Origin of the sequence: Gynuella sp., from assembly GCF_050297175.1 — a bacterium.
GTDB lineage: Bacteria > Pseudomonadota > Gammaproteobacteria > Pseudomonadales > Natronospirillaceae > Gynuella.
The window spans coordinates 1-57,671 of the sequence record NZ_JBNKSF010000057.1 but is presented as its reverse complement, the minus strand read 5'-3'; the positions used below and the strand labels follow the sequence as shown (position 1 = coordinate 57,671).

Below are 57,671 nucleotides of genomic sequence, written 5' to 3'. Positions count from 1 at the left end.
TCGGCCTGGGCGCTTTGGGTGCCGCAATTGGTATGGGTGTTTTAGGTGGCAAGTTACTTGAAGGTGTTGCTCGCCAACCGGAACTAGGTCCTATGCTGCAAGGTCGTTTCTTCCTGGCTGTTGGTCTGGTTGACGCGATTCCTATGATCGGTGTTGGTATTGCCATGTACCTGATTTTCGCCGTTGCTCCGGGTATGGCTGGCTAATCTCCATTCGGAGCAAGACATTATTTTGTTTAACCGAATCCGTGAGGTATAGCCGTGAACATTAATCTGACACTGATTGGTCAGCTCCTGTCGTTTGCGGTATTTGTCTGGTTTTGTGCCAAGTTTGTATGGCCTCCGCTTGTGAAGGCCATGGACGCACGCCAGGCGAAGATTGCCGAAGGTCTGAATGCTGCAGATCGTGCAGCAAAAGATCTTGAGCTGGCTCAAGAAAGAGCTGCCCAGCAACTACGTGAAGCCAAAGAACAGGCCGCCACTATTGTTGATCAGGCGAATAAACGTTCAGCACAGATTGTTGCTGAGGCTCAAAAAGAGGCTCAGCAGGAAGCAGAGCGTATTCGCAAATCTGCCGAAGCCGAAATTGAGCAGGAAGCCATCCGGGCACGTGAAGAACTACGCCAACGGGTCTCCGAACTTGCTTTGTCTGGCGCACAGAAGATTTTGCAATCCTCTGTTGATGCCAAGAAACATAGCGAACTGCTTGAAAAATTAGCAGCGGAACTCTAAGGGGAGGTGCCATGGCTGAAGTAAATACACTGGCTCGTCCCTATGCCAAAGCGGCATTTGAGGCGGCTCAAGCGGCCAAAACACTTGAACAATGGTCTGAATCGCTGGCAATACTCAGTGCAGTTACTCAGCAGGAAAAAGTCCTTGAACTGATCTCCAATCCATCCCTGACTGCCAGTCAGAAAGCACAGGTGATACAGGATGTTTGCGGAGAAGAAGCGAAGGTCATCTCAACACTGATTACAGCTCTGGCTGAAAACAGACGCTTGGAATTGTGTCCTGAAATAGCGGCACTGTTCGAGGAGCTTAAAGCCGAACTGGAAAAAAGTGTTGAAGTACAGGTGGCTAGCGCGTTTGAGTTGACCGCAGATCAGGAAAAATCTCTGACTGAGAAACTGACAACTAAATTGGGTCGTGACGTGAAGTTAGTCACTTCAGTGGATAACTCGATTATCGGTGGTGTCATTATTCGAACCAACGATATGGTTATCGACGGCTCTGTGACTGGCAAGCTCGCGAAGCTGGCCGAAGCAATGTATTCCTAAGAGGAAGCAGGCATGCAGCAACTGAATCCTTCAGAAATTAGCGAAATTATCAGAAAGCGCATCGAAGGCGTTGATGTCGCATCTGAAGCAAAAAATGAAGGTACTATCGTTTCCGTGACTGATGGTATCGTACGTATTCATGGTCTTGCCGACGTTATGTATGGTGAGATGATTGAATTTGAAGGGGGCCTTTATGGTATGGCCCTTAACCTTGAGCGTGACTCTGTTGGTGCCGTAGTCCTTGGTGACTATCTGGGAATCCAAGAGGGCCAGAAAGCCAAATGTACTGGTCGGATCCTGGAAGTGCCGATTGGAACAGAAATGCTTGGCCGGGTTGTGGACGCTCTGGGTAATCCGATTGATGGTAAGGGTGACATCAATGCCTCAATGACAGATGCCATTGAGAAAGTTGCCCCTGGTGTTATTGCCCGCCAATCCGTCGACCAACCTGTGCAAACTGGTTATAAGGCCGTGGACGCTATGGTTCCGATTGGCCGTGGTCAACGTGAGTTGATTATTGGTGACCGTCAGACTGGTAAAACCGCTCTGGCAGTGGATGCTATTATCAACCAGAAAGGCAAAGGTATTAAGTGTATCTACGTTGCAATTGGTCAGAAACAATCGACGATTGCCAACGTGGTGCGCAAACTGGAAGAGCATGATGCCATGGCCCACACAGTGGTGGTTGCAGCATCAGCTTCTGAACCTGCTTCAATGCAGTTTCTGGCGCCTTATTCTGGCTGCACCATGGGAGAATACTTCCGTGATCGCGGTGAAGATGCCCTGATTATCTATGATGACCTGTCTAAACAGGCTGTGGCATATCGTCAGATCTCCCTGCTGCTCCGTCGTCCACCAGGTCGTGAAGCGTATCCGGGTGATGTGTTCTATTTGCACTCTCGTTTGCTGGAACGTGCTGCAAGGGTTAATGCAGATTACGTTGAAGCTTTCACGAATGGTGAAGTGAAAGGTAAAACCGGTTCTCTGACCGCATTGCCGATCATTGAAACCCAGGCAGGTGACGTATCCGCATTCGTACCAACCAACGTAATTTCAATTACCGATGGTCAGATCTTCCTTGAAACCAACTTGTTCAACTCGGGTATTCGCCCGGCAATGAACGCAGGTATTTCGGTTTCCCGGGTTGGTGGTGCCGCTCAAACCAAGCTGATGTCCAAGCTGTCTGGTGGTATTCGTACTGCGCTTGCACAGTATCGTGAACTGGCTGCGTTTGCTCAGTTTGCTTCAGACCTGGATGAGGCCACCAAAGCTCAGCTTAACCACGGTATCCGTGTCACCGAATTGATGAAGCAACGGCAATATGCACCTATGTCTATTGCTGAAATGGCGACATCTATTTTCGCGGCTAACAATGGTTACCTGAAAGATGTTGAGCCCCATAAAGTGGGCGACTTTGAAAGTGCCCTTCATTCATATCTGCATGCTGAGCATGGGGATTTCATGAAGGAAATGGTTGAGACAGGAGCTTTCAATGACGATGTCGTTGCCAAGCTGAAAGCCGCACTGGATAAGTTTGTAGAAACTCAATCCTGGTAATCTGAAGGTGCTGTGCCTGGCACAGCATGATCCAAGCTGAGGAATAGATATGGCAGCCGGAAAAGAGATTCGCTCTCAGATCGGAAGCATTAAAAATACGCAGAAAATTACCAACGCCATGGAAATGGTGGCGACCAGTAAAATGCGTAAAGCTCAGGATCGGATGAAAGCCAGTAAACCTTACTCTGACAAAATCAGAAATGTAATTGGTCACCTGGCAAACGCAAACCCTGAATATCACCCATTGTATATGCAGGAGCGGGAAATCAAGAAAGTGGGATACATCATCGTATCCACTGATAGAGGACTCTGTGGAGGCCTCAATATCAACGCTTTCAAGAAAGTGGTTCTCGACATGCAGGCATGGGCGCATAAATCCATTGGTGTGGAAGTATGTGCTGTGGGTGCCAAGGGTGCAGGTTACTTCAGCGGTATAGGTACTTCAGTGGTTGCTAATATAGGCCACTTGGGGGATCAGCCCGAAGTTGGAGACCTGATCGGAGGTGTCAAGATCATGTTGGACAAATATGCCAAAGGCGAAATTGACCGCTTGATTCTGGTGTACAACGAGTTTGTGAACACCATGACTCAGACTCCGGTGTTGCGTCAGCTACTGCCACTTGAAGCAGAAGATGATGACAACATGCGTAAACACATCTGGGACTATATGTATGAGCCCGATGCGCGGGAATTACTGGATGGTTTGATAGCCCGTTACCTTGAGTCTCAGGTTTATCAGGCAGTTATCGAGAATGCCGCCTGTGAACAGGCAGCGCGAATGATGGCGATGAAAGCCGCCACCGATAACGCTGGTGACCTGATCAAACAGTTGCAGCTGGTTTACAACAAAGCCAGGCAAGCCGCGATTACTCAGGAAATTTCCGAGATCGTTGGCGGTGCTGCAGCTGTATAGGGTTATTAACTGATTTTTAAGCTTATTTTTGCGGATTTTTAGAGGACACAAATCATGAGTAGCGGAAAGATCGTACAGATCATTGGCGCCGTGATTGACGTGGAATTCCCGCGTGATTCGGTACCAAAAGTATACGATGCGCTGACTGTTGAAGGTTATGAACTCACTCTTGAGGTTCAACAGCAGCTGGGTGATGGTGTGGTTCGTACCATTGCCATGGGTGCATCCGATGGCGTAAAACGTGGTGTTGCAGTCAGCAATACCGGTAAAGCGATCGCAGTGCCTGTTGGAAAAGAAACCCTGGGACGTATTATGGATGTTCTGGGTAATCCTATTGACGAGCGTGGTCCGATTGGTGAAACAGAACGTTCTGTTATTCATCGCAAGGCACCGAGCTATGCGGAACAGGCACATAACACTGAAATCCTGGAAACCGGTATTAAGGTGATTGACCTTATTTGCCCGTTTGCCAAGGGTGGTAAAGTGGGTCTGTTCGGTGGAGCGGGTGTTGGTAAAACCGTTAACATGCTCGAACTGATCAATAACATTGCGACAGAACACAGTGGTTTGTCCGTATTCGCCGGTGTGGGTGAGCGGACTCGTGAAGGTAACGACTTCTATCACGAAATGTCTGAAGCCAAAGTTATTCGTCTGGATAATCTGGCAGAATCCAAAGTGGCCATGGTATATGGTCAGATGAACGAACCACCTGGAAACAGACTTCGAGTGGCTCTGACAGGTTTGACCATGGCGGAGAAATTCCGTGATGAAGGCCGTGATGTTCTGTTCTTCGTGGACAATATCTATCGTTATACGCTGGCAGGAACAGAAGTATCAGCCCTGTTGGGTCGTATGCCTTCTGCGGTAGGTTATCAGCCAACTCTGGCAGAAGAGATGGGAGTACTGCAGGAACGTATTACGTCTACCAAAGTGGGTTCCATTACATCTGTGCAGGCCGTATATGTACCTGCGGATGACTTGACTGACCCATCCCCAGCCACCACATTTGCACACTTGGATGCGACAGTGGTACTGGATCGTAATATTGCTGCATTGGGTATTTATCCTGCGGTTAACCCGCTGGACTCCACTTCCCGTCAGTTGGATCCTCTGGTTATTGGTCAGGAGCACTATGATATAGCTCGTGAAGTTCAGGCGACCCTACAGCGTTATAACGAACTGAAAGATATTATTGCGATTCTGGGTATGGACGAATTGTCAGAAGATGACAAGTTGTTGGTTGCCCGTGCACGTAAGATACAGCGCTTCCTGTCCCAGCCTTTCCATGTGGCAGAGGTATTTACAGGATCACCAGGTCGTTATGTTTCACTGAAAGACACCATTGCCGGCTTCTCAGGTATTCTGAAAGGGGAATATGATCATATTCCTGAGCAGGATTTCTATATGAAAGGTGGCATTGAAGAAGTTCTGGAAGCTTACGCCAAACGTAGCAAAGCTTAAGCGGAGGTAAATCATGGCTATCACTGTCCACTGTGACATCGTGAGTGCTCACGACCAGATCTTTTCTGGTCTCGTATCATCTCTGCAAGCCAGAGGGGTTATGGGTGAGCTGGGTATTATGCCCGGTCATGCTCCCTTGCTGACTTCACTGGTTCCTGGTCCTGTTCGTATTACCAAACAAAACGGAGAGGTGGAAGTTGTCTACGTCTCTGGTGGGTACCTGGAAGTACAACCTAATATTGTTACGGTTCTGGCGGATACCGCTTTACGGGCCAGCGATATTGATGAAGCACAGGCTTTGGAAGCAAAACAAGCTGCCGAGAAAGAACTGGCTCAACATCAGGCGGATGAGCAATTTGCCCAAATTGCCATCAAGCTTGCCAAAGCTGTTGGTCAGATCAAGGTATTGGAAGAAATGCGAGCCAAGCATAAATAACCAGTTTATGGTCATAAAAAAGCAGCGAAATATCGCTGCTTTTTTTATGCCTGAAAAAATATCTGTGTGGCAGGCTAGAGCGAGTGAAGTCTGTGGCGGTAAAGAATCCGGTTCAATAGATGAAAGTCTTAGAAGACTTTATACAAAGTTATCCAAGCATTAAACAACCGAAGTTTCTCTGCGTCGGTGATGCGAGCTATACCTGTAAGGTCTTATCATGATCACCGGAATATCGGCTAGCGACATATTTCCCTTGTGAGCCTACAGAGGCTTTGTTTAAATAAAGATAACTATAATATTCTTCCTAAATTCATAATTGCCAAGGATGACCTATGCAGGCCAACTCTATTTCAGTTGTCGCTTATGGTTTTGCTGATGGTTTAGCAGTGTTCCTGTTGTGCATCTTTTTAGTGTATTCGTTCAAAGACAGGATATACCTATATCTAGCCATGGCCTGTGCTATGACAGCTGTCTGGCTGTTTGGAATTGTGCAGATCTACAGTCTTAATATCTGGGATACACAAGTCAGGCTTTCTCTGGAGCTGGCGAGAAATCTGGTATGGACCTTTGTAATTCTGCGATTGTTGAGCCCCAGTCTGGGCAGCTTGTTGGTTCATAAAATTTATCTGCCCATACTATTGTTATCCACTCTTGCATGGGTATTGATCACGTTTGCCCGTACTTGGTTTCCAAACTATGGCAACATAGTGACAGCATTGTTGCTCATTTTTTCTAACATTATTGCGGTTCTGGGTGCAGAACAGCTATATAAAGCGTCCAGAAAGAGTCGGCTGAATAAAATTTTGGCCATGATTCTCGCGGTAATGTTTTCGTTCGACATATATATGTTTACGCACTCCGCACTGGTCGGACACATTAGTGTGGTAAATCTTCAGGCCAGAGGTGCAATTGCTGTCGTCATGCTAACCCTGATTGCCAGTGCTGTAGCATTATTTCGGGGCAGTGCGGGTGAGAGTTCAAAGATTTCCTTTTCGAATGAATCGATTTTCTACTCTTCGTCTCTGGCGTTAATTGGCTTCCTGATCCTGATCCTGATCCTTGCTGGATATTACATCGAGCTGACCAATACATCTTGGGGACTGGTTTTCTATTCACTGGGATGTTCAGGTTCCTTAATTATTATTTTATCGCTATATCTTTCCGGTACAGTCAGATCACGTTTTTATGAATCGATAAACCGTCACTTGTTTGGTCATAAATATGACTATCGTAAGGAATGGATCAAAGTTATTGATCGACTCTCCAGTTCGGAATCCGGGAAGGGATCATATGAAAAAGTTTCGTTTGAGCTGTTGTCTTCAGTGTTTCGGTCGCCGGCTGGAGTGATCTGGGTGCTTAATAATAATCGCTTTGAACCGGCTTATACCAATATTGGAACTTCGCTGAAAGACTTGCCCAGGTTTACCAAGGATGAAAAATTCCTGCAGACCATGTATGAAAAAGACTGGGTTTTTACGCTATCGGGGAAAGTGAATAATCGTCAGGATCTATTATTACATCAGATCCCCAAAAGTATTTTTCAAATTCGTGAAGCCTGGATCATTGTCCCATATCTGTCGTCCAATGAGCTGGTAGGTTTTTGTCTGCTCACTCAACCGGCATTTATTACCAATGTCACCTGGGAAGATCTGGATCTGCTAAAAACAATAGGTCGTCAGGTAGCAAACTATATCAAGCTCTATCAGCAGGATGTGGTGCTCAAGGAAAACTCCCAACTTACAGCGTTTACCCGCTTCACGGCTTTCATTGTGCATGACTTGAACAATGTGATTGCACAGCAGGCGTTGTTATTGAAAAACGCCGAAAAACACAAATCCAATCCAGCGTTTATCGACGATATGATCATGACTGTGGAAAACTCGGTCCAGAGGATGACCAATCTGCTTGATAAACTACAGCATGAGGAAAATGAGTCCAGCCTGGAAATATCCCTGATACAGGTATTGCTGACTGCTGTTGAGCGTAATTTGAAGTATTTGCCGGAACCTGCGCTAAAGGTTGATGGTGATGATCTGAAGATTGTCGCAGATAAAGAAAAATTGACCATGGCACTGTCGCACTTGATTAAAAACGCACAGGATTCGACTGACGATAATGGATTTGTGAATGTCACCATGAACGTTGATAATGAATTGGAGTGGGCCACAATATTGATTGAGGATAATGGTAAAGGAATGACTCAGGAGTTTATCGATAACAAACTGTTCCGCCCATTTGAAACGACCAAGATCGGCCAAGGGATGGGGCTGGGAGCCTATCTGACAAAGCAGTATGTCAACCAGCTGGATGGTCACCTGGATGTCGAGAGTACTCCCGGCAAAGGCACCACCTTCACAATCCGCTTGAAAGGCAAAGTAACCACAACCGAATGAGTCAACTATGAGCGAAGCCAGATATCTGTTAATTGTAGAAGATGATGCCGGATTACAAAGCCAGTTTAAATGGAGCTTTGAAGATTATTCTGTGTTGATTGCAGCCAATCGAACAGATGCGGTGAATATGGTTCGCCAATATGAACCTAAAGTGGTCTTGCAGGACCTGGGGCTACCTCCAGATGAAGATGGTGTATCTGAGGGAATGCTATGTATTGCTGATATCTTATCAATCTACCCGGAAACTAAAATCATTGTACTGACAGGTAAAAACCAGCACGAAAATGCTATCCGGGCGATTGGTAATGGTGCTTATGATTTCTACAACAAGCCGATCAATATCGACACTCTCAATTTTGTCGTCGATCGTGCCTATAAAATATATGGTTTGGAGCAGAAGAACCGCAGCCTGCTTAATGACATGTCCTATGGAATGGATGGCGTTATTACCAGTGATCCGGAAATGCTACGTGTTTGCCGTATGGCAGAGCGTATAGCACCATCGGATGTCACCTGCACTATTTTGGGTGAAAGTGGTACAGGTAAAGAAGTAATGGCTCGTGCGATCCATAGTAAAAGTGATCGGGCCGATAAACGCTTCGTAGCGATTAATTGTGCAGCTGTGCCTGAAAACCTGATGGAAAGTGAGCTGTTTGGTTATGAAAAAGGAGCGTTCACGGGAGCCGTGAAACAAACTGAGGGCAAGTTTGAGTCTGCCAATAAAGGGACGCTGTTTTTGGATGAGATTGGTGATATGCCTCTCTCTTTGCAGGCGAAACTACTGCGATTTCTACAGGAACGAGTGATTGAACGAGTCGGTGGACGGCGAGAAATACCTATTAATGTCAGAGTTATCTGTGCAACCAATAAGAATCTGGATGAGATGGTAAAAGAAGGTACTTTTCGGGAAGATCTCTTTTATCGTATTACTGAAATGGTGTTGCATTTGCCCAGATTGAGTGAGCGTGACGCTGATAAAGCATTGTTGGCGCGCTACTTCCTGAATCGTTATGTGACTGCCAATAACCTGAATGTGAATGGTTTTACCGAAGATGCCATCCATGCGATTAATAACTACGATTGGCCAGGTAATATTCGTGAGCTGGAAAATAAGATAAAGCGTGCAGTCATTATGGCAGAAGGGAAGCAAGTGACCGCTGATGATCTTGGTTTGAGAATAAATGGAACCAAAAGTCTGATTCTGAAAGACGTACGCATGCGTGCTGAGCGCAGCGCTATTCTTGAAGCTCTCAGCCTGACTAATGGTAATGTCAGCTCGGCTGCTAAGTTGTTGGGAGTGACCCGTCCGACCCTCTATGATCTCAGCAAGAAATATGAGATCAGTTTTTAACAAATGATGGCCGTTCTCTAAACACGAGTATCCCGTGTATATCGACCCGGCGATGTTCTATGCCGGGTTGAACAAAAAAGTGTCTTGGCGCTGATTACGTTATTTAGTAGGCCCGGTCATTAAACAGCGTAAACACCGTTTTCACCAAGATGTAGATGTCCATAGCAACTGACCAGTTGTTGATATACTCCAGATCATGCTCTACACGCTTGCGCATCAGCTCCAGATCCTCTGTCTCGCCGCGGAAGCCCCGAACCTGGGCGAGTCCGGTAATACCCGGTTTAATCCGATGACGACTTAGATAAGACGTGATCATGGCAGAGTATTCCTGATTATGCTGCACCGCATGTGGCCGTGGTCCTACCATGGACATTGAGCCAAACAGCACGTTGAAAATCTGAGGCAGTTCGTCAATACTGGTTCTGCGTATGAACTTTCCTACCTTGGTAACTCTAGGGTCGTCTTTGGTTGCCTGCCTGACTTGACCTGGATCCGGTTGGTTCACATACATGCTTCTAAACTTCCAGATCATAAACTCTTTGCCATCCCAACCTGTACGACTTTGTTTAAAGATGATTGGTCCGGGAGAATTGATCTTTACGGCGATTGCAGTGCCGATAAGAATCGGGGCGGCGAGAATAATAGCGACCACTGCAAGGATCTTGTCTTCTATCTCCTTCATCAAGTAGTGCGTTCCCAGTAGCGGGGTCTCAGACAGAGTCAAAATTGGAATGCCAGCGAATTCTTTGACGCTGTGATTAATCAGCTGTAGTGCAAAAATATTGGGCGCCCAATGTATATCGACGTTGAGGTCCAGCAGCTTGAAATACACATCCTTAATCATTGGAGATGATTCCAGTGACACAGCAAAATACACACTTCGTATATCGTTCTGTCTTACAATCTGCTCGATATCTTCCAACTTGCCGATAACTTTCTTTTGCTCGTCTTCAGAGAGATTATCGCCTGGTTCCGCTGGAGTGGAGATCAAACCGACGACTCTCTCTGGAATCCAGGGGTTTTGGTTGATGCGCTCATGAACATAAAAAGCAAGTTGTCCCGTCCCTACAACGATACTTTTTGCTGTAGAGGCCTTACGAGTTCGCACATGAAACGCTCTGAACCCCAAATGAGCAATGACTTGACCAATGAAACCGTAAAAAAACAACTGAAAAATGATTACCTGAGAATATGCGTGGGAGATCTGAATCTGATTTTGCAGCAGATAAATAATGCTGAGCAGAACCATAAACGTCAGCCCCCAGGATTTTGCCAGAGACAACACCTTTCCCGATGCACTGGAGTGCCGTCGGTATACACCGAGCAAATCATAGAAGAAGGCCATTGTGATCAGTAGAGTCAGGCCAAACAGCAAATCAACGCTGGTGAAGTATCCCCGGTTTGTCACTGCAATCAGATATAGCAGGACCACAATAATCAATCCATCTATCAGGGATTGAAACATTGTTGATAATGAGTTTCGTCTCTGTAGCAGTCGAGTTTTTCTTGAATGAACCAAAGCTCGTTTCCTAGTAAAATAGTCTTAGCTTAAATACAGCAAAATCCCTACTGTAGCTGTGAACATGCTGCCTGCGATAAAAATAAAAACGATTACCACCGACTACAAATATAAAAAATACTCCACCTCAAATGCGGTTTGGGCCCAATGTTTAGAAACCCGTATTATAGAGTATGGCAATTACATTAGCTCAGATGAGTAATGACTTCTGATATTTGGCGTAGAAATGAACACCGTAACATGCCCAGCAGTTTTGGTTGTTGGTCTACGCCATTTGTGTGCAAAATTATACAACTGAAGATCTAAATAGTGTTTGCACGTTTATCACAAAAATAAAGCTTCCATCGCTTCTTCTTTTCTGACGATAAGGTCAAATATTACAAGACAAATATTCGCCTTTGAGTATGGTGCCCCGAAACATAAGACTGACTAATTTGTACTAAATGCTCTCATTTTTAATGCCGGTTTATCAAATTAATGAAAAATCGAAGGTTTCATTATTACTGAGACGGAGTATCTATAATTTCCCTTTTCAGTGTTAATGCCGGGCTTCTTAATTATATCGTTTTGAACGTACTATAATTGTCTTCAAGCTGGTTCAAGGTTTCCGCCAAATTGAATTCTATACATTCGATGAACCATGTAACCAACGGAACAGAAAAATAAAATGATAACAATCGGTAGTGCTCCTGGAATACCTATAGAGATCAATAGATTCTTTATTGGCATGACCAACTCATGAGCAATAAAAATTGGAAAAGCCAACCCTCCAACAGCTACCAGGATTTTGATCAGAATATCAAACCAACCTTGAGTGTGAAGGCTGGTTGCATATCGGTATACGCCGGTAATGGCAAGAATGGACACGCCTAAATAAAACGGCCAAGTCCATAAAAACATCCCTTTAGGCCAGATAAACCAAAGTGAAAGCTGGTTTAACTCGTAAGATAGAATAATGGACCATAGCGCCAATAGTACTCCGGATATGCCAAACAGCTTTAAGCTACCTTTCTGTATAATAGTTTCTCTAATCCAGTTCCCAGCAGCAGCGCCAAGCATGACCCCGGTAGACATCTCAAAGTAGTTATACTTGGCAGTTAACAACAATACGAAAGGTTGAATCAAAGGATTGGAGGATGGAGCGATGTTTTGTGCATCTATCAACAAGTGAATGGAGTAAAAGAGTGTGGCAGCAGCCAGGCATGAAAGACCAAAATTTTGTTGTCGGGTTAGTGCCTTTAACCACAAGGGGATACTTAATACCGCAAAAAAATAGTAGGTCAGCACGCTCCAAAAGGCATTAGATATAAACATACCATTTACGTCCAATCCATTTGCGAGACCTGCAGCAATATTTAGGAGCGCGTAAATAGCAATCCCTCCACCTAATAATAAAGCATTTCGTAGCGCAACAGAGGTTACGGAATGCGGATTTTTTTGATAGCGGGGTAAAAAGAAAAAGCCAATTCCGGCTCCAAAGACAATCGCGAAACCTGGAGTCCCCGAGCTATAGAGAGGGGCAAGATATTTATTAATATGACTAAATATATTTGGTAAGCGCTCGATAACACCTGGCATCCAATGAGCTGAAATATTTAGCAGCACAAGTAGCCCACGAACCATGTTGAGTGCCCGGCTACCTGCAGCCAAAGGAATCTTGCGAGACGGGGTATTTGTGCTTTGAAGCGTATCGTCTTTTTTCAGACCACTATTATTCAGTCCCTCTGAGATCTGAGCAATTGTTAAGCCTTCAAAAATTTTCCGGCAAATATCTTTGGGAATACCGGCTTTTTCCATTCTCATAGTCACGGTAATCGCTGATAGAGAGTCACCGCCAAGATCAAAGAAGCTGTCATTAACGCTGATCGGACTGATTTTTAGAACATTTTCCCAGATGCTGATCAATTTGTTGGCGAGGGAGTCTTCGGGATTGCTATCTGTTTTGTGAAAGCTGGAATCCTTGGATTCCAAGGCTTGATATTGCTCTGCTAGTTTTTTACGTTGTATCTTTCCGGTATCAGTAAACGGAAAGGATTCGCAAGACATAATTTTTAGTGATTTTCCTGCATTAAAGCCATGTTTCAACATGACTTCTATGGCTATGGTTTTTAGTTGGTCTGCATTTATATCAGACAAATATGAAACAAGAGGTTGTTCTCCCCTTAACGGGTCAGGAATTTTACTGATCGCAATACCCTGACGAATCTTCAGACCAGCAAGAATACCTTGCTCCAATACTTCGGGAGATAATTTCACTCCACCGCAATTGATAAGGTCATCTGCTCTTCCTTCATAATAAATATAGCCACCATCGACATGTCCTTTATCGCTGGTGGTAAACCAGCCATGTTCGTCTACCAGTGATTGTTCCTGTGCATTCATGATTTGCCCAGTTGCCAAATGGGGGCCACGAATTCGGATTTGTCCATTGTCGTTGATAGATATTTCTACGCCATCGTAAACTTTTCCGACAGATTCTAACTCAGCGCCTGCTGTTTCATGTATTTTCAGAAAGCTGCTGCGTGAGGCTTCTGTCAGACCGTAGTGTTGTACTATCTTGGCCTCAGGGAAAAGTAATTTAAGCTGCTCTTTTTCGGAGCGACTCATATACTGGCTACCTATTTCTATCCAGCGGACCTTTTTGCCAACACCATGAAACAACTCTCTGGACTGAAGTAACACTCGCCACAAGGTAGGTACTGCGGAAATGGCATTGATCTCATCCCGTTGAAGCATTTCTGCAATTTCAGATGGGTTAAAGCCATTAGGAGGAATATAGAATTTGCCGCCGGCCTGGCTGACAACACGACAGCGACCAAAGCCAAAGGAATAGTTAACCGGAACACCAATATACTCCCTGATGGTGCTGTCTATTTCCATGATGGAGCACAGACGCTGGGTGGTGTTTGCCAGGGCACCATAAGATAGCATGATAGCCTTAGGCTTTCCTTCTGTTCCGGACGTAAATAATACCTGTGCGATATCCTGTGGTTGCCCATGAGTATCCGGATATTCCAGATCATTGACCCAACCAGTGTCGTCTTCGGGTACCAGGATCTCTGAAATTCCTAACATTTCACAGCGCTCGCTGTCGCTTTCACTCCGTAAATTTACGACCACGGTACCTTGAGAAAACGCGTCAAAAACACTTTTTACATAGCTGACTGAGCTTTTCGCAACAATTCCCAGTATTTGTCGATCAGCATTGAAATTCATATGGAGTCCTTTGTTACAAGTGAAGCATCATGTTGGGCGCTTGAATTTTGACCTGGAACAGGATGACACTATTTGATTCCTGACGCATTGGCGATCCAATGTTAAATAAACTGCGTTGCCAAGTACAATCATAAAGCGTGTTGTACCATAAAAGCCAATTGACTGAATTGGAACTCATTATCAAGTAATCAGACAAAGTAGTTAGCTGTAATGTCATTTTTAATTTTAACTGTAAAAAAGTCTGACACTTTTACATCAGAATTTTGCTAACTTGGTATCACTATTCACAGTCAGTCGTATTACTGTCAGTCAATTCTTGTAAGTTAAATATGTTTTGCTTAATCTTGTTTATTTCTCACGAATAAGGAAGGGCCTCTGAACTATGAGACCGGTATGGATTCTGCTTTGTAAAATACACCCAAACCACCTGTTTAGTACTTTTAGTCATCATATAAACAGTTTGTCAAAATGATCGTTTTAGCGATTGTTATCGTGAACTACAAAACACCGGCAATGGTCATCGATTGTCTAAAAAGCTGTATGCCTGAATTGGCCGATATCGACAGCAAGGTTATTGTTGTGGACAACTGTTCGAACGATGGTTCTTGCGAGGAAATTGGCAGATGGATCGAAGATCAGCATTTGCATGCTCAGATTGAGGTCATTCCCTCAACGGAGAATGGTGGCTTTTCTGCAGGTAACAATCTTGGCATTAAGGCGGTTAAGGCAAAGTATTATCTCCTGCTTAATAGTGACACCCTGGTGCGGAAAAACGCTTTTAAGGCCTTGCTGTCAGCAGCCAAACAAGACCCTCATGCAGGTTTGATCAGTCCCCGGCTTGAATGGCCAGATGCCTCTCCCCAGGAAAGTTGCTTTCGCTTTCACTCTCCAGTCAGTGAGCTTATTAATGCTGCCCGTACAGGTATTGTCAGTCACTTGCTGAAAAATTTCGTTGTTGCTCATAAGGTTAGGGCAGAACAGGCTCATTATCATTGGACCAGCTTTGCATGTGTCATGATTAAAGCCGAAGTCTTTGAAAATATTGGACTGATGGATGAAGGCTACTTCATGTATTTTGAGGATTCAGAATTTTGTTATCGGGCTGCGATGTCCGGCTGGAAAGTACTGAATGTACCAGATGCTCATGTGGTTCATTTGCGTGGTGGCAGTTCTCCTGTTAAGTCTCAAGCTCATAAGAGAAAACGCCTGCCGCGCTATTTTTATGAGTCCAGAACACGGTTTTTCTACCAGCTGTATGGCAGGAGCGGGTTGTTAGCCGCCAACATATTATGGATATTGGGTACTTTGATTTCCCAGTCTCGTAGACTCATCATGCCCCATAAGCCAAGGGACGTCATTGAAAAACAGTGGCGAGATATCTGGGTTAATTTTACTAACCCCCTCAGATCTTATGTTCATCCGGACGACTATGACAAAACCTGACTTTATCTTAATTGGGGCAATGAAAAGCGCCACCAGTACACTGCATGCACAATTGGCTCAACAGCCGGGCATTTTTATGTCTACCCCCAAAGAGCCCAATTATTTCAGCGATGACGAGCAGTATGCCCGTGGAGAAGAGTGGTATGACAGTCTGTTTGAAGGGGCTGAAGCCTCTGATCTGTGTGGTGAGTCCAGTACCCACTATACCAAACTACCGGATCATCCTCTGACTATAGAGAGAATGAAAAAGCGTCTGGCTTCCCCCAAGCTGATTTATGTTATGCGCCACCCGATTGATCGGCTGATTTCACACTACATTCATCAATGGTCACAGCGAGTAATCAGTTGTGATATTAACAAAGCCATCGATCAATACTATGAGTTGATAGCTTACAGTTGTTATGCAAAGCAGCTGCAGCCTTACATAGAGGCATATGGGAAGGAAAATATTCTGGTTACATTCACCGAGGCTATCAGGGCTAATCCTCAATCTGAGCTGGAGAGGGTTGCTGAATTCATTGGCTATTTGAAACCAGTGGCCTGGCATGACACGCTGCCATCACAAAATGTATCGCAGCAAAGGATACGGCCGTTTCCAGGATACGGCCTACTGGTTGAGTCCAGAATGATGGCATTTTTGCGCCAGAAGCTTGTTCCTCAGAGTCTGCGGGATCGTATTAAAGGTAGCCTGACCATGCGTGAACGTCCGGTGATTGATGCCGTTCATCAACAGAAGTTGATAGAAGCATTTGATCAGGATCTGCAAATTTTGGGCAGCTGGTTTGGCAGACAAATCTCCTGTGACAACTTTAAGCAGGTTGCTATAGCTGAACCGCTGATATTTGTCCCATCGTAACATGCTTGGAATGACGCAATAATGACTGCTACTGATACCCGACAAACCGATGACATCAAGGTAGCCGGGCTTATGGGCCAGACCTGTGGGGCTGTTGTCATTGGGCGTAATGAAGGTGACCGTCTTAGGCAATGTTTGAATAGTCTGTTGGGACAAGTGAAGGTTGTTGTCTATGTGGATTCCGGGTCAACAGACAGCAGTGTTGTGATGGCTGAAGGTCTTGGAGTCTCTGTCGTTAGCCTGGATATGAGCGTTCCGTTTACCGCTGCCCGTGCCCGTAATGCGGGAGCCTTAAAGCTATTGCAGGTGCAGTCCGATCTACGTTTTATTCAGTTTGTCGATGGTGACTGCGAGTTACAATCTGACTGGGTAGAGCTGGCGGCTAACTTTTTGGCTGAGCATTCTGACTACGCTGTTGTTTGTGGCCGTCGTCGGGAGCGTTATCCACAACAGAGTGTCTATAACCTGTTGTGCGATGTGGAGTGGGATACTCCAATTGGTGATGCGAAGGCCTGTGGTGGCGATGCGCTGATCAGGGTGAGCGCTTATCAGATGGTCAATGGCTATCGGGACGACCTAATTGCCGGCGAAGAGCCGGAAATGTGTCTGAGAATGCGGGAGAAAGGCTGGAAAATCAGTCGGATTGACGCAGAAATGACCCTTCATGATGCAGCTATGACCCGATTTGAACAATGGTGGAAAAGAGCTCAGCGAGCTGGTTATGCTTATGCTGAGGGGTTTTCCATACATGGCCGGAAAGCCGAAAAATACCGGCAGAGCGAGATCCGCAGTATTGTTGTCTGGGCAATGGTGTTGCCGTTGATGATTCTGTTGCTGACGATTATGTCTCCTTGGATGCTGGTGCTGTTTTTGCTATATCCCTTTCAGATAATACGTTTGAGCGTGCGTTATCGTTCGAAAATGACAAACCTGAAACAGGCCTTTTGGTATGCCGTGTCCAATGTGGTCGGAAAATTTCCGCAACTAACAGGCATCTGGCGTTATGTGCTCAACCGGATTAAGGGACGTCGCGGTACTTTAATTGAATACAAATAATTGAATGGATTAAAACATGTCGTATTTACTGGTTTCCCCCTGCAGAAATGAAGCAGATTACATGCGCATGACTTTGGACAGTGTTGTTGCACAGACGGTCCAGCCAGATCTATGGGTCATTGTTGATGATGGATCTACCGATGAAACTCCCGTTATTTTGCAGCAATATGCTGACAAACACTCTTTCATCAAAGTTATCACTCGCCATGACCGTGGTCATAGAAGTGTGGGGCCTGGTGTCATTGAGGCGTTTTATCATGGTTACGATCAGATTGATGTCAGCCAGTTTGACTATGTATGTAAGTTCGATCTGGATCTGGATCTGCCGCCGCGTTATTTCGAAATTTTGATTGAACGTATGAAGGCCAATCCTCGTATTGGTACCTGCAGTGGCAAAGCATACTTTCGTGACCAGAAAACCGGAGAGCTTGTGAGCGAAAAGTGCGGTGATGAAATGTCAGTTGGTATGACTAAATTCTATCGTCGCAGTTGTTTTGAAGAAATTGGTGGGTTCGTCAGGCAGGTAATGTGGGATGGTATCGATTGTCACAAGTGCCGGCAGTTAGGTTGGATCGCTGTCAGCTGGGATGATTCTGATCTTCGGTTTATACATCTGCGGCCTATGGGGTCAAGTCAAAAAGGCATCTTTACCGGTCGGATGCGCCATGGTTTTGGCCAATATTTCATGGGTACCGGTCTGATGTATATGACGGCATCGTCTGTTTTTAGGGTTTTTCACCCACCTTATCTGATTGGTGGTTTGGCAATGTGGTGGGGATACGTGAAGAGCATGCTTCAGAATCAACCCCGGTTTGCAGACAAAGAGCTGGTGCAGTTTATTCGCGAGTATCAAACTCAGTGCCTGTTTAAAGGTAAGGCTGCTGCCACCGAGGCGTTGAATCGTCAGCAGGAAGCCGTATGGAATGCCACACACTCGTGATCCGGAGCTATCAGTGAAGATTGCATATTTGGCGCCAGAAATTCCCGCGCTGTCCGCAACATTTGTCTATAACGAAATTCTTTGCCTGCAACATCTTGGGACGGAGGTTGTACCGTTTTCCATACACCGCCCTAAAGCAGAGGCTAGTGAGTCAGCAGTACAAGATCTGAAGTCAGTCACGCGTTACCTGTATGAACGGACTAAAACCAAGGTTGCCATAGCGCATTTGCGTCTATTGCTGACTTATCCCGGTGCCTATATCAAGGGTTTTGGCACGCTTATCAAAGATATGATCAGCTTGAGGCTGTTGACCCGGGGGGCACTGGGCCTGGCTTATCGGTTTTTTTTTGCTGCTGCTCTCGCAGATGAATTAAGAAGGGTTCGGGCTCAGCACCTGCACGTCCACTTTGCACATGTTCCCACGGATGTGGCCATGTATGCTGCAGTATTGGCCGGAATCAGCTTCAGTGTCACAGCACATGCGAACGATCTGTTTGAACGTGGTTGGTTGTTAAAGGAAAAGGTTCGACGTTCTGCATTTTTTGCGACTATTTCAGAATTTAATGTCCGCTTTCTCAAGGATAAGGGAGCTGATATGAGCCGTGTGACGGTGGTTCGTTGTGGTGTCGATGACGAACAGTTTCTCGCCCCCGCCAGAGCTGAATCGTTGCATGCCACTCCTGTCATTGGAGTGATTGGTCGTCTGGTTGAAAAGAAAGGGATTGATACGTTGATCGAGGCGATTAGTTTGTTAAAGCAACGAGGCCATATTGTTGAGCTTCAAATAGCAGGATCCGGTCCGCTGGAAGCCTTCTTCAGACAACGTGTTGATCAATTAGGTATTGCGGATAATGTGACGTTCTTGGGGGCGATTGCTCATGATCAGGTTGCAGACTTTTTGCGCAGTCTGGATCTGTTTGTCTTGCCATGTAAACAGGATAGTAATGGTGATATGGACGGCATTCCGGTGGTCCTGATGGAAGCGATGCTCTCCGGAGTTCCGGTTATATCAACCAAAATATCAGGAATTCCGGAGCTGGTTATTCATAATGAAACGGGTCTATTGGCAGAGCCTGATGATGCTGAGTCATTGGCTGGGGCTGTTGAAAAATTTTTACAGCAGCCGGCTTTGGGCCAGCAATTGTCATCACAGGCTGTTCATATTGTGCAGAATGAGTTTTCGTTGTCTGCTAATGCCAGGAAGCTAAATCATCTTTTTCATCAGGTCGTCGTTAGAAGGTAAGTATGGAAGTAAGGTCGGATCACCCACTACTGACTCGCAATGTTTGGTGTGTCTTTGGACTGCCTTTTGATGCAGTCTCACTAGAAGAGGCGAGTGACCATATTTATTCTGCTGTTCAGTCCGGCAAAAAATGCTTTTTTTCCACGCCGAACTTAAATTTTGCAGTCACTGCTCAGAGCGACGAAACATTCTTTGAATCTGTTATTGATAGTGACCTCAGTCTTGCAGACGGCATGCCTATTATCTGGCTGGCCAGAATCCTGAATATTCCATTGATAGAACGTGTTGCGGGTTCAAATGTTTTTTCCAGATTGTCAGAAAGAGCCGGACATAAAAAAGTTAAGGTGTTCTTCTTCGGTGGAATGAGTGGCATTGCCAAAACAGCCCATGAAAAGCTCAATGACAGCAGTCAGGGTATGGAGAGTTGTGGTTACTTAGACCCTGGCTTTGTTCCTGTCGAGGATATGAGCCGCCCCGAGATCATTGAAACAATCAACAATGCTGAAGCAGATTTCATCGTTGTTGCGTTAGGTGCAAAAAAGGGCCAGCAATGGATTCAGGAAAACAGAGAAAAGCTTCAGGCGCCAGTGATCAGTCATTTAGGAGCTGTGATAAATTTTGTTGCAGGGCATATACAGAGAGCGCCTCTTTTCTTTCAAAAAACCGGCTTGGAATGGCTTTGGCGGATTCTGCAGGAGCCGACACTTTGGAAACGCTACTGGACTGATGGCAGTCGTTTTCTCACATACATTACTACCCGAGCTATACCGCTGGCTTTGCTGGATCGCCGGTTAAGGAGAAAAGATGCCCTTGGGAAATCAGGTTCTGTTTCTGTGGAGGGTTTGGAAAAGCTAATCATTCTGCTTAAGGGGGATATTCGTAGCCCTGATTTAAGTGAGATTAGGAAAGCGTTTGTATCTTGTTTGAACAGGGAAGGAGATGTTTGTGTTGATTTTAAGGAATGTACTTATATTGATAGTGCTTTCATAGCACTTTTGCTGTTGTTTCAAAGCTTTCTTAAGCAAGAAAATAGAGTTTTAGAACTTTGTAATTTACCGTCTGATATCCATAAGTTGATAAGACTTTCGGGAGTTTCTGAAAGGTTTGATATTGTATAATTTTGTTAACTAGTTATCTTTCTTTCCTGCACTTTAAAAGGCTTTAACGCCTATCATTCTCTAAGAATCACGGCTGCGACCAATTATTGTCTGGTTTAGGATGAATTTTTAGACACTGATATTTTTTTCAATTCCTAAACTACTGCTAAACTGATTTCGAATGGTGCTCGTAATCAACAAGCTAAAAGTTGAGAAACTGTTCACCATTTCAGTAAATTGTATGCATGTCGGTGAGGTGTTGCATGAAATCTCAACTGTGCAAAACTCTGATTCATACAATAGCGATTAATGTGCTAACTTTATGGCTTTGTGAGTGCGTCTGAAGTTGGTGCTTATTCAAATATTTTGAATGGAATATATGGGGTGTAGCTGTGACTTCTGTTATCTGCAGTATTTTTGTTTGTTCAATTGCTTTCACTGTATGAGTTGTCTGTAAAAGTAATTGTGTATGTATGATTTTGTTAACAGATTAATACGTCAGCTAACTTTTTGTCGCTTTATACGGCCCTTGTTAGGAGGCGTTAAATGAAAATTGATTTTCAGATATTAAAGGTTTTTCGTACCAGTATTAAAATATTGTTGGTTGGTTTTTTTCTTTATGGCCATGCTGAAGCAGTGGAAATGAATGTGTCATGGGAAAGTCAGTTTAACCTACCTCCTCAGGATGAAGCCGGTTGGTCTATACTGAAACCTTCTACAGATTCCAGGCTTATTTATGTATCTATAGTCAATGGCAACGACTTAGATGCGAAGGTATATTCCAAAGCGGATCCTGAAATAGGAGAGGATTATCAAAACCCCAAAGGACCAATAAAACCTTTCGGTTCTCTTTCGGCAGCGATGGCGCAATTACGTGATGGTTTCCCGGATTATTTGCTATTCAATAGAGGCGAAACATTTGTCAAACCGGAAGGTTTTCCGCTGGATATCAAGGCCGGGCGTTCGGTTAGTGAGCGTCAAGTGGTTACTTCTTATGGTCCTGTTGAAAAAGACAGACCGGAAATAGATACCGGTATCGGCTGGGGTTTTAACTTCAACAGAGCACCCTATTCTGCGCTGGTCGGAATAAGAGTTGTGGCAAGTAAGCGTAATCCTGATAAAGATGGGAATGGCGTTGTAGATCCTGATTTTGACTGGGACACTATAAATCAGGCTCTGGGATTTCGCGGTTTGGATGTCGTTGGTCATATATTAATAGAAGATTGCTGGTTTGACTGGTATTCAAGTAATTACTTTCAATCCACGGATGACTCTAAAGAAGTCATCGACATAGTTATTCGGCGTAATCTTATTACCAATAATTATTCCACAGGAGGGCAGCACCCCCAGGGAATATATTCAGATAATGTGTCATCGCTTATCGAAGAAAATGTATTTGACCACAATGGCTGGTATCAGCAGGGCACGGGTAGCAATGATGAAGAAGGCAGGGCTACATATTTTAATCACAATATGTATTTTGTAGAGCCCAGAAATACAATTATCCGAAACAACTTCTTTTTAAGATCCTCAAGTATTGGAAGTAAATTTACATCGAACACAACCTCTGGAGTCAACCAGGTTAAATCCTGGAATTTACTTGTTGATAATAACTTATATCTGGAAGGGGAAGTTGGTATTGGTCTGAGTGGGAATAAAGATCAGAACAATGGCCCACGTTTTAGAGAGATATACGTAACCAACAACGTGATTCTAAGTATGGGTACTACACAGCCAACTGGCCGTGATCTGGGATGGGGGCTTGATATTGCAGACTGGGAAAGTGGCTTGGTCGAAAACAATATTTTCGCACATTGGGGTAAATATGATAGTCAAAATAACAACAACTATGCCATTGATGTCGTTGGCCATGTGACTGATACAGTGATTCGTAACAATATTATTTATGATATCTATAGTAATCAGGTTTTAGTGAGGTTTACAGATTATGAAGATATTACATCATTTACTTTTGAAGGTAATGAAATACAAGGGAAAAATGCCGACACGCAACGACCTGGGCGTATGTTGCAGTACTCTGTTTCTCCCGGTGTTGGTTTGTTAAAAGATAACTACTATTACTCTGAAATGCCTCAGGATAGTTGGTTTTCCGGACAGGGAGAAGCGACTTTGAGTCTTGATGCTTATAGAACTTATACTAAAGACAGTACTTCAAAAGCAGTCCTAAGGCAGTACTATAGTCCAGAAAGGACCGTTAAAACCTATTTGAGCGATGTGATGCAGAGTAGTAATACCAGCACAGAATATCTTGTTTCTTTGCTAAAAAAACAGTCAAAAAGATCTTGGAATAAGTTTCTGACGACAGATTATATCAATACATATATTAGAGGTGGTTTCTGTACTGATGGTGCTGTTCTGTGTGATGATTCAAATGTGTTTAACCTCTCCAAGCCAGTGCCTCCAGCCGGGCTTAAAGTGATAAAATAATTTTATTCAGGAAAGCACGAGCTGCTTTCCTGATTTTTCAGCTTAGACTAAATAATGCTTTTATGTTCTCCAGCGCAGGTGCATTGGTGACTTCCCAGATGGCAATCACCAGGATGACCGTACATGTTATCAAAAGAGCATCTTTTAGAGGTTGAGCATAATGATGCTTACTCATTCTGAAATTTAAGTTAATGTAATGAATAAATGGAGAGAGGGAGTTGGCTAGTACAACGCCGGGAAAGCCACCCAACCAACCACCAAATACCATAAAAGATATTGTAATGAATGCTGAAATGCCCTGATTGAACATCAGGCTCTTCGAATCTCCAATACTGGTAATAAGCGCTCTGCCACTTGTGCTGAAGATATTGCCTATTCTTCCTATTACTAATATTTGTAGTACCCATCCAGCATCCCTGTATTCATCGCTATACAGTATCTTGGTAATAAAGTCCCCAGTAGCGGCCAGAAATACAACTCCTGGCAGAAATAACAAGACGAAAGTCGTTCGCAGCTTTTGAATGCCTGCGCGATTTCCATCCATCAGAAGTTGCCTGTAGCGTGGCTGTAAAATTTTAGCTGATAAGCTGTTGGCGATTAGCTCGGGGGCTGTCGCCAAAACACCTGCAATGGTATATATGCCCAACTCTCTCATGGAGAGCCATAGACCCATTACAACAGGGCTGCCGCGAGTTACGAAGAAACCAAAGATAGATGCCAGCAATATCCACTTTCCGAAATGAATAATTTCTTTTGTCACATCACTGTCCAGGTTGAACCATGAGTGATGAGGAGAAAAAAACCGGTAGCTGATATAAATAGTTAATAGAGTGCTTATTATGTTGCCGGCTACCAATGAGTAAATAGAACCGGTCATATAAGCGACAATCAACATGGTCAGCGTTGAAATTATTTGGGTGGAAATATCCATGATGACCAGTTTTTTTTGCCGCAAATATTTCTGTTCCAAAATAACAGCAGTGGATTTAAAACCGCTCGCAATTACAGTAAAGGAGATAATAATCAGAAGGGGAAACAGATCTGGTTGTTTATACGCAAGAGATACTGGATAGGCAACGATGAGAACTAACACTCCAAGGATAACCTGTCGTATCAGTTGTATGGTCCAGGCTGTGGACATGTAGTTATCATCTTTGTCCCGGGTGGTGTTGACGATGCTCGGTATCAGACCAATATCCGAGACCATGTTAAAAAAACCGGTAACAGCATATACCAAAGCCATGATGCCGAAGTATTCAGGTATCAGTAGCCTTGTGAGTAATAAGTTGCTGAGCAGTCGTATGACTTGTGATCCTAAGACTCCGAATGCAACCCAGAGGCTACTCTTAATAACTGTAGAGCCTTTTAGTTTTGCAACGGAAGATGATAGAAATTTCAATTCTGGCTTCCTGATATAAAACAAACAAATATAGTAATTTAAAGTTTGTGCGGTTTGTTAGCTTAAAATCGGTGTGGCAGGTCATTACCCGTAGGATGCTCTGAGGCGGTGATATGTTCTGCTCACCAATTATACTGTCACATTTCTCTTAAAGAATACCGAAAACGAATCAAGTGTCAGAAAGTACAGTGGCTTTAATGCCAAGCAACTTCACGACCCTGATGACAGTATCCATTATGAGGTTTGTGTGAGATCTCTGATTCGTCAGATATTGGTTGAAACAATACTGTCCAGTTTACGTCTCGATGATCTGGGAACGACAGAATCTGCACTTTCATAGCCAATAGCCAAAAATGTTAGGATTTTCTCACTAGGGGCTATTTTTGTCAGTTTTCTAACTTCGCTATCATGCCATGGGGTGGTACACCAGTTCAAACAGCAACTGGACAGTCCCAGGCTTTGAAGTCCAAGAAGAAAGAAACCTAAAAATAATCCACCATCCAAGTAAGGTTCATTTCTTTCTGTGAAGTCAAAAAAGGTAGAGCTCTCACTAGTAATAATGGCCAGCAACGGGATCTTGTGACCAAAACCTCTGTTACCGTTTTGCAGTTTTAAAAGCTCCTGCATAAGAGGACTTTGTTCATACAAATGAACTCGAGTGGCTTGACGATTACAAGCGCTGGGAGCTTGTTGGGCGATCAGTAGTGCCTCGCGAACTATTGCGATATCCACTTTTTTATCTTTGAAATTACGAACGCTACGCCGTTGTTTTGCTAAAGCACTTAAAACAATATCCGGCTTTTCCATTTCATTGGTGGAAGGTTGATAAGGTGTTGAAAGTTCATGACAGGGTAAATGATTCTCAGTTAACTCACTGATGCTCGCAAAGAGTGCGGACTGTTCTTCTGTGGTATTTTCTGGAAATCGTTCCAGATATTTTCGCAGTGATTCTATGGCACCCAAAAATATTGGGTCATCCTGAGATAAGCCGGATATTTTCCACTCATTTATCAGTGAGACCACTTTAACGGCGGCTGGGGAGCCAAAAAAACGCTTTTCGCCGGGTAAAGACAGGCCCTTTTCTATTTTATGATAGTAAAATATCAGCTCAGAGGACAATCGCCAGTAGTCTACTCCGGTTCGTTTCCAGCTATTCATAAAACGGTAATTTTGTCTGGTGTCCAACAAAATGCATTTAAGCGATAGTTTTAATTTCTGTAGATGTGTTCGTATTTGATTAAGCATTTTTCGAATCTACTGCTGGTTATATGTTGGTCACAATTAAGCTTCACCGATATGGTGCGCAAAATTCTGACTTGACAGGTTTTCCAGTTTTTCCCGGCTCACTAAAATTTTCTGCTGTAGATCTTTTGCATTGGTTGCCAGGTTTAGGAGCATGTTGTGAAAATCGTTCGGGCTGGTTTGTCTTACAGACGCCAATAGTGTCATATCCAGATCAACCAGTTTAAATAAACCTTCAAACTTATTTTGATAAGTAAAACATGCAACTGGAGTGCCCATGCTTATGCTGGCAATAGCCAGATGCATGCGACCGGTGAATACTATGTCCATTTCTGCGGCAAAAGCCTTTATCTCGTCTGCATTGACCCATTCATCCACGACCTGAACTCTGTCTTTGCCAAACTGGCGTTGTAAGCGATTTGCCAAAATAAGGGACAGATTTAGATCGCTCAACATCCCTCTATAATCATGAGGAATTAACAGTATGTCGTATTGGCTCTGGCTTGCCAGAAAAGTGGCGGCACCTTGTTCGTAGAGTTCTACTAGATTGGCTAAGCTTTGTGGGTCTTGTTTGCTGTAGTTATCATCTGCAATGTGTGGACAAAGATTAAGCCCGAGAAGCTTTCTACTTTGTTCATGCTTTCTGGTTGCCAGCCATTTATATGTATTACTTGCCTGGATTTTTTCTGTTGCTGGTTTCATGTGAAAGGCCAGATCTGCAACTTGAGTAGTCTGGCGTTTAACGAGGTTTTCAAAGCGTTTCTTTGATTCCGGGTCCCTTAAGCAGATAGCGGTATCATCGGGAAGTTTTTTGAACAGATCGATTAAAATTTTTGGGCAGCGATTATTAAAACTAAAGCCAGTAATTGTGGCTCCAATGCCCAGCGCCTTCGTCGCTGCTACCAGTTTAAGACGGTTAGCTGTGTTTGCAATACCGTAACCACCATCCATAACGTCTGCGCCAATAACATACAGCCATTCAACAGACGTCAATAAATCAGACAGATTTTCCCATTCTGATATGTTTTGGGGCAGTACTCCTAATGATTTGGGTAGATAATCCCAGTGATCATTATTGGAGAAGGCTATAGGAACAACTTTATAACCGAGAGGTTCATAGTATGAAATCAACCCCTTGACCAGGGCTTCGTCTCCAAGACCTCCAGGTGGTGCTGCAGCGGGTAGCACAGCAATAATTCGTTCAGTAGTTTCAACGGTTCTGCGTTTTTGGATGGAAACAACTTGGTCAAAGTCCTTGACGGCTTGATGCTGCTTATCTTTCAGATATCTAACGTGTTCCAGAATGCCTATGCTGGCGAGAATTCTCTGTAATGTCTTCTTTAACATTGGTTGGCCTTAAATCTGAATGTATTGACTCAATGTATCCTTTTGGGTGCACATTAAAATATGCAAACTATGTCTCATTTCTCTGGATAAGGTGTTTCCTATTGGCTCTCTCAGGTTGGTCTGTTTTTGAGCCTGAAGTGATTAAGAGGATAGCGAGATTTGGTCCATCTTGCAGATTTGATAAATCCGTTTTCATCTTAATTAAGGCGTATCGAGATAGTTTTAGGAGCCCTTCCGGACAAGTCTTAAGCATAATTTGATCACGCTTCAAATGGTACGTGATCCAGGCCGGATTATAAACAATTAACGTTCATATTCGTGGCTTTTGTCTTCGTCTCCTTAGTGGACTCTTATTAGGCTATATGAACATGAACTCCTGGTTAGCATGATGTTTTTTGCTGGTAACTCAGCACGAGGCTTTCCAGTACAACATTTAAATCGTCAGCGCTTTTGAGGACACTGCCATCATGGCCCTCATGTTTAAATTCAATGTTGTTATAGGTAATCATTGGGCTACCAAAAGCATTGGCAATATGTCTTGCTCCAGACGTTTTCACTTGTCCGTAGGAGTTATCTGCATAAAAACAAATTATTCCATCGCAAATAGCGACTGTTGACAGGAGTTCATTATCATCAGGTCGATATTCCAGTACATCAAAATGGGAGGCAATTCCGGCTTCTGACAACTTGCTCATCAGTTCGTTTCCCTGGCATGCATTGATGTCGCAGATCAGACTTATGCGGATGTTGTGTTTTTCTAGAAGCGCTTTAGAAAGGGTCAACAAGACTGGCCAGTTGCGTCTTTTTATATCGACAGCACCTATCCAGGCCAAACGGATTTCATCATGGTTTTTGTTTATCTCTGACGTTTGGACGAAATTGGCCAGAGAGGATGTATCCAATAGATCCGTAGATACACCAAATTTTTTCAGGTAAGACTGCACTTCATGCGAAAGTACATAGACACCGTTATATAGCTTGATATGGAATTGCCCATAGCCAAGCATGAAAAGCTTGTGTCGTTGACTGAGGTAGGTTTCAGTTTTATAAAACTGATCAGCTTCGTGAATAATGCCGTATACTTTTTTTCGAAATAATTTGCATATATAGGGAATTAACAAAAGCTGTAGACTATATAAAAGTACAGTTGAGTTTCGTGCAAACAAATTCATGCTGACGGTATTTACATATATGTTCTTTATATCCTTTCTAAGAAAGAGCAGTTTTATCAGTGTAAATAGTGAAAATGATTGCTTGTTGATTTCGATGGCGTCAAATAGCAGGTTGCCCTTAGCACCTTTATTATGCAGGAGTATGTCATCTTTGTTGTGAAATTTGTTAACGAGGGGATATAAGGTTTCAAAATGATAACAATAAGCTTCGACAAAAATATTTGCCATTTCAACATTCCTTGGAATTGGTGAGCTTTGACATAGCGTATTCAATAAATATTGTCTAATTACTGCACGCCTTTTGGATTTCGGTAGGCAGGCAAGAATAATATGACTACATAGACCGGTTTTTGCGCCCGGTTCCTACTGGATTTGCACTAGATCCCCCATTGCCAGCATAAGGGCATGTCATGTACTTGGTCCCTATGGTTTAGATGATTCATCAACGGGTTATCAATCGCTAACCCAGCAAAACCATTGGCCAACATAGTATCTTATTAATTTCACATTATCCAACAGGGCCGCTTTGCATTGGATGGCCTATGTCAGAGGGTTAAGTTAAGAAAGTCAGATATCCTGGATATACTCCTTACCTTTTGTTATGGGAAGATACTCGCAGTAAGGTAGCTTGTTTGTGGTTCAGGTCTCTATCAGGGGAGCAAAATCTCTTTTTATCAGGATGGTTTTGGTATCATCAGTGTTCAAACGCTCAATAAAGAAGGGTGTCGAAATATTTGGCAATAGAGGTCTGAATACTGATTGGATATCCACCTGAGTTTGTTAAAAAAGACTCAGTTCTGAGGTTGTCAGCGAGAATGGCTGTATGGTGATATGATTGTGCCGTAAGTGATGATGCCCTGTAATAGCCTCTTATTAATATTCGAATGGGTGTCAGTAAAAACAGGATATGAGTGTTTGTCATCGGGAATTCAGGATAGTCAGGATGCAAAGCATTTATCTGCTAGATAAGATTTTATGTTGGACTCCAGAGAAGACGGTTGTCTGTTATTTGAAACTGAGTCTTAAAAAGGATAAGAGTTATCAAATATAGGAAATTAAAGCTACTCGCACCTTTAATATTGAGTCTGATTAACGTAGAAAAGCCCAACACATAAGCTCAATGGAATTGATATGCCAGAGAAAAAATTGAAAGTGTTATTAATCGCAGAGGCGGCTAACCCAGAATGGACTAGTGTTCCCCTGATTGGTTGGTTTCATGCTGTTGCAATTTCCCGGGTTTGTGATGCGCATCTCGTGACCCAGGTGCGTAATCAGGCAGCTATTGAACGTGCGGGTTGGCAGGAAGGAAAGCAGTTCACTGCCATCAACTCAGAAAAAGTGATTGCTCCTCTGTATAAGATTTCAACGTTTCTACGAGGAGGAAAGAGCCTCGGCTGGACTATCACTACCGCTATTGCCAGTATCGCTTACCCTTATTTTGAATATTGTTGCTGGAAGAAATTTCGCAAAGAACTAAAGCAGGGAGCATATGATGTTGTTCATCGAATTACTCCTGTCAGTCCAACGGCGCCTAGTTATTTGGCAAAGAAATTGAAGAAACTTGGGATCCCGTTTGTTGTGGGGCCTTTAAATGGGGGAGTGCCTTGGCCACCTGAGTTTAGAGACCTGCAGCATAAAGAACGGGAGTGGCTCAGTCATATTCGAAGTGCCTATAAGCTTTTGCCTGGCTATAGATCATTGAGAAAAAATGCGGCTTGCCTGATTGCTGGGTCAATGGCTACTAAGAATGATATGCCGGAATATGCCAAGGATAAAGTGTTGTATCTGCCAGAAAATGCTGTTGATTTGGCCCGTTTTTCACTTAAAAACACATCAAATTATAAGCTTCCAATCAAAGCTGCGTTTGTCGGACGTCTGGTACCATACAAAGGTGCAGATATGGCCATCGAGGCGATGGAGCATCTATGTAAAAGTGGGCAGATGACGTATGACATATATGGCAGTGGTCCGGAAGAGCAAGCCCTTAAAACGTTGGTTAAGAATAAAGGGTTAGAACAATGGGTTACCGTTCATGGTTTCGTTCCAAACACTGAGTTACAGTCAAAATTAGTGCAGGCGGACATTTTCGTGTTTCCCAGTGTCCGAGAGTTTGGCGGTGGGGTGGTGATTGAATCTATGGCCCTTGGGGTTGTACCGGTGATTGCTGATTATGCCGGGCCTTCTGAGCTGGTCAGTTCATCAACAGGCTATCGTGTGGAGATGGGAAGTCGTGCTGATCTGATACAGAATTTCAGAACTCAGCTGGAAGCAATTTGTAAGGATCCGGAATCACAACTGGCTCCCAAGCGTGAGTCCGCTATCGCTTTTATACATAACTATTTGACCTGGGATAAGAAAACAGAGCAGCTTATGGAAATTTACAACTGGGTGGTGCATCAAGGACCAAAACCAGAGTTTAACAGCCCTTTTAACCAGCATCCAAATTAAGTCGTGGCTTGAAATATAACAGCGACAATCCGTGTTTGGAGACAAACGTATTTGTGGGTTTATCTTGACAGAGATTTTTGAGTTATCTCTCTGGGGGCGGGTTGAGAAACCAATTGTCTGCCTGTTATTTATCCGCAGGTTATGCAGTATTTATGGACATTATATAGTTACAACCTAATTGAGGTGAGTCTTGAAAAAGCTAGGAATATTTATTCCGGAGTTCCCAGGTCAAACACATGCTTTTTTTATGAGAGAGCTTGCTGAGATCAACAAAAAGAATGTGGTGACACAGATCATATCAACCAGAGCTCCCAAATCCGGTATTGGTCTGGCTAGACATGCATGGGCCAGTGAAGCGGCAGAAAAAACTAAGTATTTGTTTCCTCTGACTGCCGGTGAACTATTGAAGGCGGTCGGCCATGTATTGTTTGCCGGTCCAAGGAGATGGTTTCGTCTGCTCAAGTCAGTTATCAACTCTGATCTGACGCTCAAGGAACAGCTGCGGCAAATACTCTATATTATTCTGGGTGCAGAATTAAAAGCTTTTGCCCAACAAAATGGTATCGCTCACATCCATGTTCATAGTTGTGCAAATACTGCAAACATTGCTATGTATTCAAGACTGTTGGGTGGTCCTTCGTATAGCATGACGTTGCATGGTCCTCTGCATGATTACGGAAAAAATCAACATAACAAATGGAAAAATGCAGCTTTTGGAATCATCATAACAAATGATTTGCTGAAAGAAATCCATCGCCTGATACCAGCAGAAATTCTGCCTGAATTACGTATTGCTCCTATGGGAGTGGATGTCGAAAAATTTAATAGATCACAAGAGTATCGCCCTCCTCAAAAAAATGAGCTTATTAAAATAGTCAGTTGCGGAAGAATAAACAAAATTAAAGGCCATGATGATTTAATTCGTGTTGTTGCCACACTGGTTCAGCGCGAGGGTTTGGATGTACAGTTAGATATATGTGGCTCAACGGATTCCAACAGTAATGCTTCTGGCTATCTGGATGAATTACAGCAATTATGTGATTCGCTCAATGTTTCGGATCGTGTTAACTTCCTGGGGTCCGTATCGGAAGAAGTTGTAATTAACAAATTGCAGGAAGCTCATTTTTTCTGTTTGGCCAGCCATAAAGAACCTCTGGGAGTAGCGATTATGGAGGCATTGTCTATGCAAACTCCAACGATAGTTACTCGTAGTCCAGGAACCATGGAAATGATTGAAAGCGATGTTGACGGTATTTTGGTGGAGCCTAAAAATCCTGATGGATTTGTTGATGCTATACTGGCACTGCTGGATGCACCAGTGCAGTTAACTGAGCTATCAAGACAGGGACGATTGACGGTTATTGATCGATTTCATTCAGGGTTAAGTGCTGAAATCATTGTAAATATGGCAAACCTGTCCTAATCCTTACTGATATTCGTCTTTATATGCTTTTCCAAAAATTCTCATATTTCGTTAGAAGTAAAAGCAGGGCGTCATTTATTGGATGATTCATGCGAATGTTGAAACATGATAACTAAATGTGCAGCGCCGGAATCAGGTCCATGCATGACATCCCTGTGTCATATGTCGAATAAGCACTATACTATGTCAATCACATGAGAGTGTTGACAGAGAACGATGGTTTTTTTGTAGTAGATATAGGCGAATCTTATGCCAAATTACTTTGCATACGCGGTATTGTTATTGTGGCCTGTAATGGCCATTTTTATTGCCAGTAAATTTAAAGCTAGTCAAGCAGCAGTTTTACTTCTGCTTATTCCGTACCTGCTCTTACCACTAAAGACTACAATACCACTTCCTCTTATTGATTTGTCCAAAGAAAATGTTCCGCCCTTGGTGGCATTTTTCCTGTTATTCAGAAGGCATCATAATTTTAGGTTTTTACCGACCTCTAATGTCGGGAAGTTGTTTGTAATATTGTTGTGGTTGGCGCCAATACTGACAACATTGGCAAATGGAGATACTTTGTATTATGGCGCTGTTGTAAAAAGAGGTATTCCTCTAACAGATACGCCAGGCATGTTAATCGCAGTTTTCGTAACGCTGATCCCATTTCTAATTGGTTTTAATTTTTTAAGTGATGAACAGTCTCATAAAGACTTATTAAAATATCTGGTTATTGCCGGTCTTATTTATTCTATTCCTATTCTTTGGGAAATTAAGATGAGTCCCAGGCTACACTCTATTATTTATGGTGTTTTCCCCCATGATTGGAGGCAGCAGATCAGGCAAGGGGGATTTCGACCGGTAGTTTTTTTGGGTCATGGTTTATATGTAGCGGCCTTTATGTTGTTATCCGTCATATCGGCCAGTGTACTATGGAAGCAAAAAGAAAAGCCTGTTGATAAAACCGGGGTTCTTATCCCTCTATATTTACTGGCTATTGTCGTCCTTAGTAAGTCATTAAGTGTATTAATATATGCTGTTATTGCAGCATGGGCTATTTTCTTTCTCGGAAAAATGAGAAGAATACAATTGATCTTCATGATTGCCTTGTTCGTTTTTATATTTCCTATGGTGCGTAGCCTGGACTTGATTCCCACAGAAAAGCTTACAGGGTGGATTTCGCAATATAGTGAAGAGCGGGCAGGTAGTCTTCAGTACCGCTTTGATAATGAAGATATGCTGTTGGCGAAAGCGAATGAGAGGCCTCTATTTGGTTGGGGAAGCTATGGCAGAAACAGAGTCTTTGATCCGTATACAGGCAGAGATATCAGCACTACAGACGGTACATGGATTTTGTTTTTTGGTAAGCAGGGGTGGGTCGGCTATATCGCGTTTTTTGGATTGCTATGCTACCCAATTTTTGCGATGTATCGAGTTGCTAAGCGAGGGGGATACATATCTCCATTTTCTATCGGAATAGGCATTGCGTTGTCGCTCAATTTGCTGGATTTGATTCCTAACTCTTCATTGAGTCACCTAACCCTGCTTATGACCGGTGCATTGCTTGGATATGTTGAAGCCAATAGAAAGAGAAGTCAGCATGGAAATAAAACTGGCGCTGATCAGCTTAGCGCCAGTAACTCAAGTCCTTCCTGAAGGCTTTGTGTGCAAACTTCGAAACTGGTTAGTGAATACTCCAAGAAGCTGGTAGAAAAGTCATATGCCTTTGATACGTGATCAGGACTTAACCGTCCACGGACACCGCACCACTCAACGCCGACCTGATCAGCCATGCCTCGATAATAATTTGTCATATGGCCCGGGGTAAGAATTTCCAGTAGCTTCAAGGTCTTTTGTACGGGTGATCGGTACATCATAGGGCCTATCGCAGCGCCATGTACCGCAATAATGGCTTCGGCTTTCATAAAAATTTGAAGCTGTTGTTCCACGGTTAAATCTTCAGGATAGATTTTTTCAAATTTATATTGCAACAGAAAGTTTTCTACCTCTTCTTCATTGCTTATATTACGGCTGCTGCGCCGGGATAAAAAAACCCGTTTGGGGAGTTCGTATGTAGCGTTCTGCAATTGTTGATAAGGTTTCTGTGGAATGATCAGGTCACGTACCCAATGAATAGCTGGCGTTCTCAGGCAATCGAATGGAGCCTGATTAAATTCCACCTGTTTTGCCAAAATAGTATTGTCTGAAAACTGAACCGGTAGCTCAAAAAGAGCAAAGATATTTTTTATGTAAGAGGGAGTGTTCTCGCTTAGAATAAAAATATATGGGTCTTTAATATTATGTTTGTGTAGCTGATCAATCACAAAGAATGCAAAGGGAATATGGAAATTTAGTGTATGAGCCCAATTACCTGGAGTATTTCTGCGCAGGTCGATCACAATACCGTCATAACTTTCTGATGTCTTTTGGTATAGGCGCTTGAGTTTATTAAGTGTTTTTCGTTTTGACGTAATGTCATTGGATTCAGAGGTAATCATGTTACCTGAATACTTAATGACTATATGACCCGCCGGCATATTGTAAGCTGGTAACAGGATGTGCTCTGTTGCCGGTGAGAATCGATCAATTAAATAAGACTTTGCTGCGATTAGCTTCTTTTCGCCAGCTCTATAACCTTCAATGTCCAGTTGTAAATCCATAGTACTCATGCTTGACGATGCCGTTTATCCCTGTTTTGTTTCTTCGAAGAAATGTTTTACTCTGGCAGCTATCAGTTGTGGTTCCAGCTTCGCGTCATAGCCACCTTCACGCTTGGCTATAATATCAGACCACGGGAGTTGCTCAGTATCTTTTTCCAGTTTGTGAACCAGATCATCTACCCGGCCAATGGCCCGTGCAGGTACGCCGGCAACAATATCGCCCTCCTGAACGTCTTTGGTGACAACTGCTCCTGCGGCGACCAAAGCGTTGGGTCCAATCGTGACTCCTGGCATTACTATCGCATTAATACCTATGAAAACGTTGTCCTTGATATCAATTTTGCCAACTGAATCCAGTTTTTTGTTATAAGCTTTATTGAGAACGGCTATTGCACCATTATGGCCAACCAGAATACATGACGACAAGCACACGTTATTACCGATTCGGGTATATTCCGGGTTTAGTATGCGAACATCTCGGTTTATCAGACAATCATCCCCCATGGAATGTAATCGACCAAACTTTTTAGCGAACTGTGCATATTCAACATTCCCAGGCTGGCAAATCTTTAAATACAATGATTGAAATTTACCTGTCCTGAAACAAATGGCGCGCAATAGTTTCTTTATCATCTTAGCTGTACCAATTGATTTGAATTTGATCTGATATCATTAGTTTTGATGCTGCTCTTTTCAGTTTCGTTGGAGAAGCTGACCAGTAAAGCCTAGCCGGTACAATAGTTGGCCTCATACGAGATGTCTACGACTGATCTTTGAATAGATTAATTCAGATGTCGTTGAATGACCAAGGAATGGAATCGTTTTGCATCTGTTTATTTACCATAGCTAAAAAATGCTATAAAAAAATTTGGGGTGGAGGGGATTCCTAATCTTTTCTATTCGGTTGTGCTGATGTACTTGGTTAGCTCTGCTTGAAGCACCGGCCTGCCAAACAAATATCCTTGCAGTAAGCTGCATTTCTGCTGAATCAAAATATCCTGCTGTTCTCTGGTTTCAACGCCTTCTGCAGTGGTTTTGATGCCCAGGTTTTCACACATGCTGGTAATCGCTCCGATCATGGCTCTGGCATCCTGGGTCTGATGTAAGTCGGAGATAAAGCTCTGGTCGATTTTGACCTTGTCAAATTTAAACATCCGTAAATAGCTCAGGCTGGAGTAGCCGGTGCCGAAGTCATCCATTGAGATATTCACCCCAAGGGAATGGATGGATTGGAGGGTGGCCAGGGTGGATTCGGTGTTGTGTAGCAGGACGCCTTCAGTAATTTCCAGTTCTAGCCGGCTGGCAGCCATGGGTGTGTCCTGTAGTGCGGCGTGGATGTCCTGAATCAGGTCGCGGTGTTTGAACTGTACAGGAGAGACGTTCACAGCAACCCAGAGGTGGTCCGGCCACCGACTGGCTTCCTGGCAGGCCTGCCGCAGTACCCATGCACCGATGTCACAAATCTGGCCGCTGGCCTCGGCGACGGGTATGAATTCCGAGGGGGAAATCCACCCTCGCTGAGGATGGTGCCATCTTAACAGTGCTTCAAATCCCGCGATTTCCAGAGTCTTGCTGTTAATGACTGGTTGGTAGGCCAGTTGCATTTGGCTCTTTTCGATTGCAGACCGTAACTCCAGCTCCAACTCCCGGCGAGCCTGCATTAGGGCATCCATTTCAGATTCAAAGAAGCAGTAGGTGTTTCGCCCGTCCTGTTTAGCACGATAGAGTGCCAGATCTGCGTTCTTAAACAGCTGGTCCTGGTTGTTGCCGTCTTCCGGTATAACGCTGATACCTATGGAAGCACCGACCAGAATAGATTGCTGATTCAAACGGTATAACTGCCCGAGTTGGTGGATAATCCTTGAAGCGGTCTGTTGAGCATCTTCGCGGGATGGGTTATCAGTCAGCATTACTGCAAACTCATCACCCCCCAGGCGAGCAATCAGGTCGTGGTCATTAATGCAACGCTGAAGCCTGTTGGCTGCTTCAATTAACAGCAAGTCTCCCACTGAATGGCCCAGAGTATCGTTAACCGCTTTAAAATGATCGAGATCGAGATATAGCAATGCCATTTTTTGATTGTCATGGGCACGGTTCAGCGTATCGATGACATTTTCCCGAAATAATACCCGGTTCGGCAGACCGGTTAAGGCATCGTGATGAGCCATGTGGCTGATCTTGGCTTGCTGACTTAGCCGTTCGGTGACGTCTTCATGGATGAGCATAGAGCCGCCATCGGGAGTTTTGATAGTAGTGATGTTCAGTATCCGACCGTCGGCCAGGTTTACCGATTGTAGTTGGGCACCGGCCATAATCGGGTCAAATATGTGTGGGTTGTTGTCCGTGGCCGCTTCGATGCGAACTCCTTGTTTTCGGAGATACCGGACAATGTCGGGCCACGACGTGTCATGCTGAATCAGTTGTTCAGGAAGATGATAAAACGATATGAGCTGGTGATTGGCCAGCAGTATACGTTCTTCCTTATCACACAAACATAGACCGTAAGGGGCGTTCTCCAGGATGATCATCATGCGTTGATTTTGCAGCTGGATCTGACTGCGTGATTCTTCCAGCAGATGTTCACGGGCAACAAACAGGTTCTGCATCAGCTGATCAAATGTCTGCGCCAGCATACCCAGCTCGTCGCTGGATTGGGTCAGTTTTTCCGGAACGGGTTGTGGCTGTGTCTCCAGCTCGATCAGGCTTGTGGTGTAACCCGTCAGAAGCTCGATTCGCCGGCTAAGACTTCTACCAAATAATAACAGGGTCAGTAGTGCCAATGATGATACGAAAATGGTCAGAAACCCCAGTACCAGAGAGGCCTGATAAGTTGCTACATCCATGGCTGCCTGAGCCTGGGAATTAATCTTGGCTGCACGGACAGTGACACCGTCAAGGACCTCCCGCAGCTGGTTAATCGCAATCTGCAGACGGTCGCTGAGCTGGTTCAGATTCTCATTGACCTGAGTTATTTGCGCATAGGTTTCCGTGAGTCCCCGGTTTCCAGATAAACCGGTATTGATGGCTCTGATGAGTGTGGATAAATGATTGGCTTCATCCTGTTTCTGCGCTATCTGCAGGCGTGTAAAAGTCCGGCTCATTGAGGTTCTAATGAGCATTACCATCGACATCTGCTTTTCCAGAGATTGTTGTAACAGTATTCCGGCATGGGGCCGGTTTAATGAATCTCTCAAACGGTCAGCGAGATCTCTGAGATGGTAGAGCCCGCGCAGTGTTGGCCAGACATCAAACATGACTTCATTGAGTGCGCGCCGAACTTCTGTATCGCTCAGGTTATTGATGTCAGGAATACGGTATGTACCCACATAGCCGTCAAACTGCCTGATGAGGCTGTCCAGTAGATTGATCAGTTCCTCTACGTCGGCCATTACCTGCTGCTGCTGGTTATAGTAATCCTGACGCAGACCCATCAGCTGTGTGCAGTTTTGCTGCATTTGCTGATGGGTCTCAAACATGGTTTCCTTGGCGGAATGGATCTGTTCAGATAACTGGTCAAAGTGGTTTTTGAGAGCCTGTTCATACAGCTCATCGAGTACTGTATAGGCTTTGTTCGGTTCGTTGATAACAGGAAATAGTGCCTGATTGGTATTAATTTCAGTGGTCATATTCAGATGACAAACGGATACCAGCCCCTGAAGAACTTCAATCAGATGCTGACTGGCGTCAGACGCTTCCAGCACTGAGATATGAAGAGGGCCAGTCAGTTTGGTTGTGGCCACTCCCTGGCGGATACTGAGTAAGTAACTGATGCTGATGCTGCCCGGCACAACAATCATCGCCATCAAGACGATACCAATGGCGATCAGTTTGTACCGTATCCGACTTTTGATGCTGTCAATCAAGGACATAGCCGACGTGAATGGTGACTAAGCCTTTGATCAGGTGTGCGCCCATGAGGACATTCCCTTAATCATGATAATTCAATGCTCCATCCCGATCGATTGCCAAGTCAGGCTTTTAGAGTTACTGCTTTTTCAAGGACAAACGACATACAAACATTCATTTTTGAGTATAGACCAGAGAAATTGAGGTGCAACGTCGTGCGATGGGAGTTAGTAATGCGTTAATGTCGGGTCTACCTGTTGCATCCAGGCCAGTATTCCACCTTCCAGGCTATAAACCTGTGCGCAACCGGCGGCTTGAAGCTGGCGTGTTGCTGTTGCAGAACGACTGCCACTTTTGCAGATGCATACAATCATTCGGTTGCCAACCAATTCATCGTAGTGATCGACCAGTTTATCGAGAGGAATGAGGCGACTATTGCGAATTTGACAGATTTCCCGCTCGTATGGCTCCCGCACATCGATCAGTTGAATATCCGGGGTGTTCTCTAGCAGGGTCGCGAGTTCAGTCGCCGATATCAGCGGGACTGTCGGTTGTATCCCGCAAAAGGCTTCATAATCTATCAGTTCGGTCATGACGGGCTGGTCACCACATATCGGACATAGCGGATCCCGGCTGAGAGTGAGTTCGTCAAAACGCATGTCCAGAGCATGGTATTGCAATAAGCGTCCACTGAGCGTCTGGCCGATTCCAGTGATCAGCTTGATGGTTTCAGTCGTTTGTATCGTCGCGATCATAGCTGGTAACACCCCCAGTACACCGGCCTCGGAGCAGGATGGCATCTGTCCCGGAGTGGGTGGTTCGGGAAACAGACACCGATAACACGGGCCATCAGCATGATGAAAGACGCTCGCCTGCCCCTCAAATTGATAGATGCTGCCATAAACGTAGGGCTTATCCAGCAGAACACAGGCATCGTTGACCAGATAACGGGTTGGGAAATTATCTGATCCATCGACGACCAGATCATAGTTTGCAATCAATGTCATCGCATTATGGCGATTAAGGGGGGTGTGGTGGGAATGTACCGTAATGTGAGGATTCAGCTGTTGTAAATGTACCGCGGCCTGATTTGCCTTGGGCTGACCAATATCTGCAGTTGTGAACAGTACCTGCCGTTGCAGATTGCTGTCTTCTACCACATCGGCATCGACAATGCCGATGGTTCCTACACCTGCCGCCGCAAGATACAAACCGACAGGTGATCCCAGCCCCCCGGCGCCTACCAGCAACACCCGAGCATTTTTAAGTCGACGCTGACCCTCCAGTCCGAATTCAGAGAGTGTCAGGTGGCGGCTGTATCGGCTGAGTTCCTGTGCTGTAAACATGCGGAGATCCTGCTGAACGAAAAGAGACTGGACATAGAGTGCAGCAGTTTAATCGAACTACAGTTGGCGACCCATCCCTTCAGACTGTTTCTTGCGAGTATTCTCAACCCGTTAAAAAGACTGGCCGCCAGGGATGGTGGTTATGCAGTGACTATGCAGGAGCAATTTTCTGCCCATCCATGCGCCCAGGGGATACCATCCTTCCCTGGATATACCCCCTTTCTGCGCATCCATGCGCTCAGGGGATACCATCCTTCCCTGGATATAAAAAAGCCGCCCAGAAGGCGGCAAAGAGTCATAACGACGAACATATTCGATGTGCCGGAGGTGATTGGGCCATCGCCTCCGGCTATTTGTTTAACCAGCCAACTGTTCTTTCATGGCTTGTTCTGTGGCGCTGGCCTGATCGCCAAGTAACAGGTGTACAACGGTTTCGTTGATACGCATCACCCGTTTAACCCCGGCGTTACGCAGCTCAGCTTCGTCCCATTTGACTTGGTCTTTCAATTCCAGACGTAAGCGGCTGGTGGCACAGGCCAGGCAGTCCTGAATGTTGTCTTTGCCACCCAACAGGGTGATCAGACGGTTGGCCAGGGAGCGTTGTTCATCGGATACTCCCGCGACCGTGCTCTGTTGTGCAACTGGAGCCGCAGCAGCCTGGCTGACGGGAGCTGCCATTGGTGCATCCAGTTCAGGCGCTTTACCGGATGCCAGGTATTGGTCAATCGAAGTACGCAAGTTATCGGCTTCAGTACCAAAGATGGCCTGGATCCCGTTCCCAACCTTAATCACACCGGTTGCGCCCAAGGCTTTCAGCCGATCAGCATTGACCTTGTCAGTCTGATGCACTTCCATGCGTAAGCGGGTAATACAGTTATCGACGGTTTTCAGGTTGGAGGCACCACCGAACGCCAGAATAATCTGCCCAACACGGTCATCGTCCGCCACGTTTCCAGTGGTTGTCTGCACAGAGACCAGAGCAACTTCATCTTCCCGGCCGGGTGTTTTCAGGTCCAGTTTAACGATGGCGACACGGAACACTGTGTAATAAACCAGTGCATAAGCAGGGCCTACTACAAAGAACATCAGGAAGTTATGAGACAGGTGGCTGAACAGGAAGAAGTCGATACCACCATGACTGAAGGTCATGCCGTGTTTCATGTCCAGCAGAATAGTGATCGGAAATGCCAGGCCGGCCAGAATGGCATGAATGACATACAATACCGGTGCTACGAACAGGAAGGCGAACTCAATAGGCTCGGTAATCCCAGTCAAAAAGCTGGTCAGTGCGGCGGAAACCATGATGCCACCGATTTTGACACGATTTTCGGGTTTAGCGGTATGCCACATGGCGATGGCTGCAGCAGGCAGTCCCCACATTTTGAACAGATAGCCGCCGGCCATGTTTCCTGCAGTTGGATCACCTGCCAGGTAGCGTTGAATTTCACCGGTAATCCATTGTCCGCCCTGGGCGGTACAGGCTGCTTTGTCGGCCACGCCATTGATTAAATCATGACCTACCTGACAAACCGCACCGGCTTCGAAAAAGAACGGTACATTCCAGATATGATGCAGTCCAAACGGAATCAGTGAACGCTCAACCACGCCATAGATGCCAAATGCCAGGGCCGGATTCTGATACGCCGCCCAGTCAGAAAATGAATTGATCAAATTGCCAATCGGTGGCCAGATAATGGTTAATATCACAGCTGCCACAATGGCACCGAAAGCCGTGATAATGGGGACAAAACGCTTACCGGCGAAAAACCCGAGGTAGGTCGGCAGTTTAATATTGAAGAAGCGGTTGAACATAAACGCCGCAATACCACCGGCGACGATGCCGCCGAGTACCCCGGTATTGATCAGTTTGTCTATCAACTCAGGGTTGGTTTGTAAGTCTATATGATAAATGCTGCCGGCGATGGTCGGGCCCATTGCCTTCATTGCAGCCGTCATCACGTAATAGCCCACAGTGGCGGCGAGGGCAGACACACCATCATTATTGGTAAAGCCCAGTGCCACACCGATAGCAAAGATCAATGGCAGGTTGCCGAACACGGCATCACCGGACTGTTTCATCACGCTCAGAATCAGTGCCAGTAGCTGAGGCACTTCACCCAGATGGGACCAGTCTGCGCCACCGATACCCAGCAGGATGCCGGCGACCGGTAACACAGATACCGGTAGCATCAGCGACTTGCCGACTTTTTGCAAAACTGCAAAGGATTGCTTCCACACACTCATAGAGATTGCTCCTGATTATTTTATTTGTTGAAACTGTTTGTTATCAGCTGACGCACTTCAGAAGCGGACGAAAGCATTAAAGCCTGGTCCGCCAGTCGTCTGCAGTCACTAAAATCGAGGTTTCGAATATTGGCTTTTACGTCGGCAACTACCGGAATGCTGACCGATAATTCTGTCACGCCCAGACCTACCAGTAATGCAGTAGCCAGGGGGTCACCAGCGACGCCACCACAAATACCCACCCATTTGTCGTGTTTTTGAGCCCCGTCGCATGTCTGTTTGATCAGCCGCAATACCGCTGGGTCCAGAGCATCGATCAACGGTGCCAGCTTTGGATGACCACGATCCATGGCGAGGGTGTACTGGGTCAGGTCATTGGTACCGATGGAAAAGAAATCAGCTTCAGCGGCCAGAACATCCGCCATCAATGCCGCAGATGGCACTTCAATCATGATGCCGACAGGAACAGGGGCAACGCCCAGAGACTGGCGCTCCTGTTCCAACAACTCTTTGGTCAGCCGGAGTTCGTGCAGGCTGCTGATCATCGGTAGCAGTATATGAATGGCTCCGTGTTCGGAAGCCCGTAAAATGGCACGTAGCTGCTGGCGTAACAGCAACGGTTTATCCAGCCCAATACGAATTCCCCGTTGCCCGAGGAAGGGGTTGTCTTCGGCCGGCAGTGGCAGATATGGCAATGGTTTGTCACCGCCGACATCCAGAGTTCGAACGATCAGCGGCTGTCCGGGTTGAAGAGTTTCCAGAGCCTGGCGATAAATACGGTATTGTTCTTCCTCATCGGGTGCGGTAGCACATTGAAGAAACAGAAACTCGGAACGCAGTAGACCAATGCCATCGGCTCCACCCGTAATGGCTTTGGTGACTTCTGCAGTGCTGCCGGCATTGGCTGCCACGGCGATGGTGTGACCGTCGCGGGTCGTGGCCGCTAACGCTACCTGCTCCAAATTGGCCTGATGTTGTTGGGCGCGGGTATCGAGTTGAAGGCGGATGTCCTCAAGAGCCTTGCTGTCTGGGGTTAGCTGCAGGTTGCCGTTATCTGCATCCAGAATCACTTCGGTGCCGTTGGCCAGTTCCAGTACCCGGCGCTCGACACCTGCCAGTGCCGGCAGGTTCATGGCTCTTGCCAGAATGGCGGTGTGTGACGTTGGGCCACCACCAGTGGTGCAGATGCCGATCACTTGTTTGAGATCGATGTTGGCGGTATCTGATGGTGTCAGATCTTCGGCTACCAAAATGGTGTTTTCGGGGAGAGCCTGTTCCTCATTTGATAATCCCAGGATGAGCTTCAGGACTCTGCGTCCCACATCCTGCAGATCGGCAGCGCGTTCTGCCAGCATAGGGTTGTTGAGTTTTTTGAGTCGGTTAACTTGCATGTTGACCGCTGTTTGCCAGGCAAAAGCTGCACTTTTACCGGCTCGAACATCGGCAGTGGCATGGTCATACAAATCCGGATCGCTCAATAATTCCTGATGGGCGACAAAAATCTGTGCCCGCTCCGGCTGACCGGCATCGATGAGTCGCTGTTCCAATTCAACCAGTTGCAACCGGGCGTCATAGAGGCATTGGTCCAGCATGACAATTTCATGCTCAAACCGACCACCCTGCTCAGGATATTCAAAACGTTCTTCGCGACGCTGAAAAATGCGCCCAAATGCCAAGCCCGCTGAGGCAGAAGTGCCAGTGATTCGGTTTGGGTCATCAGATGGTGGAAACAGCAGTGAGGGTTCCTGGTCGTAGTCGATAGCCGCTGCGGTATTGACCTGGGTAACGTCTTCACCCAGACCGGACTGTACGGCTTCACTGAGTTGTTCCAGTGCGATACTTGCCTGAGCACCGCGGGCGAACAGTGTGATGGCGTCACCGAGACGTATGTTCAGCGCCATAATAGCTGTCAGGCTCCGGCCATTGACTCTCTGGCCATGACATTCAAGTTCGATGTGAGCGCTAAACTGTTTGGCCAGTTGAACCAATGTCGCGCAGGGACGGGCATGCAAACCGGACGGATTGGGAATCAGTAGTGGTCGTGAGGCCAGCCATTCGCCGGTTTCTGTTTCAGACTCGCCAGTATCGGCGTTCTGCAGCTCGACCTCCAGCAGAGGGGCCATGGCCTCGATATCGTCAATGGATGGCTGATGGAGACGTTTCACCAGTTCGCCATTAGCCAGAATAATCTCAGTCATCAGACTTTTGGCCTGGCAGGCAATGTCATCAGCTGCGAATTCTATCAGTGGTGTACCTTTAGAGACCTCGGTCCCGGTGCTGACTAATGGCTTAAACCCTTTGCCTTTCAACAGCACGGTATCAATACCGATATGCAGCAGTACTTCAAGTCCGCTGGCATGTTTAATCGTAACGGCGTGTCCGGATGAGTGCAGCTGCTGTACCACACCGTCAAAGGGTGCGAGCAAGACGTTGTCAACCGGGTCGATGGAGATACCATCGCCGATCATCTTTTCAGCAAAAACTGGATCAGGGACCTGCTCCAGGGGATATACCGAGCCTGCCAGTGGTGCATAAATAACCAGACGTCCGGGCGTAGCCTGATGAGCGGCTGAAGTGGTAAGCGATTGAGTCGACATGGGACCCTCCTGTTGTTCTTTGGCGCGCATTGTTACAACAACAGGTTTCGTTTTTGCTGACCGGGGTCAGATAAAAACCAAGCATTACGCTAGGTTACTCTACTTTACTGTGCGACAGAAATAATGGCCTTTTGTTAGAGTCTGTTACATTTCGATGTCGGTCTGTTCGAACTGAAAATTGATATGCTTCTTTGGCATGAAATTCTGTTGTAGGTCACAAATACCGATACCTTATGTAAAATTTTGCCAACAAGCACTCAGACATTTCATGGCGTTTTAATATTGCTCATCAGCTGCAGAGTACAATCGGGCCACTACTATAGCTGTCAATTTAAAGGTGACATTTATGCCCGCTTATAGAAACGTTCGTTGCGGACTGTTATGGCTGTTGGTTTGCATTAGTACAAATGTTATGGCGCTATCAAACGGCGTCTACACAATTACTTCAAAGCACAGTGGTAAACGGGTTGAAGTGATTAATGGTGCTTCAGATAACGGTGCCAATATTCAGCAGTGGCCGGCCAATGGCTATGACGCTCAGCGTTGGCTGATTACTCATGTCGAAGGTGACTACTACTCACTGATCAACCTGAGCAGTGGCAAGGCAATGGAAGTCTATGACTTTGGTACCAGTGATGGCGCTAATGTGTCGCAATGGGAGTATCTGGCTAACCATACTCAGCAGTGGAGAGTGAAACAGGAACGTAACGGTTACTACAGTTTTATCAACCGTAACAGCGGCAAAGCGTTGGATCTCTATAACTTTAATACTGCCAATGGTGCCAATATTGCCCAATGGAGCTATAACGGTTCTGATGCCCAGTTGTGGTCATTGTCGCAGTTGGGAACCACAGGGCAGCCGGGATGGGATCCCTCAACCACTAATGGTGCAACCGATCATTGGTCTCTGAGCGGTAATCTGGTGACCCATGATCCGACGTTGGCGTACGAGAATGGTAACTGGTGGGTGTTCCAGACCGGACCGGGTATATATTCCAAACACTCGAGCAATGGTACGCAGTGGACCGGTGGAAATGGGGGTGTTTTTCCAAATGGGCTGAGCTGGTGGAGACAGTATGTGCCTGGTCATGATGGCCAAGATGTCTGGGCGCCGGATGTGAAATCCTATAATGGCCGCACCTGGATGTACTATTCAATATCCACTTTTGGCTCCAATGTGTCCGCTATCGGGCTGGCGTCCACAAGCAGTATCAGTTCCGGTCGCTGGCGTGATGATGGACTGGTTGTCAGTAGTAATCGCTCTCAAAATTTCAATGCAATTGATCCGGACCTGGTTGTAGATGCCGATGGTAATCCATGGCTGGCATTCGGATCTTTCTGGTCAGGTATTCAGTTGACCCGTTTGAATCCATTAACCATGAAACCCTACGGACCACAATACAATATCGCTTATCGTGGAAATGAAGGTATTGAAGCTCCGAGCATTATTTATCGCCGGGGTTACTATTATTTATTTGTATCGGTCGGAAAATGTTGCCAGGGAACCAGCAGTACTTACCAGATTCGCTATGGCCGGGCGACAGACATTCGCGGGCCTTATCTGGATAAGAATGGTCGCGATCTTTTGTCCGGTGGTGGCAGTTTGCTGGATGGAGGTAACAACCGGTGGATTGGCCCGGGTGGGCAGGATATTCTCAATACCGATGTCATTGTTCGCCATGCTTACGATGCCAGTGACGACGGGACGCCTAAATTGTTGATCAGTATTCTGAACTGGGATTCAAACGGTTGGCCACGATACTGACCATCAGTACAGATCTAGCGAATTAGCATACAAACAGATTGGCCGTCATTCATTTATGACGGCCACTGATCAATATCACAAAAAACCACTCTCGGAGCTTTGCCAATTGTCTTTGCAGCACCTACACTTGCTGCTCGTAAAATATCTATTAAAAAGTCAAGGAAGCAGCTTATGCACGCGGTACGTATTGGTATTAATGGCTTTTGGATCAGCCTTTTGGTATTGCTTTCGAGCTTCATTAATGCCGCCGACTTTTATATCTCCGATGTCAGTGAAACCACTCAGGATAATGCACCGGCACTGGTTATCCGCTTAACCGGTGCAGTGGACCCCGGCACTGATTTGTCCCGTTATATTTCTGTCACACCAGCACCAGCTGATGGTAGTCAATGGTATACCCAGGGAACTGGACGCCAGTGGGTTTTACCGTTCGTAGAACCCAGTACCCGTTACCAGGTGAAGGTGACCAAACCGCTGACATCGGTTAGTGGTGATGTACTGTCGAAAGTGGACAGTCGTGGCGACAGCCACGCTTTTAACTGGACCGTTGATACCCGGGCATTAACTCCCGGGGCCAGTTTTGCCAGTAGCGGCACATTTTTGGTTGGTAATATCAAAGATGGTATTCCGGTGACGGTCGTGAACCAACCTGAGGTGGATTTGGATGTGTTCCGGGTCCGTGATCAGGATATGAACCGTTTTATCGGTGAAACTTATTTTAAAGGCCGGATGTATTACGATTCGTTGTCAGGCCTGAGGGAATATGCTGATCTGGTGCATACCGCCCGCTATACCAATCAAGCCCGTGCCAATCAACGTACCACCTATAACTTTAGTCTTGATCCGGTTCTGGAGAAAAAAGAACCAGGTATCTATGTTGCGGTGATTCGCCAGCCCGGTGAGTATGCATACCGTTATGACACTACCTATTTCACTATTACTGACATAGGCCTGCATGTTCGCAAGTATAAACAGTCCCTGATGGTCTATGCCAATTCGATTACGACTGGCGAACCGCTGAAAAACGTCAACTTGCGGTTCTGGTGGCGGGAGCGGAATAATCAGACTGCCCGTGAACAAAGTGCCCGTACGTCCCAAAATGGTAGCTATCAATTATCCACCAATGATCTACCTAATATCATCATTGCTGAGCAGGGAGACCAGATCAGCTTTTTGAGATTGGATCAAGGCGAGCTGGACCTTTCTTCCTATCCCAATGTGCCCAGCCTGCATCAGCCGTTCCAGGCATTTTTGTATGGTCCGAGGGATTTGTATCGGCCCGGTGAACAGGTTGATATCAACATGCTGTTGCGTGACTTTGATGGCCGTAAAGTCCGGAATATGCCACTAAAAGCATTCTTGTGGAATGCTCGTGGAGAACAGAAACAGAAGTTTACCTGGAGCCCCAATGACAGTGGCTTGTATCAGACCCGTTTCGAGCTGGATGAAAATGCTCCGACCGGAGACTGGCGCCTGGAAGTCAGGATTGACGGCCAATACGAGGCATATCACTTCCAGGTGGAAGAATTCCTGCCGGAAACCCTGACCCTGAGCTTCTATGACGGGGATCGCAATCAGACCCGTTACACGCCTAAAGGCGAATTTCAGGTACCGATTCAGGGGGACTACCTGTATGGCGCACCGGCGGCCGGCAACGATGCTGACGCTGTAGTGACTGTTTCTCCAGCGAACAAAATTTTCCCCGACCTCAAAGGGTTTTATTTTGGTGACTCCGAAGCGAATGTCCGGACTCGTAATACCAATCTGGACCCAATCAAGCTTGATAACTCTGGTCATGGAGAGCTGGTCGTACCCGATTATTGGTCGGATATAAAAGTACCACTCAACTTCAGTATCAGTGCCAGTGTGTATGAGAATGGTGGTCGTCCGATTACCCGTACTCAGAATGTGATTCAGTTGCCTGCATACAGCAAACTGCCCGGTGTTCAGCCACAGTTTGAGGATCGTCCGCCTTCCAATCAGACTCTGCAGTTTAAACTGCTAAGCGTTGACGCCAGTGGTGAACCGGTTCGCGACACCTTAAATGTCCGGTTATTACGTGATCATCGCGAGTATTTCTGGCAGTACGACAGCTCCCGTGGCTGGTATTGGGATTATCAGGCTAACCGTTATGTGACTGCGTCAGAAACCATCGAAGTCAAGGATCAACCGGTGACGGTGGATTTCCCGGTGGAATGGGGACGTTATGATCTGGAGGTCACCTCCAGTTCCGGTGCTATCACCTTGTATCACTTCAGAACCCAATGGAGCTGGTCTAACCAGGAAAGCACAAATCTGAAGCCGGATATGATTCAAATGTCTCTTGACCAGAGCCATTACGCTCCGGGTGATACCGCTCGCCTGCGACTGAACAGTCCGATCAGTGGTTCGGCAATTATTAACGTGGAGTCCAGTGATGGTGTGGAGTACACCCTGAACCAGTCGGTTTACAAAGGTGAAAACCAAGTCAGTGTTGAGTTGCCAAAACAGTGGAACCGTCATGATCTGTACCTGACAGCGATGGTGCTGACGCCTGCGGATCAGGTCAGTGAAGTCGCACCGACCCGGGCTCTGGGTATTATTCATCTGCCGTTACGACGCAGCGATGCGGTGGCGGAAGTGGAGCTGACAACCCCGGAGAAAATTGAACCGAACAAGTTAGTCAGTGCTCACCTTAAAGTTACCAATCGGGACCAGTTAGGCAGCCAGAAGCTGTTTGCCACCGTAGCTTTGGTTGATAAAGGTGTATTGAACATTACCCGCTACCAGGCGCCGAAGCCGGAGCAGTATTTCTTTGCTCCACGCCGGTTTGAAGCCAGCTACTACGATATTTATGGCAAGATCATCAATAACCTGGGCTACGACATGATTCGTCAGCGGTTTGGGGGTGATATGTTTGCCGATGCAATGGAGATGGCGGAATTGAGCCGCGGGGGTGAAAAACCCAAAACCGAGGTTCAGATTGTTTCCTTCTTCAGTGAGCCGGTGGAGCTGGTGGATGGCGAGGCAGATGTCAGCTTCCAGTTGCCCAACTTCAACGGCAAACTGGAATGGATGGTTGTGGTCTTTGGTGATGATTCATATGGCAGTGCGCAATCCGAGACAATTGTCGCAGACAAAGTGGTCACTCAGATTTCCATGCCACGGTTTATTGCTATGGGCGATCAGAGTCAGCTCAGTTTCGATCTACACAACCTTTCCGGGATGAATCAGCAACTTGATGTGACGGTGAATGTCAGTGGCGAAATCTTCTCCACCGGCCTGAAACAAACCGTTACCCTGGCTGACCGGCAAAAAGCGGTGATTCCGGTTCCCATCACCGGAGGTTTGCATGAAGGTCAGGGGGTGATTCACCTGCAGGCCAGTAATGGCAGTGATATCAACGTTGATCGTACCTGGAAACTCGGGGTTCGCAGCCCATTCCCCTGGCAGACCGAGTATCAGAGCGCCGTTATCGATGCTAATGGCAGCTGGCAGCCTCAGGTGGATATCAGTAATCTGCGTCCGGATACCGTACAGGCATTGATGACCGTCTCCAATCGCCCGGCGATCAATTTCCGTAGCCATTTGGAGTATCTGCTGCACTATCCGTATGGTTGTCTGGAGCAAACCACCAGCTCCACTTATCCATGGGTATTGCTGGATACGGCGACAGTGCAGGACCTGGGGCTGACAGACAGTTTCAAAAACCGCTTTGATCAGCCATTCAGTGATGAGTTCCGCTTACAACAGATTGCTGCGGGTATTGAACGCCTGAAAAGCAAGCAGTTCGCGAACGGTGGTTTTGGTTATTGGGATGCGGCCAGTTCTGAGTCCCGTTGGGGTACGGCATATGCCACTGAGGTATTGGTGGACGCACGTCGTCAGGGTGTTAAGGTTGATTCTGATACTCTTGATCGTGCTCTCAAGCGTCTGGACAGCTATCTGCGTGCAAATGCGTTTGATGACGACGGTTGGAGCGACAGTAACGAATATTACGGCTTTGCTGTACGGGCTTATTCTGCCTATGTCATGGCCAAAGCCGGAACCGCCAATTTAAGCCTGGTTCGCCGACTGTATGATGATGGGATGGAGAACCAGAATGACAGACGCTCTGTCCGGGCCCGTATCCGTTCTTCCGGTCTAGCCTGGATGCATCTGGCGGCGGCTTTGAATCTATTGAATGATCATGATCGGGCCAAGCGCGCCAATGATGCAGCTCTTTCTATCAAGCGTGAACGTTATCGTTACTACCGGGATTACGGGTCAACCATGCGCGACACCGCACTGAGTCTGGCGATCGCCCTGGAACAGGGCCTGGACGAAGGTTCTCTGGCCCAGGATCTGGTGGATATCCTGCAAAATGAGCGCTGGTTCAGCACCCAGGAGCGTATTGCTCTGGCCAAGGTTGCGCTGTTCTATTCCAAATCCGGTAAGCAGTGGCAGGGTAAACTCATTGCCAAGACAGCTCAGCAGACCTTAAACCAGAACCGGCCGTTCAACACGTTGCTCGATGCCGATCAGTTGACCAGTCTGCAGCAGGTTGAAGCCGTAGATCAAAAACTATATGCCACGCTGGCATATCAGGGAGCCCCAAGAACGGCTCCGGAACCTTATAGTAATGGTCTGCATATCGTGCGTCGTTACTACGACCTTAATGGCCAGCGTATTACCCCGAGCAACCTGACCAGTGGCGAGTTGATCGTGGTGGGCCTGACGATCTCAACCGACGAGAATCTGCGTATTCCGGACGCGCTGGTCGTTGACCTGCTGCCGGCCGGTCTGGAACTGGAAAACCAGAATCTGAGTAATGCCAGTGTCGACCTGGATAACGTCAAGATTGACGATGAATCGCTGGGACACTATTTCCGCGAATACCGCACGCAATACCAGGAGTACCGTGATGACCGCTACGTTGCCGCCATCAGTGTCGACAGCTGGAGTTCAACGAAACTGTATTATCTGGTACGGGCAGTAACACCAGGTACTTATCAGGTACCTAATCCGTATGTGGAAGATATGTATCGTCCGAACTATCGCTCCGTTGGTACAACTCTGGATACGCTGGTGATTCAACCTCGTTGATCGAACAAGGGGCGGCCGGACTGAGTCGCCCCACCTTTTCCTACCCAATTAAGCCATTTTTGTCTGATAGCATGGCTCATTAACAGACAGAATTTTCTTGTTTCCCTTTTTCATTTTCCGTTCTCGAATCACGGTTTTTGGGTTTGTCTGCATAGACCCGCAGTCATTCTTCAAATGTCAAAATGCCGGTGCTTTGTAAAACTAAATATTAATCAGATAACTGCTTTTGCTTTGTTCCAGAATGCTCAGAGGTTTGTAAGTGGGCAGGAGGCTGAGGGCTGGACGACGATACTGATTAGGTATTCGCGTCAGGAGCGGTTATTGGGTAAAAACGCTTGAACGACAGGTCAAGAAATGAAAAGAGCAGATCGTTGTGAATACGGATCTGCTCAGATCGTCTCGCTACATCATGTAAGCGCCTTTGCGCATATTCTTGGAAAGGCTCAGTGCGGCTTTTTCTGAGCTCATGTTTGGATCATGAAAGAATGCAGAGATCGAATTATTAAAGGCTGCCTGAACCAGTTCAGTGGCAGCTAACCCGTGGGCAATGCTCGGTAGTTCGGCATTTGTGGCCTCAGCATTCAACAGCTCCTGCTTACTCATTTGGGCGCATATATCAAACCCTTCCAGATCAAGATCCTGTCGCGCTGGAATCGATCCTTTGTAGCGATTATAGGTTAGCTGGAAGTTACTGCTCATGATCGCGCTGGCGAGATCTTTTTGGGCAACAGCTTCCTGAGCATTGTGTAGTTTAAACATGGCGAGGGAGTCGACATTATAGAGAAACTGATTACGTGTCTGCATAACCGGTGCACAGATATAATCTTTCATCGGAACTTTTCCAGCAACAGAGAACTCTCCCTTGGCCCAGTCTCCCATAAACTGGAATGTTGCTTCGCTATCAATCACCAGCTTAGTGGCTCTGTTCCAACTGCTGTCAGAATCCATATAAAGATAAGGCTGTAATTTGCGCGCCATATCGAACACCCGGCTCATTTCCGGGCTCTTGATGGCACTGTAGTCAAGTTCAGCGATTGCTTTTCGATACAGTTCCGGTCCACCAACGGACAGAATCATCGATTCAAACATTGTTCCCAATTGATCGGCTTCGTCACCAATGGCAACAACATGATATCCGGCTGCTTTGATTTTTTCTGCCGTTGCAAAAAACTCCGGCCATGTTTCTGGCATTTTGGCACCGACCTTATCCAGAATTTTCTTATTGGCCCATATCCAGTTGGTTCTGTGGATACCTACCGCTGCTGCGGCATAGTGCCCTTTAAACTTGATCGCATCTTCTGCAGCGTGGAAAAGCGTATCATCCCAGTGCCCGGCTGCTGCAATGTCGTCGATGTTTTGCAGGAAACCAAGCCGTTCCCAGCGCTGAAGATTGAATTTCTTCATCATTGCAGCTGCCGGTGCTTTTCCTTGAATGATGCGCTGTTTTAAAACCCCCTGAGCATTGTCTCCTCCTGTTTGAACAGCAAAATCCTTCCAGGTGTGACCGCGTTCAGCCAGCATCGATTTTAGAACTTCCACCGCTTTTGCTTCACCCTCGGAAGTCCAGGAATGTAGAACCTCCACTGTTGCGGCTGTCGCGATTGTGGAACAGGAATACACAGCAAAAGCCGCTGATAATTTGAACAAGAAATTCATGTTTTACTCCAACTGTATCTTTTATTTTTTTTTGCAGTAGAGATTGCAGAGCGCTTATTTGTAGTTGATAACCAGGCATCCTTCAATAGCATTTCTGTTATTCTCAGGATAATTTTCTGTTTATAAACCTCTAACGTTGAATGGAGAATGAAACATTAATGTGAAAAAAGCTACCGTGCCGTTGTGAGTACCAGTCTCGACTGCGGAAGGGGAATTCATGGTTATTACACATGTTATGTAACCACACTATGGTGTTATGAATACCCAATGGCTTCCATATTTGATCCGAAAAAGTGTGACTTTAATCACTCTAATGGTGGTGCAGGTGGTTTAGAAGCGGACAATACTTTTTGACAGCTTAGTTTGAGCCATCGACTGATCGGAGCTGAAAGCAGGTAGGGAATGTTGTAATGATCAATCATGCGTAGCGCAATGATTGGGCCCAAAATGGCGACAATACACCCCAGTAGCAGATGAACAATAATATCATGTATACCAAGGAAACTTTTCAAAATTACTCTGGTGCCACTTCCAGCCAGCGTATGCATCAGGTAGATCGCCATTGATGCATAACCCAGAAACGCGAAAGTCCGGTAGTATTTCCGGGCCAGAAAAGCAGAAAGTGATACCACTGCCATAATAGAAATCAGAGCAAGCAGAAGTGACAGGACTCCTTTATCTTTGAAGTTTAATGACAGATAACCGTGAAATAGATATTGACTGCCAATGAATGCCGCTAACATTGGTAACAGCACATAGGGCGAGGCAAAATGTTCGGCGCGGAAATACTGCGAGAATACGATGCCAAACGCAAAAAAGACAAAATGGCGCGAGACATAAGTGGAGATGATGTCCGGCGGCATGTAGGTGTGAAAAATGTGAGCCATTGCCGCCAGTATAAATATCGGTAATGTCAGTTTTTCGGGGACCAGAGAAAAAATGAGAGAAGCAGCCACAAAAACAAAAAACAGTGCATAAAGGAACCAGAATTGGGCTCTGGGTGACCATAAAAGAGTAAACACGTCACTGAAAGTCAGCTGGCCGTTGGTATAACGGGATAGCACGACTTCTATACATCCCTGAAGAATAGACCACAACACATACGGATAAAAAATTGTGTCTATCTTACTCAGTACCAGCTGACCTCCGCCCCGTTTTGAGAATGAGTGTTGGAAAAAAAGCCCAGACAGGAAAAAAAACAAAGGCATATGAAAGCTGTAGACAATACTGTCTGTCAGTTGATATATACCAAACAACTGCTCTGGGATAACGATGCCCCCATTTTCGAGCCCTCGAGCCACATGTCCATACACCACTAGCAGAATGCCAATGGCTTTAGCATAATCCACCCAATATGTTCGACTTTCCATGATTCTATTTCCCCGGTAATAAATAGAGTGCTCTTATCCCTTTGACTGGGTTTTCATTGGCAATGGGTCCACAGTGTTACAGCCAGTATTTATAAATATGATGACTAATATAGCGATTATGGATGTCACTAATCCAGTGCTTTATCATCCTTCCTGGCAAGTTGTGATGCATTTCTGACACCTATAGCGTGAAAACTAAAATAGGCTTGGAGCAGGTTTTCAATGTTTACTTTGGATATTTGGCGAAAGGTTCAAAAGCGCAGCTTTGGCCGAAAAATGAGGTACGGGTTATTGGTGTTTATCCTTCTGACAAGTTAACAGCGTATTAGTGTTCATGCAAACCAACTTTCAGACGAAGTGGCTCTCTTGTAATGCTTTGGGAAGTGAGTAGGTCTTGTGGATATGGATTGTTTTCAGAAAATCTGTGCGGTGACCGTTATTATGTAAATGATTTTCCTACCGCAATGTTAAGGAATCTCTGAAAAATGGCCTGTTTTCGCGCAGGACGTTGTTGGCCCCAGTCTCACATTCTCATTTACGCCAGTAAATTGCGGTGTTGCGAGTTGTGCTTCCTCGCTTGCATAAAAACGATTCCTATTTTTAGAGGTCCCTTAATTGTTCAATCATAACAAACAGCTTGATGTCACTTCCTTTGTACTGAATAGCCACTGATTCTTTCCTCTACGGCAATGATTTATCAAAAACTGTGATCCTGCAGTTATCGTTAGGATACTTTAATCAGACTTTGGCTCGTTGCCATTTCATTGGGATTACAGCCCGGTAATCCCTCTGGAATTTCGAGTCCGAGTTCACAGTAATATTTGATCCAGCCAGGATGGAATGAATCGCTGCCAGATTGTTTGAACGTCATTGGTTTTAATGTAAACAATCCTGTATCAGCAAAAAGATGATAGATGAACTCGGAGCAGTAAAAGCCCTGATGATCCAGAATATAACTGTGATTATAAGGTTGGCCTATTAAGGTCCGGGCTAGAGTCAGAGCGTTGCCGATATGTCTTTGGTATGGCGGTGTGAGCCGATAGACGCTGATGTCCAGTACATCATTCTGCTCTGATAGCCGAAATTCCGACAGCGCCTGACGACAAACACCGTTATGGGGATCAGCGTGATAAATATAGACCCGGTGATCTACGACTTCAGCTATGCCCATGTGAGTGTAATGGTTAAAGTGACCTGTCTGGGTGACTTCGTTGATGGCTTCTGCGAGGTCGCTTTGAGCTGCCGATCGAAACACAATATCACCATTCATCGGATGATGGTTCATGACCGGTTGTTTGACTCCAGTGTCGCGTCATAAAACAGAGGGTTGTTTCGTGGACACCCTTTTGGCAGCTGTGTGTTGATATCCATTTTCCTGGTTTGCTGCTGGGGTTTAAGGCCCAGACGCATAAATAACTGACGATCATTTTCCACATCCGGATTACCCGTAGTCAACAGCCTGTCTCCATAAAATATTGAATTGGCACCGGCCATAAACGCCAGCGCCTGCATTGTATCATTCATCTGTTCTCTTCCGGCTGACAGGCGCACGTAAGACTCAGGCATCATAATTCGGGCGACGGCAATGGTACGAATGAAATCCAGAGGGTCGAGCGCTTGCTGTTGGGCCAAAGGCAATCCTTCAACCTTAACCAGTTGATTGATGGGGACACTTTCAGGATGAGGCTGCAGTTTGGCCAGCTGTACTAACATTGCTGCACGATCATCAACCTCTTCGCCCATGCCGAGTATGCCGCCGGAGCAGATTTTCATCCCGGATGCCCTTACATGAGCCAGAGTGTTCAATCGATCCTGATAAGTTCGGGTAGTAATGATTTCGCCGTAATATTCCGGTGAGGTATCGAGATTATGGTTGTAGTAATCAAGACCGGCATCGGCCAGTTCGCTAGCCTGTCGAGCATCAAGCATGCCTAAGGTCATACAGGTTTCCAACCCAAGAGCTTTAACCCGCCGGATCATTTCCAGCACGTAAGGCATATCCTTATTGCTTGGTGAACGCCATGCTGCTCCCATACAAAAACGACTGGCACCGGCTTGCAGTGCGGCTTTGGCCTGTGTGACAACCGTTTCAATTTCCAGCAGCTTTTCTTTCTCCAAACCTGTTTGATAATGGCCACTTTGCGGACAATACTTGCAGTCTTCCGGACAGGCTCCTGTCTTGATTGACAGCAATGTACTGACTTGTATTTCATTGGGATCAAAATGTTGGCGGTGAACTTGTGCTGCTTTAAACAACAGGTCGTTGAATGGTAATCGCAATAATGTGATGACGGATTGTATCGTCCAGTCATGTCTGCAGATCTCGCTGTGTTTGACTTCTGAAGAATTACTCAATGATGGCATGGAAGAGGATATTTCCTGAGCTGTTTTGGGCCAAATATAGTCCAGTGCCCAGTCGAAAAAGTCACGCTAATCGCCGGTGACATACTAGCACTTTCGAATGGTGGCATTCTTGCCTTCTTTCGTAGCTGATCAATAGGTAGTCGATCAATAGATAGAATAAAGAATATTTCAGGGTAATGAGTCAAGGCGAAGCGTGCCAATGAAATCATCGAACGACGACTGATAATACGACTATTGAAGGACTTAATATCTAACACATATTTTAATAACCTATTACTTTGGCCAAAATATAATTGGCATAAATATCAAGCATTTATCAGGCCGATGATCGCCTGAGATGATGCTGAGTAATGGACCTTGGCTTGTTGAATCATCAGAACCGGTCTACTCGTCAAACTAAGGAGCAAGTATGTTCAGGAATATGAGGCTGCTGAGTAGCCTGTTATTGGGTTTAGGCAGTGTTGCAGCTTATTCCGCGGAGCCCGTGTCGGTATTTGATCAATTATCCTCTCCCGTCCCTTCCACGTTTAAAGATTTC

37 protein-coding genes (1 of these 37 running past the window's edge) are annotated in these 57,671 nt (G+C 45.7%); 21 read left to right on the top strand and 16 right to left on the bottom strand.

Annotated features, from left to right (window positions below; all coding sequences use genetic code 11):
• The 9 genes from atpE to prsR form a co-directional block, all read left to right on the top strand.
• On the top strand, positions 1-206 hold the 3' portion of the coding sequence (atpE, locus tag ACQY6I_RS21475; protein ID WP_044615776.1) for a F0F1 ATP synthase subunit C. The gene continues 34 nt to the left of window position 1, outside the view; only the last 206 of its 240 coding nucleotides appear in the window; its start codon lies beyond the left edge, outside the window; it ends in the stop codon at positions 204-206.
• A gap of 54 nt (positions 207-260) precedes the next feature.
• Entirely contained in the window at positions 261-731 is a 471-nt protein-coding gene (locus ACQY6I_RS21470; RefSeq protein WP_428243573.1) for a F0F1 ATP synthase subunit B, read from the top strand.
• 11 nt (positions 732-742) lie between these two features.
• On the top strand, positions 743-1,276 hold the full coding sequence (locus tag ACQY6I_RS21465) for a F0F1 ATP synthase subunit delta (protein ID WP_428243571.1): 534 nt from the start codon (positions 743-745) through the stop codon (positions 1,274-1,276).
• Positions 1,277-1,288: 12 nt separating this feature from the next.
• The gene (atpA, locus tag ACQY6I_RS21460; RefSeq protein WP_428243570.1) at positions 1,289-2,833 is read left to right on the top strand and encodes a F0F1 ATP synthase subunit alpha; all 1,545 of its coding nucleotides are present in this window, start codon (positions 1,289-1,291) and stop codon (positions 2,831-2,833) included.
• A 49-nt stretch (positions 2,834-2,882) separates the two neighbouring features.
• Complete coding sequence (atpG, locus tag ACQY6I_RS21455; RefSeq protein ID WP_428243569.1) at positions 2,883-3,746, top strand: F0F1 ATP synthase subunit gamma; 864 nt, start codon at positions 2,883-2,885, stop codon at positions 3,744-3,746.
• A gap of 54 nt (positions 3,747-3,800) precedes the next feature.
• A complete protein-coding gene (gene atpD, locus ACQY6I_RS21450; protein WP_428243568.1) occupies positions 3,801-5,207 on the top strand; it encodes a F0F1 ATP synthase subunit beta in 1,407 nt (468 codons plus the stop codon).
• Positions 5,208-5,220: 13 nt separating this feature from the next.
• Positions 5,221-5,643: a F0F1 ATP synthase subunit epsilon gene (locus ACQY6I_RS21445; RefSeq protein WP_428243567.1), complete on the top strand. Its 423-nt coding sequence runs from the start codon at positions 5,221-5,223 to the stop codon at positions 5,641-5,643.
• A 332-nt stretch (positions 5,644-5,975) separates the two neighbouring features.
• Positions 5,976-8,036: an XrtA/PEP-CTERM system histidine kinase PrsK gene (gene prsK / locus ACQY6I_RS21440; RefSeq protein WP_428243566.1), complete on the top strand. Its 2,061-nt coding sequence runs from the start codon at positions 5,976-5,978 to the stop codon at positions 8,034-8,036.
• 7 nt (positions 8,037-8,043) lie between these two features.
• Positions 8,044-9,387 (top strand): PEP-CTERM-box response regulator transcription factor, encoded by a 1,344-nt coding sequence (gene prsR / locus ACQY6I_RS21435; RefSeq protein ID WP_428243565.1) that lies wholly within the window; start codon positions 8,044-8,046, stop codon positions 9,385-9,387.
• Between the two features lie 103 nt (positions 9,388-9,490).
• On the opposite strand, the gene ACQY6I_RS21430 is transcribed toward prsR, so the two are convergent.
• The gene (locus tag ACQY6I_RS21430; protein ID WP_428243564.1) at positions 9,491-10,852 is read right to left on the bottom strand and encodes an undecaprenyl-phosphate glucose phosphotransferase; all 1,362 of its coding nucleotides are present in this window, start codon (positions 10,850-10,852) and stop codon (positions 9,491-9,493) included.
• A 642-nt stretch (positions 10,853-11,494) separates the two neighbouring features.
• Positions 11,495-14,122, bottom strand: a complete 2,628-nt coding sequence (locus ACQY6I_RS21425; protein ID WP_428243563.1) for an AMP-binding protein — start codon at positions 14,120-14,122, stop codon at positions 11,495-11,497.
• Between the two features lie 468 nt (positions 14,123-14,590).
• Between ACQY6I_RS21425 and ACQY6I_RS21420 the strand changes: the two genes are divergently transcribed.
• From ACQY6I_RS21420 to ACQY6I_RS21390, 7 genes are all read left to right on the top strand, one after another.
• Entirely contained in the window at positions 14,591-15,565 is a 975-nt protein-coding gene (locus ACQY6I_RS21420) for a glycosyltransferase family 2 protein (RefSeq protein ID WP_428243562.1), read from the top strand.
• Positions 15,552-16,421 carry a sulfotransferase family protein gene (locus tag ACQY6I_RS21415; RefSeq protein WP_428243561.1) on the top strand — a complete coding sequence of 290 codons (870 nt, stop codon included), beginning with the start codon at positions 15,552-15,554 and terminating at the stop codon, positions 16,419-16,421. The genes ACQY6I_RS21420 and ACQY6I_RS21415 overlap by 14 nt, the downstream gene beginning before the upstream one ends.
• A 21-nt stretch (positions 16,422-16,442) precedes the next feature.
• Positions 16,443-17,477, top strand: coding sequence for a glycosyltransferase (locus ACQY6I_RS21410; RefSeq protein ID WP_428243560.1), 1,035 nt, complete (start codon positions 16,443-16,445; stop codon positions 17,475-17,477).
• A gap of 16 nt (positions 17,478-17,493) precedes the next feature.
• Entirely contained in the window at positions 17,494-18,417 is a 924-nt protein-coding gene (locus tag ACQY6I_RS21405; protein WP_428243558.1) for a glycosyltransferase family 2 protein, read from the top strand.
• A complete protein-coding gene (locus ACQY6I_RS21400) occupies positions 18,401-19,660 on the top strand; it encodes a glycosyltransferase (protein WP_428243557.1) in 1,260 nt (419 codons plus the stop codon). Before ACQY6I_RS21405 ends, ACQY6I_RS21400 begins: the two co-directional genes overlap by 17 nt.
• A 2-nt stretch (positions 19,661-19,662) precedes the next feature.
• Positions 19,663-20,778, top strand: a complete 1,116-nt coding sequence (locus ACQY6I_RS21395) for a WecB/TagA/CpsF family glycosyltransferase (protein WP_428243556.1) — start codon at positions 19,663-19,665, stop codon at positions 20,776-20,778.
• A 525-nt stretch (positions 20,779-21,303) separates the two neighbouring features.
• Positions 21,304-23,205, top strand: a complete 1,902-nt coding sequence (locus ACQY6I_RS21390) for a right-handed parallel beta-helix repeat-containing protein (protein WP_428243555.1) — start codon at positions 21,304-21,306, stop codon at positions 23,203-23,205.
• A 37-nt stretch (positions 23,206-23,242) separates the two neighbouring features.
• Here ACQY6I_RS21390 and ACQY6I_RS21385 read toward each other — a convergent pair whose 3' ends face one another.
• The 4 genes from ACQY6I_RS21385 to ACQY6I_RS21370 form a co-directional block, all read right to left on the bottom strand.
• Positions 23,243-24,604: an oligosaccharide flippase family protein gene (locus ACQY6I_RS21385; protein ID WP_428243554.1), complete on the bottom strand. Its 1,362-nt coding sequence runs from the start codon at positions 24,602-24,604 to the stop codon at positions 23,243-23,245.
• Positions 24,605-24,868: 264 nt separating this feature from the next.
• Positions 24,869-25,762, bottom strand: a complete 894-nt coding sequence (locus ACQY6I_RS21380; protein WP_428243552.1) for a nitroreductase family protein — start codon at positions 25,760-25,762, stop codon at positions 24,869-24,871.
• Between the two features lie 123 nt (positions 25,763-25,885).
• Positions 25,886-27,193 carry a polysaccharide pyruvyl transferase family protein gene (locus ACQY6I_RS21375; RefSeq protein ID WP_428243551.1) on the bottom strand — a complete coding sequence of 436 codons (1,308 nt, stop codon included), beginning with the start codon at positions 27,191-27,193 and terminating at the stop codon, positions 25,886-25,888.
• Between the two features lie 380 nt (positions 27,194-27,573).
• Positions 27,574-28,593 carry a hypothetical protein gene (locus ACQY6I_RS21370; RefSeq protein WP_428243550.1) on the bottom strand — a complete coding sequence of 340 codons (1,020 nt, stop codon included), beginning with the start codon at positions 28,591-28,593 and terminating at the stop codon, positions 27,574-27,576.
• A gap of 903 nt (positions 28,594-29,496) precedes the next feature.
• Between ACQY6I_RS21370 and ACQY6I_RS21365 the strand changes: the two genes are divergently transcribed.
• From ACQY6I_RS21365 to ACQY6I_RS21355, 3 genes are all read left to right on the top strand, one after another.
• Positions 29,497-30,813, top strand: a complete 1,317-nt coding sequence (locus tag ACQY6I_RS21365) for a glycosyltransferase (protein WP_428243549.1) — start codon at positions 29,497-29,499, stop codon at positions 30,811-30,813.
• Positions 30,814-31,003: 190 nt separating this feature from the next.
• Entirely contained in the window at positions 31,004-32,236 is a 1,233-nt protein-coding gene (gene epsE, locus ACQY6I_RS21360) for an exopolysaccharide biosynthesis GT4 family glycosyltransferase EpsE (protein WP_428243548.1), read from the top strand.
• A 249-nt stretch (positions 32,237-32,485) separates the two neighbouring features.
• A complete protein-coding gene (locus ACQY6I_RS21355) occupies positions 32,486-33,877 on the top strand; it encodes an O-antigen ligase family protein (protein ID WP_428243547.1) in 1,392 nt (463 codons plus the stop codon).
• On the opposite strand, the gene ACQY6I_RS21350 is transcribed toward ACQY6I_RS21355, so the two are convergent.
• The 6 genes from ACQY6I_RS21350 to ptsP form a co-directional block, all read right to left on the bottom strand.
• A complete protein-coding gene (locus ACQY6I_RS21350) occupies positions 33,844-34,881 on the bottom strand; it encodes a glycosyltransferase family 61 protein (RefSeq protein ID WP_428243545.1) in 1,038 nt (345 codons plus the stop codon). The two genes, ACQY6I_RS21355 and ACQY6I_RS21350, sit on opposite strands and share 34 nt — an antisense overlap.
• Positions 34,882-34,905: 24 nt before the next feature.
• Positions 34,906-35,460 carry an acyltransferase gene (locus tag ACQY6I_RS21345; protein ID WP_428243544.1) on the bottom strand — a complete coding sequence of 185 codons (555 nt, stop codon included), beginning with the start codon at positions 35,458-35,460 and terminating at the stop codon, positions 34,906-34,908.
• A gap of 317 nt (positions 35,461-35,777) precedes the next feature.
• Positions 35,778-38,744, bottom strand: a complete 2,967-nt coding sequence (locus ACQY6I_RS21340; RefSeq protein WP_428243543.1) for a putative bifunctional diguanylate cyclase/phosphodiesterase — start codon at positions 38,742-38,744, stop codon at positions 35,778-35,780.
• Positions 38,745-38,954: 210 nt separating this feature from the next.
• Positions 38,955-40,073: a molybdopterin-synthase adenylyltransferase MoeB gene (moeB, locus tag ACQY6I_RS21335; RefSeq protein WP_428243542.1), complete on the bottom strand. Its 1,119-nt coding sequence runs from the start codon at positions 40,071-40,073 to the stop codon at positions 38,955-38,957.
• 357 nt (positions 40,074-40,430) lie between these two features.
• Positions 40,431-42,317: a PTS glucose transporter subunit IIBC gene (ptsG, locus tag ACQY6I_RS21330; RefSeq protein ID WP_428243541.1), complete on the bottom strand. Its 1,887-nt coding sequence runs from the start codon at positions 42,315-42,317 to the stop codon at positions 40,431-40,433.
• 20 nt (positions 42,318-42,337) lie between these two features.
• Entirely contained in the window at positions 42,338-44,914 is a 2,577-nt protein-coding gene (gene ptsP / locus ACQY6I_RS21325) for a phosphoenolpyruvate--protein phosphotransferase (protein ID WP_428243540.1), read from the bottom strand.
• 346 nt (positions 44,915-45,260) lie between these two features.
• On the opposite strand from ptsP, the gene ACQY6I_RS21320 reads away from it, so the two are divergent.
• Together ACQY6I_RS21320 and ACQY6I_RS21315 are read left to right on the top strand one after the other, a co-directional pair.
• Positions 45,261-46,679, top strand: coding sequence for a family 43 glycosylhydrolase (locus tag ACQY6I_RS21320; protein WP_428243539.1), 1,419 nt, complete (start codon positions 45,261-45,263; stop codon positions 46,677-46,679).
• A gap of 171 nt (positions 46,680-46,850) precedes the next feature.
• Complete coding sequence (locus ACQY6I_RS21315) at positions 46,851-51,743, top strand: alpha-2-macroglobulin family protein (RefSeq protein WP_428243538.1); 4,893 nt, start codon at positions 46,851-46,853, stop codon at positions 51,741-51,743.
• A 402-nt stretch (positions 51,744-52,145) separates the two neighbouring features.
• Here the strand turns inward: ACQY6I_RS21315 and ACQY6I_RS21310 are convergent, their stop codons facing one another.
• The 4 genes from ACQY6I_RS21310 to bioB form a co-directional block, all read right to left on the bottom strand.
• A complete protein-coding gene (locus ACQY6I_RS21310) occupies positions 52,146-53,399 on the bottom strand; it encodes an ABC transporter substrate-binding protein (protein ID WP_428243537.1) in 1,254 nt (417 codons plus the stop codon).
• 305 nt (positions 53,400-53,704) lie between these two features.
• Complete coding sequence (locus ACQY6I_RS21305) at positions 53,705-54,769, bottom strand: acyltransferase family protein (protein ID WP_428243536.1); 1,065 nt, start codon at positions 54,767-54,769, stop codon at positions 53,705-53,707.
• Between the two features lie 724 nt (positions 54,770-55,493).
• Positions 55,494-56,054, bottom strand: coding sequence for a YiiX/YebB-like N1pC/P60 family cysteine hydrolase (locus ACQY6I_RS21300; protein ID WP_428243535.1), 561 nt, complete (start codon positions 56,052-56,054; stop codon positions 55,494-55,496).
• Positions 56,051-57,133 carry a biotin synthase BioB gene (gene bioB / locus ACQY6I_RS21295; protein ID WP_428243534.1) on the bottom strand — a complete coding sequence of 361 codons (1,083 nt, stop codon included), beginning with the start codon at positions 57,131-57,133 and terminating at the stop codon, positions 56,051-56,053. The genes ACQY6I_RS21300 and bioB overlap by 4 nt, the downstream gene beginning before the upstream one ends.
• Positions 57,134-57,671: the final 538 nt, after the last annotated feature.

What these genes read in the sequence shown, in the direction of transcription:
- ACQY6I_RS21465 (WP_428243571.1), top strand. Translation starts at nt 743, where the DNA reads ATGGCTGAAGTAAATACACTGGCTCGTCCCTATGCCAAAGCGGCATTT.
- atpA (WP_428243570.1), top strand. Translation starts at nt 1,289, where the DNA reads ATGCAGCAACTGAATCCTTCAGAAATTAGCGAAATTATCAGAAAGCGC.
- atpG (WP_428243569.1), top strand. Translation starts at nt 2,883, where the DNA reads ATGGCAGCCGGAAAAGAGATTCGCTCTCAGATCGGAAGCATTAAAAAT.
- atpD (WP_428243568.1), top strand. Translation starts at nt 3,801, where the DNA reads ATGAGTAGCGGAAAGATCGTACAGATCATTGGCGCCGTGATTGACGTG.
- ACQY6I_RS21445 (WP_428243567.1), top strand. Translation starts at nt 5,221, where the DNA reads ATGGCTATCACTGTCCACTGTGACATCGTGAGTGCTCACGACCAGATC.
- prsK (WP_428243566.1), top strand. Translation starts at nt 5,976, where the DNA reads ATGCAGGCCAACTCTATTTCAGTTGTCGCTTATGGTTTTGCTGATGGT.
- prsR (WP_428243565.1), top strand. Translation starts at nt 8,044, where the DNA reads ATGAGCGAAGCCAGATATCTGTTAATTGTAGAAGATGATGCCGGATTA.
- ACQY6I_RS21430 (WP_428243564.1), bottom strand. Translation starts at nt 10,852, where the DNA reads ATGTTTCAATCCCTGATAGATGGATTGATTATTGTGGTCCTGCTATAT.
- ACQY6I_RS21425 (WP_428243563.1), bottom strand. Translation starts at nt 14,122, where the DNA reads ATGAATTTCAATGCTGATCGACAAATACTGGGAATTGTTGCGAAAAGC.
- ACQY6I_RS21420 (WP_428243562.1), top strand. Translation starts at nt 14,591, where the DNA reads ATGATCGTTTTAGCGATTGTTATCGTGAACTACAAAACACCGGCAATG.
- ACQY6I_RS21415 (WP_428243561.1), top strand. Translation starts at nt 15,552, where the DNA reads ATGACAAAACCTGACTTTATCTTAATTGGGGCAATGAAAAGCGCCACC.
- ACQY6I_RS21410 (WP_428243560.1), top strand. Translation starts at nt 16,443, where the DNA reads ATGACTGCTACTGATACCCGACAAACCGATGACATCAAGGTAGCCGGG.
- ACQY6I_RS21405 (WP_428243558.1), top strand. Translation starts at nt 17,494, where the DNA reads ATGTCGTATTTACTGGTTTCCCCCTGCAGAAATGAAGCAGATTACATG.
- ACQY6I_RS21400 (WP_428243557.1), top strand. Translation starts at nt 18,401, where the DNA reads ATGCCACACACTCGTGATCCGGAGCTATCAGTGAAGATTGCATATTTG.
- ACQY6I_RS21395 (WP_428243556.1), top strand. Translation starts at nt 19,663, where the DNA reads ATGGAAGTAAGGTCGGATCACCCACTACTGACTCGCAATGTTTGGTGT.
- ACQY6I_RS21390 (WP_428243555.1), top strand. Translation starts at nt 21,304, where the DNA reads ATGAAAATTGATTTTCAGATATTAAAGGTTTTTCGTACCAGTATTAAA.
- ACQY6I_RS21380 (WP_428243552.1), bottom strand. Translation starts at nt 25,762, where the DNA reads ATGAATAGCTGGAAACGAACCGGAGTAGACTACTGGCGATTGTCCTCT.
- ACQY6I_RS21375 (WP_428243551.1), bottom strand. Translation starts at nt 27,193, where the DNA reads ATGTTAAAGAAGACATTACAGAGAATTCTCGCCAGCATAGGCATTCTG.
- ACQY6I_RS21370 (WP_428243550.1), bottom strand. Translation starts at nt 28,593, where the DNA reads ATGGCAAATATTTTTGTCGAAGCTTATTGTTATCATTTTGAAACCTTA.
- ACQY6I_RS21365 (WP_428243549.1), top strand. Translation starts at nt 29,497, where the DNA reads ATGCCAGAGAAAAAATTGAAAGTGTTATTAATCGCAGAGGCGGCTAAC.
- ACQY6I_RS21355 (WP_428243547.1), top strand. Translation starts at nt 32,486, where the DNA reads ATGCCAAATTACTTTGCATACGCGGTATTGTTATTGTGGCCTGTAATG.
- ACQY6I_RS21350 (WP_428243545.1), bottom strand. Translation starts at nt 34,881, where the DNA reads ATGGATTTACAACTGGACATTGAAGGTTATAGAGCTGGCGAAAAGAAG.
- moeB (WP_428243542.1), bottom strand. Translation starts at nt 40,073, where the DNA reads ATGTTTACAGCACAGGAACTCAGCCGATACAGCCGCCACCTGACACTC.
- ptsG (WP_428243541.1), bottom strand. Translation starts at nt 42,317, where the DNA reads ATGAGTGTGTGGAAGCAATCCTTTGCAGTTTTGCAAAAAGTCGGCAAG.
- ptsP (WP_428243540.1), bottom strand. Translation starts at nt 44,914, where the DNA reads ATGTCGACTCAATCGCTTACCACTTCAGCCGCTCATCAGGCTACGCCC.
- ACQY6I_RS21320 (WP_428243539.1), top strand. Translation starts at nt 45,261, where the DNA reads ATGCCCGCTTATAGAAACGTTCGTTGCGGACTGTTATGGCTGTTGGTT.
- ACQY6I_RS21315 (WP_428243538.1), top strand. Translation starts at nt 46,851, where the DNA reads ATGCACGCGGTACGTATTGGTATTAATGGCTTTTGGATCAGCCTTTTG.
- ACQY6I_RS21310 (WP_428243537.1), bottom strand. Translation starts at nt 53,399, where the DNA reads ATGAATTTCTTGTTCAAATTATCAGCGGCTTTTGCTGTGTATTCCTGT.
- ACQY6I_RS21305 (WP_428243536.1), bottom strand. Translation starts at nt 54,769, where the DNA reads ATGGAAAGTCGAACATATTGGGTGGATTATGCTAAAGCCATTGGCATT.
- ACQY6I_RS21300 (WP_428243535.1), bottom strand. Translation starts at nt 56,054, where the DNA reads ATGAACCATCATCCGATGAATGGTGATATTGTGTTTCGATCGGCAGCT.
- bioB (WP_428243534.1), bottom strand. Translation starts at nt 57,133, where the DNA reads ATGCCATCATTGAGTAATTCTTCAGAAGTCAAACACAGCGAGATCTGC.